The following is a 57,671-nucleotide window of genomic DNA, read 5'->3' on the forward strand; positions in this document are numbered from 1 at the left end:
GACAAAGCTCGAGGGCCTAAGCCCGGTGCAGTACCGTGCTCAGGCCCTCGCGGCCTAGTCTCTTATTTAGCCAGTCCAACTTTCGGGGCCCAGTTCACGTTCGGGGCCGTTCCTATTTGGCGTGCGATAGGTAACGAGCCCCGGGTTGGGCTACTATCACTCGAACCCGCTTGGCGGTAGCGGAGACCAGAAACACGCGGCTCTCGTTGCAGGAGCATGCGGCGAAGCCAGTCGGAGCCAGCGCCAAGGGTCGGTGAAGGCCGCAGCCGCTCCAGTTGTGCGGAGAGACGGCGCAGCATGGGGCCTGCTCTACGGGTGTATGCCAAGCACTTCCTGGCCTGTTGAGGCTGCTAGCACGTTAGCGCTCAGCGCCTGCAATCTGCCCCGGCGGGGCCTTTCACTGGGCGCAAGTTCACCATGGCAGCGGTCACCCGCGGCGGGACTAGCGTGCGGCGATTGTCCCGCGTATCGTGCGGACCGTGCGGCGGCGCACCCGCACCGCGGCAGAGATGAGCGTTGAGTGCCGGACTAGAAGCTTGCGTGCCTGCCGGGATGAAGGATTGATTTTCAGGGCCCGTAGCGCGTATTGCCGTCCCAGGTTCCGGTGCTTCCACGGCAGGTGCCGTGCAGACTCACTGAGGGCAATCCAAGGTCGGGCCGACTTCCACTCCGTCAGTCCAAGTATCTGAATGAGCTGGGCAAACAAGGGTTTCGGCAAGTTCCTTCTAGCGGAGCGCAGCAGTTGACTCAATTCATGCGAGTCGGGTTTCGTGGAAATGAACCGTGCGGTCGAGGCCAACAGGTCAGGGAGTCCACGGGCAGCGAGAATATTGCCCGCCGGTTTTTTTGGGGTAGGAGCAGTTCCCGCATCAACCTCCACTGCAAAGGCGAGAGCCATGCGCCGGATGAACGCAGCAGCGTCGAACTGGGCGAGTCGATTCTCCAACGTCTCGTAATCGAGGTCTGCTTTTAAGACCCTGCCGATTGCTGTAAGAGCGGACTCGACGTTGTACTCGCTGAACTCCTCGTATCCATCGACACCACGAAGGATTTCGGCTGTTCCAACGCGCGAGGACGTCACGATCCGTGTCCCGGCCCGGACCGCTTCCAGCGCTGCCAACGGCATGGGGTCGTCGGCGCTCGAGAGAAAGAAAACATCGGCCTGGGCGAGCTTAGCTTCCAATTGAGGGCGAGAAAGTTCCCCCAACCACTCGACGCGCTCCGAGCGTTGGGTGCCTTCGTTTAATCTTGGTGTGAGCCGGCCCGCCCACTGAAAACTGTAGGGCAGTCCAAGCTCATGAGCTGCGTCGGCCACTTCTGAGAACAAGGCGACGCCTTTTCGTTCTTGGACTGTGCCGGCCATCATGACCGTGACGGTGTCCTCTCGATTCCAGTTAGCTCGCCGAGGGATCGAGCCGGTGAGGCCGGGAGTAGTATTTAACACCACTCGTGTCCTGGTCGCGCCCATGGCGCGGTACATAGCGGCCTGTCCTTCGGACACGCACAGCATTTCGAGATGGGGCAAGATTTCAAGCAGTTGCTGGTGCCGTTCCGGAACACGGGAGCTCTCGTAATCGAGGACCCACTGGGTTTCGTGGACGTACACAAGGATGCGTGTGCCGTTAGCCACCAAGTCGCCGACAATTTCCGAAAAAATCCTGCTTCGCCAGAACGGGGCGAGGCTGTTGACGAGCAGTACAGGGTGCTTCAGGAGTTCCGTTGCGAGTTCGCGGGACGAGAGATAGGCGCGCAGGTCGATCAAGCAGATCGAGCTCGCTTGTTCCGGGGCAAGCGTCTTGAACCCGGTTAGCAGCGGTATGGCTATCCCTGTGCGGTAGGAAAAGTCGTCCGCCACCACTGCGAGAGGCCCGCGGGGGAAAGGGAGTTCTCGGAGCAGCACTTCAGCCGCTGAACCGGTAGCCGGGGAGCTGATAATCTGTGCCGCTTTTCTTGGAGCCTTCGGCGACGCCCGCAGAATCTCCCTAACGATCACGCTTGCGGGGTCATCAGTCGTGGCGATGACTTCTTCAATCGGAGTTCCGCCAGAATTTGCCGGAAACACGCCGGTTGTGGTGTAGCGTTTGATGATTCGCGTGAGCTCACTGAGTCCTGCAACGTTGCGGATTAGAGGATGCTTAATGCGAGGGACGACCGGCTCAAGATCCGGGGAACTGACGAAGATTACCGGCGTTCGCTGCCGTACTGCGTCCGTGTAAATGGTCGAGTAGAACGTAACGATCGCTGCGGCCGCCGATTGGTCCTCGTCGGACTCCCAGCCCCGGGCCGTGGAGGCCAGACGATCACCGAACGTCTCGCCCAGCCACTGCAAATGCCTTGGCGAGCTGGAAGGGTGCGGCTTGACGGTCAGCTCGCCTACGGCCTCGAGCGTCTTGGCCACTTGCCGCAGGAGGAAGCGGTGACGCTGTTGAGTACATTTTCCTTGGTCAGACAACGCTTGGTCGGCTAGTACAAAACGAGGTACCTGGCTGAACGACTGTCGGAAGGGCTCCAGAAGTTCTGCCCCGGACTGGAAGCGACTGTCATCTGAGACGCCTAGTGCGCCGGCCACAACTAAGCGCGTATCCAAGCTTTCATCGCGGCCGCGTATGAAGTCTTCAGTTGTTTTTCCCCATACGCAGATGGCCGATGGGGAGGTGGAACCGTACGACCAGTTTTGGTCTCGCTTGTGTACAAACGCGCGCCTGAAATGGAAATGCAGATGGCCATCTTGGACCAAAACCGTGCCGGCTATGTCACGAACGGCTTCCATCACTCGCGACCCTCGTACAGAGCGGTCGTTGAACAACACAACTACATCAACGTCGTGGGCTCTGGTCCACTTCCGGAGTAGTTGGGGCAGATCGTCACGCCAGGCCGACGTGGCTTCGTGTCCCTCGAACAAGTTGTAAAGGGGGTGTACCGCTGCAACGTCCGCAAGACCTGCCCTGACCCAGTCGACAGTGACGTCGGTTGGATCTGCGACGAGGACCTTTGTCCGGGTACCAGCGGGCAGTTTCGACCAGATCCTGGCAGCCAAATGAACACCGTTTCGATTTTCAAGAAAAAAGGCGACGGTCCGATTCTTGGGAACGGATTCATTCATTAAGGCTGATCCTTTGGTCTGACTGAGGCGGTCTAACAATTTGCTTCCGTTTAAGAATGTTAGTGGACAGCAAATCCGCAGTGATAGTAGCACTGAGAGATAAACGCACCTTGCTGCAAGGTTCCGGCAGCGGACAAGTAACTCCAGAATGGCGCCACGTATCAGCGAAGCACGTGGGGTCAGTTCTGGGTATGGCCGAGTAGGGGTTAGGAGAATCACCGCATAGGACCCGAACGCCTGGGAGATGGGGTGTGCAAGCGTTCTCACCTTATTCGATTAATGTTAATGAAGAGTTCATTTTTTGAAGCATCGCCGCATCCTCCAAATATGGGCGGGAGTCTGACAATGGTATAGATGGTTGGGAAGAGGATCAGACATGGCGATGAAGGTATTCGACATAGGGCTTCCGGCATGAACGTATGTGTGCAGGTGTGATGCGCTTAATCCAGCGCAATACTCCGCGGCCCGCGCCAAGATATGAAACACGAGGTATTCGGAATGGAACTCGGGCGGCATCCGTTACCGTCGCAGCTGGCAGCTGAAGGGCTGCGGGGAATTCATCCCCAGGACTTGGCCGGAACACTAACGGTAGAAATTCCCGTGTCGCTCAACCGGTCTCGCATCGGTGGCAGCGTGACAATCGGCATGTTGACCTACGTCGGGCCGGGCAGCGAACTAAACAATGTTTCCCTGGGCCGCTTCTGCGCCCTGGCACCCAACGTGTTGATAGGGGCAGCCGAACATCCGACTGGGTGGCTGTCCGTCCATCCTTTTCAGTACAAAGGCACCCGCCAGTTCACAGGTCAGTCAGCATATGAGGAGATCGCGGCCGCGCTGTCATTCGACGATGGTAAAGGCCAAAGCCACATTGGCAATGACGTATGGATAGGTGAGGGAGCGGTGGTCCGCCGAGGCACGCGCATCGGTGATGGGGCGATCGTTGCAGCACGGGCGGTTGTCACCCACGACGTCGATCCCTACGCCATTGTGGCCGGTGTGCCGGCGCGTCAGGTTCGAAAGCGGTTTCCGGACGATCTCGTGGAGCGGCTATTGGCCCTGCGTTGGTGGGAATACGACCTTAAACCGGTCTCGAGCACGATGGACTTCAGCAACCCGAGAGCATGCATCCAACAGTTGGAAGAGATGATTGCAGCTGATCGGCTGAGGAAGAAAGCCGTATCTTCTTTCATTCTCCGCCGTGCCGGGAACGAATTCGTCCTCAATCCGGCCGCCTGAGCAGCGCCCAAGCGCGAGTCAGCAACCGGCGCCTTGCCCGTTTGCCTCACGGAATCCGGATCATGCCTTCCTGGGCGACGGTGGCGACGAGTTCGCCGTCCCGGTTGAAAATCTTGCCGACCGCGAGGCCGCGCGCGCCGGAGGCACTGGGGGAGGACTGGACGTAGAGCAGCCAGTCGTCCACCCGGACCGGCCGGTGCCACCACATGGCGTGGTCCAGGCTGGCGACGCTCATGCCCGGCGTGACCCAGCTGACGCCGTGCTGGCGCAGGATGGGTTCCAGCAGGGTGTAGTCGCTGCCGAAGGCCAGCGCGGCCCGGTGCAGGCCCTGGTCGTCGGGCAGCGGCCCTTTGGTCTTCATCCAGACGGCGTTGACCGCCTGCCGTTCGCCCTTGGCCTGGACATAGAGGGCGTCCTGGACATGGCGGACGTCGAACGGGCGGTGGTAGGCCATGTGCCGGGCCACCGGGTGGTCCACCTTGCCGAGCAGATCCGCGGTGCTCGGCAAGGTTTCCGGGTCCGGGATTCCGTCGGGGAAGTCTTCCTGGTGTTCGAGCCCCTCGGCCGGGGTCTGGAACGAGGCGATCATGGACAGGATCGGCACGCCGTTCTGATAGGCATGGGTGCGGCGGGCGGAGAACGAACGGCCGTCGCGTAGCCGTTCGACGCCGAAGGTAATCGGCAGGTCGGCGTCGCCGGCGCGCAGGAAGTACCCGTGCATGGAATGGATGGGCCGGTCCGGTTCCACCGTCCGCACGGCCGCGATGACGGACTGTGCCAGCACCTGGCCGCCAAAGACCCGGCCGCGCGGCTGCTTTTCGGAAACGCCGACGAAGATCTCCTCGTCCGTATTCGCGCCGTCGGCATCGGAGAGGTCCAACAGCTCCAGCAACACCGCCGTCGGATCGACGTGTTCCTCGATGGCGGTCATGTAGTCTCCTTGCCGATTACCCGCGGGTACGAACACCTCCGACAGTAGTTGGCACCGCTCAACCGCTCAACTCCGGGGCGCCCCCGCATGCCGGAGCACGCCGGTGAGCCGGCAGCGGGTTAGTTGCGGCTCCCGCGCTTTGAGAGGATGGCATCATGCCTACCGTTCCGCACCATGCCCCGAGGTTCCCGATCCAGCTGAGGTTCAGCGACATTGATTCCTACGGCCACGTGAACAATGTGACGTTCCTGGGCTATCTGGAAACGGCCCGGGTGCTGCTGCACCGGCTGCGGCCGGAGCTGCCTGCCGCCGCAGGCCACAATGCGGGTGCGACGCTGCGTGAACTGGGCGGCGCCGGAAACCAGACGCTCGTGGGACGGCAGGAAATCGAGTACCGGGTACCGCTGGACTACCGGGCCGAACCGGTCCACGTCGGCGTCTGGGTGACGAGGATCGGTTCTTCGAGCTTCGACCTGGGCTACGCCGTCGTTGATGCCGACGCCGGGGAGTCGGGCACCGTGCATGCGCTGGGCGCCTCGACCATGGTGCTGGTTGCTGCCGCGACGGGAAGGCCGGTGCCGCTGCCGGACGCGTACCGCGCCGCCTTACAGCTGTGGGCCGGACCGCCGGTTCCGTTCCGCAACAGTGCCGGCGCAGCCGGCACGAACGAAGAGGCCGCAGAATGACGTCCCCCGGAACACCCGTCCTGCAGCTGGCCGATGTCCAGGTCGCGGCCGACCTGAAGACCTTCGTCAGCCGGTCCCGTGCCGCCGGTGACGGCGCCATCCACCTGCAGGCCTTCGGCAGCGTGCTGGCCGCCTACGTGTGCATGATGCGGCCGCGGATTCTGGGCGAGGCGACGCCGACGATCCTGGGGCTGCGGGTCATGCCGCTGGCGGCGCCGGCCGCCGTCGAGGAGACCGTCACGCTGGCCTCGGTCGGAGATCGGCTGGCCAGGATGGGGAATGAGGAAACCGGCCTGGCCCTTCCGCCCACGACCGTGACGGAATCCTGGACGGGTGTGCTGCCGCCGCGGTCCGGGTGGGAACACATCGGCAGCCTGCAGGCCGAGGTGTTGGAGGAGGCTGCCCGGGACGGCATCCGGGAGATTTCCGAGGCGTTGCCGGACAGCCCCGGACAGCTCATCGTCAACAACGCGCGGAGCACCGTCTGGAGCCGGCCGCTGCCCGCGGCCGGCGGACTGCCGGAATCGGTGGAACTCCCGGCCGGGGCGGCGTTTGCCGCCCTAACGCTGGGCTTCCTCGACGGGAACCCGGCGGAGGTGTACCGGAACGGCCGCTGGCTGCGGCTCAGCACCGGGCGCGGCCACGTGCTGGTGCGCAGCGGCGCCTCGCTGTAGCGGGAGCCGGCCGCGTCGCAGGAGCAGGTCAGGCGCTGTTGACCATGGAGTGGGCGGCGCGCTCGAAGTAGTCCCAGAGCGTCTGCTCGTGCAGCGGCGGCAGTTCCAGGGCATCCACGGCGCGGCGCATGTGCTTGAGCCAACGGTCGCGGGCGTCGAAGTCCACCTTGAACGGCTGGTGCCGCATCCGCAGCCGCGGGTGGCCACGCTGTTCGCTGTAGGTTCCGGGGCCGCCCCAGTACTGTTCCAGGAACATCCGCATCCGGACCTTGGCCGGCCCGAGGTCCTCTTCGGGGTACATCTGGCGCAGCACGTCGTCCTCTGCGATCCCGTCGTAGAAGACATCCACGAGTTTCACGAACGTCTCGTGCCCGCCGACGGCGTCGTAGAAGTTGTCCGTGTACGAGGGCTGCTTGAACGCGTTCGCGGCGGCCGGAGCCGGGGTCAGGGTGGCCAGCGGCTGGCCGAAACGGGACGGAAGGGCCGCGGCGTCGGCCGGCTGCGCCGCACCGGGGCGCGCGGCGGGATGTCCGGGGGTTTGGGGTGTTTCGCTCATTGATGGTCTCTGTTCGCTGATGCTGTCTTGCACCATTGTCTCAGCCCGCGACGACCCGGGGTTCGTGGTGGACGGGGAAGTTCACGCTGCGCGCAATGAAGCAGACCTTGTTGGCATCCGCATGGAGCCGCTGGGCGAGTTCGGCCTGGCCCGGATCGCCGATCACCACCCTGGGCCGCAGCGTCACGGACGTGAATTCGCCGCTGCCGTCACGGTTTAGGCGCAAGGTGCCCTCGGCGTCGTCGTCGTAGGCCGTCACCACCAGCCCGTTCTTCACCGCGACGTGCAGGTAGGAGAGCATGTGGCACTGGGACAGGGCCGTGAGCAGCAGCTGTTCCGGGTTCCAGCGGTCCTTGTCGCCGTGGAAGGTGGGGTCGGCGGTGCCCGCCAGCTCCGGCAGCCCTGCCGCGCGCACGACGTGGTCCCGCCCGTAGCCGCGGTAGCTGGCGGTGCCTTCGCCGCGGTTGCCGGTCCAGTGGAGGGAAACTGCGTAACGGTGCTCGGAAAGGTTCATGCCGCCATTAAACCCCGTGCTCCCGCAGACCGGCGGTACCGGCCGGTTGCACCTACCCGCAGATCGCCTCTGCCGGGCCCAGCCGTCTCAGCGGCAGGCGGTGATTTCGTAGAGCGCCGCGGTGCCGTGGGACGCGATCAGGCGGAAGCCGCGGGAGAAGTCGATGTCCTGGAATCCCGGCCATTGGTGTTTTTCGCTGTGTTGGTAGCCGCGGATCGGCTGGTCGTCGTACAGGTGGGTGGCACCGGTGCTGTGCAGCGCGCCGCAGACCTGCGGATCGGACCCGATGTCGCGGAAATGGTGCCGCAGGTAGTCCTTGTCCGCGCTGCCGGCGCTGCTGACGTTCTGGAAATAGACGGTCCGGTGGCCCGTGAGGGAGTAGATGTAGGGCAGGCCGTTGAAGGGATCGCCGATGACGATCGCGTCGTCGGGCAGCAGCGGTTCCAGGGAGTTGATGAACTCCTGCTCGTCGCCCATCAGCGCGCGCCCGTCGCGGTGCTCGGTGATGCCGTAGCGGATGGAGGCCGCCTCCACCCGGACGTCGTGCCGGAAGCCGCCGGAGGTCACGAAGACGGCGGCCAGCACGGCAAACGCCAGCGCCGCGGCCACCGCTTGACGCGTAGCGGCCGGATTGCCTTTCCGGATTAGCCCGGCCGGCAGCGTGCACAGCCGCTCCAGGGCCAGGGCAGCGAAGACGATGCCGAAAGTGTGGACCAGCGGGGCGATCCGCGGCGGGTCGGTGTACCAGAAGCCGCTGAGCCAGCGGAAGGGGCGCTCTTCCGGGCCGGCCGCGAGGATGAAGAGCACGACGGCGGCCGCCATGCCCGCAACGGCCGGCCGGGCGCGGGGGATGAAGCAGGCCCACACGGTTCCGGCCGCCATGAGGAGCCCGACGACGACGGCGTAGCTCTCCGGGGTGGCGTCGTCGCTGTCCGGTTGGCGCGGCAGGTCGAAAAACAGCCACGCGAGGGCGTCGGCCCAGCCCGCAGTCGACCCGCGTGGATAGGACAGGACGGCGGCCACGAGGGTGGAGGTGGCGAGGACGAACGCGGCGGCAGCCGCCGCGGCCGCCAGCAGGCCCGCCGCCGCGTAGAAAAGCGCGCGGCGGCTCCGCCAGAGCCGGGCCAGGCGGAGCACGACGAAGCGGCCCAGGTAGAACCCGCCGAGCACCAGCAGGCTGCCGACGGCGGAGGGGTGGATCCATGTCGCGCCCAACGCGACCACCGCGAGTGCGGTGAGATCCGCCGTCGTCCTTCGCCGTGCGCTGCGGGACGGGGAACCTTCGTGGGCCACGGCCCCGGTGCCGGGCCCAACCCGGGCCGGGGCGCTGTCCGCGGCCTCCGCCCCGGCGGGCAGCCGGTACTGCAGTTCGATGCCGAGCGCGAGGATGGCCGGCAGCAGCGCGGCCGCGAAGCCGTTGGGCCACTGGCCGGCACGGAACATCTGGACAACCGGGAAGGCCAGCATGGAGGAAGCTATCACCGGCGCGATGACCCATACGAGCGGCCGGGCTGGGAACAGCGCGCGGGCCAGCAGGGCCAGGGCGGCCGGCCACATCAGGGCGCCGATGACCAGGCAGGCCAGGTTCCCCGCCGTCACCACGTCGCCCGGGACCAGCGACACCATCGCGTGCCAGCCGGCGGGATAGAACGACGGCGGCGCCCCGCCGAAGATCGGCCAGATGCTCCATGGGCTGGCCTGGCCGTTGTCCTTGATCCATTGCAGGACGTTCACGTGGTAGGTCGGGTCCCAGCCCTGAGAGACGCGGTGGATCGAGCCCATCGCCTCGAGCATGACCCGGCCCAGAATCAGGGCCGTGATGGCCAGCGACGCCGCCAGCAGCCAGGCGGTCGCGCGCGGGACGGCGAGCCGCGCCGCGGGTGGGGGAGCGATGGCCTGCCCGAGGAGCCAGCACCCGCCGATGCCGAGCGCCGCCAGCAGGATGGCCGAGAGCAGGTTCCAGCGCACGCCGGCCGCCAGGCAAACCATGGTTCCGACGGCCGCCAGCGCCGTCCCGGCGGCCGGGGCCAACACGAGGGAGCGGACGGCGGGCTGGCGCAGCGCCCGGAGGGCTAGGAAGCCGGGAAGGTAGAAGACAGCGAGCATGACAGCCAGCTGTCCGGCAACTGCCATGAGGACTCCCTTGCGCCACCAACCGTTGTGGAATTGTAGATCCGGGGGCGGGCCGTGCAGTACTCCCGCCGCGTGTTCATGGAACCGTAGGGGCGGCAGATGTCGCGGTGGTGAACGGCGGGGGAACGCCTGAACGGCGCTGCCCGCCGGAACGAGTGTGTTCCGGCGGGCAGCTATGCGTTGAGGGCGCGGGTTACCGGTCGGCGGCCTGGGCCTTCAGGGCGCGGACGACGCCGTCCTTGTTTTCCAGCACCAGCCGGCGCAGGGCGGGGGAGCGGTCCGCCAGGGACTCCAACCAGGCGTCCGTGGCGTCCACGGTGGCCTGCGTGGACAGCTGCGACGGATACAGGCCGACGACGATCTGCTGCGAGAGTTCGTGCGTGCGGGTGTTCCAGATGTCTTCGATGGCGTCGAAGTACTTCGCGGCGTAGGGCTCTAGCAGCGTAATGTCATGCACGCGGGTGAAGCCGGCGATGACCGACTGCTGGGTGGCGTTGGGCAGTTCGCCCTTGACGACGACGGACTCCCAGGCCGCCGCCTTCGCCTCGGCGGTGGGGATGGCGGCCTGCGCCAGGGCGGCGGCGCGCTGCCCGGTGGCGGTCTGGTCCCGCTCGAGTTCGGCATCGATCTCGGCCTGGCCGAACCGGCCGCCGGCCACCAGCGAGGTGAGCAGTTCCCAGCGCAGGTCGGCGTCCACGGTCAGCCCCTCCAGCGTGCGCTCGCCGGAGAGCAGCGCGGCCACGGCGTCCAGCTGCCCGCCGGTCTGGGCATGCACGGCGAAGGCCTTGGCGAACTGCAGCTGCGAGTCGGAACCCGCGGCCGCCTCTCCGGCCAGTTCCCAGAGCCGGTCGGCGGCGGCGATGGTCAGCCGCTGGCGGTCGTCCGGGTTCACGTAGAAGGTCAGCGTGGTGGCCAGTTGCCGCAGCAGCACCAGGACGACGGAAGAGTCCGTCTCGTAGGCGATGTTGTTCAGCACCAGCTCCACGTATTCGCGGGCCGGGGTCTCGCCGTCGCGGGTGGCGTCCCAGGCCGAGCCGAGCACCAGGGTGCGCGGCAGCGACGCGGTGAAGTCCTTCACGTGGCGTTTGGAGGTGGCCAGGGACACGTCGTCCAGCCGGATCTTGGCGTAGGCCAGGTCGTCGTCGTTGAGCAGCACCAGCGCCGGACGGGCCAGGCCGGCCAGCTGCGGCACCTCGGTGCGCTCGCCGTCAACATCGAGTTCCTCGCAGTGGGTGCGCACCAGCTTGCCGGCGTCGTCCAGGTTGTAGAAGCCGACGGCGAGCCGGTGCGGGCGGATGGTCGGGTAGCCGTCCGGCGCGGTCTGGAGGATGGCGAACGCGGTGATGGCGCCGTCGTCGTCGGTGGAGATCTCCGCGCGCAGGGTGTTCACGCCGGCGGTCTCCAGCCACTTGGCGGACCAGTCCTTCAGGTCCCGGCCGCTGGAGGTTTCCAGTTCGCCCAGCAGGTCGGCCAGCTCGGTGTTGCCCCAGGCGTGCTTGCCGAAGTACTCGCGGACGCCGGCCATGAACTCCTCCTGGCCCACCCAGGCCACCAGCTGGCGGAGCACGGAGGCGCCCTTGGCGTAGGTGATGCCGTCGAAGTTGACCTGCACGTCCTCCAGGTCCTTGATCTCCGCGGTGATCGGGTGGGTGGAGGGCAGCTGGTCCTGCCGGTAGGCCCAGGACTTCTCCATTGACGCGAAGGTGGTCCAGGCGTTCTTGTACGCGGTGGCCTCGGCGGCGGCCAACGTGGACATGAATTCGGCGAAGGACTCGTTCAGCCACAGGTCGTTCCACCAGCGCATGGTCACCAGGTCGCCGAACCACATGTGCGCCAGTTCGTGCAGCACGGTGATGGCCCGGCGCTCCACCATGGCGTCGGTGGGGCGGGAGCGGAACACGTAGTTTTCAAGGAAGGTGACCGCGCCGGCGTTCTCCATGGCGCCGGCGTTGAACTCCGGCACAAACAGCTGGTCGTACTTCTCGAAGGGGTACGGGGTGCCGAACTGCTGCTCGTAGAACTCGAAGCCCTGCCGGGTGAGGGTGAAGATGTTTTCCGCGTCCATGTACTGCATCAGCGACTTGCGGGCGAACACGCCCAGCGGGATGGTGCGGCCGTCGGAACTGGTCAGCTCGCTGCGCACGGACTGGTACGGGCCGGCGATCAGCGCGGTGATGTAGGAGGAGATCCGCGGGGTGGGCTCGAACGCCCAGGTGGCGGACGCACCGCCGTCGTCGGTGGATCCGACGTGCCGGGGCGCCGGGGTGGGGGAGTTGGAGATGACATCCCAGTGCGACGGCGCGGTGACGGTGAAGCGGAAGGCCGCCTTCAGGTCCGGCTGCTCGAAGACGGCGAACATGCGCCGCGAATCCGGCACCTCGAACTGGCTGTAGAGGTAGACCTCGTTGTCCACCGGGTCCACGAAGCGGTGCAGGCCCTCGCCGGTGTTCATGTAGAGCGCGTCGGCGTCGATCTCCAGCACGTTGTGCTCGGCCAGGTCCGGCAGCTGGATGCGCACGCCGTCGGAGACCTCGGCCGGATCCAGCGACTTGCCGTTGAGCGTGACCGAGCGGACGGTGTCCGTGACCGCGTCGATGAACGTGGAGCCGCCCGGAGTGGCGGTGAAGGTGACCACGGTGCGCGAGCCGAACACCTTGTCGCCGCGGGTGAGGTCCAGGGTGACGTCGTACGACTCCACGCGGAGCAGTTCGGCGCGGGCGCGCGCTTCGTCACGGGTGAGATTCAAACCTGGCAAGTTCGCCTCCAGAAGTACTTAGTGCCCCGGCTGCGCGGGACCGGACGGGTGTGCGTGGCGGGGCGCGATATGAAACAACCCTTGCACAATGTGGCCATTGTCTCACCGCAGCGGGGTAGCGCGCAGCAGTTGCGGCGAGAAAGGCGAATAGTTGCGGCCGGAGACGCCGGCGCGGCCGACCCGGCCGGCGTCGGAGTCCCGGCGGTCGCGGCGCCGGCGCCGAGCCGGGTGCCCACAGCGGCTAGCCACCCGCGAGGACCTTGGTCCACGCCGAGACATAACCGGATTCGTCGAAGCGTTGCAGGGTTTCGCGGCTGGATCGGGCGAACCGCGAGCGCAGTTCCGGGTCGCGCATCAGCGCCAGGATGCCGTCGGCCAGCGCCTGCCGGTCGCCGAAGGGCACCAGGAAGCCGTTCTCGCCGTGCCGGATGACGTCGCGGGGGCCGTAGTTGGCGTCGTAGGCGGCGACCGGCACGCCGTAGGACATGCTCTCCAGCAGGATCAGGGGGAAGCCCTCCGACGCCGACGTCAGCACCGTGGCGCAGGCGGTGGCGTAGATGTCCGACGGGCTGTTCGTGAACGACGGGAAGCTGACCGCGGCGCCGACGCCCAGTTCGTCGATGAGCGCCCGGACAGCTCCTTCCTCCTCGTCGCCGTAGCCGAAGCCGAAGACCTCCAGCCGGGCCTGCGGGTTGCCCTCGCGCACCATTGCGAAGACCCGGAGCGCCTCGTCCACCCGTTTCTTCGGGTGCAGCCGGGCCACCATCACCAGCCGGTCCGGGTCGGTGGCGTGGCCGGCGGCCGGCTGCTCCGGCGGCGCCAGCTGGCCGATGGTGTGGAGCCGGTCGGCGTGGCCGAACTCAGCGGCGATGTCTTCGTGCTGCGCATCGGTGTGCAGCACCACCCCGTCCCAGGCGTCCAGGTTGTCCAACAGCCGGCGCCAGTTGCGGCTGACACCGGATCCAACCACGTACGGCGGCTCCAGGTGGTTGCTGTGCACGGCGGCGATGCGCCGCAGGTTCGGATGCCTGACGCTGCCGACTACATCGTCCAGGTTCCGGCCGGGCAGGTTATTCAGGTTCTCCCGGAATTCCGAGGTCAGCACCGGCGCGTCTTCGCCGGCCAGTAGGTGTTCGAAGGCGTGCCGGTAGAGCTCGCCCGGGTCCGCAAAGGTGAGGGCATCGCCGTCGTCGCGGGCCACGCCGTCGAACAGGTAGCTGCGCCCCCACTTGGGCGAGCCGGGATGGTGCGTGATGGTCAGGAAGCAGCGGCCGTCGCGGCCGATCAGGCGCTGGGCGGTGGGCGTCTTGGACGCCTCCTGGAAATGCTGGACCAGCACCAGGCGGCCCTGTTCGTCCATCTCCTCCCGGCGAAGCCGCGCGCGGTTGGGGGCCAGTTGTTCGACGGCGGCCACTGTGCCTTCGGGGTGGAACCGCACGTAGCAGTCCTGAACCCCGTCGCGGAAGTACCCGAAGGCCAGGCCGGAGTCGCCCACCGGCACGATGTCGTAGTCGTCCTCGGGCGGAGGCCGGACCGGTTGGCGGGTATCCGTCTCGGGGCTCGGATCCAGCCCGTACAGGACGCTGCGGACCCCGACATCCGGATGCAGATGGCCGTCCGCCTTGAGGCCGGCCATATCGCTGGCGAGCCGGTGCTGCAGGCCCAACACCTCGATCCAGATCTGTTCGGCCGCACCGTTCTCGGCCAAGGTGCTGGCCCGGGTGCGCACCGCCTTGACCAGGCCGCCGCGCTTGAGCGCCAGGGTGTTGACGGGAAAGTGGACGGTGAGCGGCACGATGGCATCCTGTCGTCAGGGATGCCGCCATTGTTCCGGCCCGCCGCGCGCTAGTAAAGGGGCGGACGACGGCGGATGGCCGCCGCGCCGGCCACGCGGGCGGCGCACCCTTGGGCGCGGCACCGCCCGGTCAGCTTTGGGCGCCGAACCGTGCCGTCGGTCAGCCCTGCGCGGCCGCCACGGTGAGGTCGCGTTGCTCGGCGGCGATCTCCAGCAGCCGTTCGGCCAGGCTCAGGGCCGCGCCCGGGGCGTCCCGACGCAGGCGCGCATAGCCGTCGGGCGTGAGGACCTCCACGCAGACCTTCCCCTCGGCGCGCAGCTGGGTGCGGGATGGAGTGCCGCCGAGGCCCCCGAAGCTGGTTCCGGCGGTGAAATACCGGACGGCGTGATCGTCCTCGGCGGTTTGATCGTCCCCTGAGGCGTCGGCGGCCGTGCGTGCCTGGCCCTCCATGACCAGGACCAGGCCCGGGTGTGGTCCGCCCGCGGTAACGACGGCCGCCCCGTCGTCGTACGTGCGCCGCTCCAGGTATGCCCCGAGCATCTCGCGCTCGCCGGCGGGCAGGGTCGCCGCCACCGGGTGGTCCTGCAACTGCAGCCGTCCGCCGGTCGCCGGCAGTCCTCCGTGCCGGCCGATGAGGCGGTCTTCGCACCACCGGGCGGCGGCGTCCGGGGACGGGAACGCCAGGGGCCGGTCCTCCGTGCCGGCCTCTTCCGCGGACAGCAATCCGGCCGGGTCCACGAAGACCAGCAGGCAGGGAACCGAGGTTTCCTGCAGCCGGAGGAACATGGTCTTGGTGCGGCTGCCGAGCTCGTCCAGCCGGCTGATGTCGATCACCAACACCTCGTGCGCGGCGGCCAGTTCGGCGGCCATCCGGATGACCGTTTCAGCCTCGGGAAAGAGCATGTCGCCGTGGACCTCGAGGAATCGCACCGTGTGGCCGTGTTCGGCCAGCACGGCCAGCTCCCGCGTCGGGCGAACGCGCGGTGAGGGTTTCCCGGCCAGTGTGTAGTCGGCGCGGATCGTGGACCGGGCGCTGCGTGCCGCGTGGATGAAGTGCAGTCCCAGCTCGGCCGACAGCTTGCGGCAGGCCTCGGTGCCGCGGACGCTGTTGCCGTGCTGGTCGAGCCGCGGCGAAAAGACGGCGAGCCCCAGCTGCCCGGGCAGCACCGCCAGGATGCCGCCGCTGACCCCGCTCTTGGCCGGGAGGCCGATGCCCGCCACCCAGTCCCCGGCGTCGTTGTACATGCCGCAGGTCGTCATCACGCTGAGCACGTGCTCGGCGATCCGGGGTGTCAGGACCTCCTGACGGGTGATCGGGTTGACTCCGCGGTTGGCCAGAGTCGCTGCCATGATCCCCAGGTCGCGGCAGGTGACGCTGAGGGAGTTCTGCCGGAAGTACAGGTCCAGGGCGGCCTCGGTGTCGTGCTCGATCACGCCCTGGCTCTTCAGCAGGTAGGCGAGGGCCCGGTTGCGGTCGCCCGTACGGAGCGCGGACCGGTACACCGTCTGGTTCATGCCCAGGTCGCGTCCGGCGCAGGCCGAATAAATCAGGCGGAGCTGCTCGAAGGCTTCGTCACCGTAGCGGTCGGCCACCAGGGACGAGGCGGCGATGGCCCCGGCGTTGATCAGCGCGTTGCGCGGCCGCCCGGTATCCGCTTCCAGGCTGATCTCGTTGTACGCGTCCCCGGAGGGCTCCACATCGATCTTCTCGCGCACGTCCTCGAAGCCGTGCCCGGCCAGCGCCATGGCATAGGTGAAGGGCTTGGAGATCGACTGGATGGAAAATTCGGACCGCGTATCGCCGGCCTCGTAGGTGCATCCGTCGGCCATCGTCATGCTCAGCGCGAGCAGATCCGGATCCTCGACCCCGAGCTCTTCCGGGTCGCCGGCCAGCGACCCCTCGGTGTTGCCGGCGAGGCCGGCAAGGACGGACTCAAGGTAGTCACTGATTACTGGCTCCATAGGGGCACACTATCGACGGCGGCCGGGGCCCGACAGGGGCCCGGCGCCGGAATCCGTTCCGGCCGCACCGCTCCAGTAGGCTGGAAGCCGTTATTCGCCCCCCGCACGCCACAGAAGGACCGTCCATGCGCGTTCACATTGCCACCGACCACGCCGGCCTGGAACTGAGCCACCATCTGATCAAGCATCTGACCGGCCAGGGCCACGACGTCACCGACCACGGCCCCACCGCGTACGACCCGGAGGACGACTACCCCTCGTTCTGCATCCGCGCCGCGCTCGCCGTCGTCGAAGACCAGGCCGCCGGCGTGGAGTCGCTGGGCATCGTGCTCGGCGGCTCGGGCAACGGCGAGCAGATCGCGGCCAACAAGGTCAAGGGCATCCGGGCCGCGCTGGCCTGGAACCTGGACACCGCGAAGCTGGCCCGCGAGCACAACGACGCCAACGTCGTCGCTGTCGGCGGCCGCCAGCACAGCGTCGAGGAAGCCACCGCCATCATCGAGGCGTTCCTGGCCGAGCCGTTCTCCAACGCCGAGCGCCACGTCCGCCGGATCGGCAAGATCGCCTCCTACGAGACCACCGGCGACATCCCGGCCTAACGGCCGCCGGTCATGCCAGAAGGCCATTCCGTCCACCGCCTGGCCCGCCAGTTCCAGGACGTTTTCGCCGGTCGGCGCCTCGCCGTGTCCAGCCCGCAGGGCCGCTTCGCCGCCGGCGCCGCCCGGCTCGACGGGGCGCGGCTGCTGGCCGCCCGGGCACACGGCAAGCAGCTGTTCCTGGAGTTCGACAACGGTCTCGTCCTGCGCGTGCACTTGGGTCTCTACGGGGCGTGGAGCTTCGGCGGGGACGAGAGCTTTCGCGGCGCCTCCAGCATCGGGGCGCCGCGCCGGGTGGGGGAGCAGGAAACGTACGACGACGATGCGCCGGCCGCGTACTCCGGTCCGCCGGAGCCGGTGGGCCAGGTGCGCGTCCGGCTGGTGTCGGCCCACGGCTGGGCCGACCTGCGCGGCCCGACCGCCTGCGAGGTGCTCACGCCCGCGGAGGCGTCCGCCGTCGTCGGCAGGCTGGGGCCGGACCCGCTGCAGGACGCGGCCGACCGGGGCGCCGAGTTCGTCCGTCGGCTGACCGCGAAGCGCACCGCCGTGGGGCAATTGCTGATGGACCAGAACGTGGTGGCCGGGGTCGGGAACGTCTACCGCGCGGAGACCCTCTTCCGCCGTGGCCTGAACCCGTGGCTGTCCGGCCAACGGGTTTCGCCGGCGGAAGCGGCGCTGTTGTGGGCCGACATCGTGGACATCATGAGCGACGGTGTCCGCGACGGCAAGATCATCACCACGCGCCCCGAACACCGCGACGCCGAGGCCGCCGGCCGGTCGCTGCCGGTCTGGCCGGACAACGCCCACTACGTGTACAAGCGGCAGGGGATGCCGTGCCGGCTGTGCGGGACGCCGGTCGCCGTCACGGAGATGGCCGCCCGCAAGCTGTACTGGTGCCCAACCTGCCAGCGGGCCTGATTGGGCCTGAATGTTCGGGCCGCAGGGTAGCTGCCCGCCTGGTTCGTTGTGCCGCAGGGTTGCTGCCCGCCTGGTTCGTTGTGCCGCAGCCTGCCTACGCCGCCGGTGTGTGTCCACGTTGCCCACCCGCATTTTCGGCGAGGGCAGGGTTTATCTGCGAGGGCAGGGTCTATAGCCCCTGCCCTCGCAGATAAACCCTGCATTGGGGGAGTCGGGGTAAGGAGCGCATGTTTTCCGCCGCGTCGCGGCGCCCGCCTCCGCCGGTCCGCGGCGCCCTCCGATTTGTCGAACGGGCCCGCCCTCGTGCTAAAGTTTCATCGTCCTCGGGGATGTAGCTCAATGGTAGAGCCTCAGTCTTCCAAACTGATTACGCGGGTTCGATTCCCGTCATCCCCTCGCGTCAGGGAGGCGGTCCGGCACGGGCCGCCTTTTCTGTTCGCAGCCGATTCAGTCATGCGACATGTGCTGGCGGCGTCCGGTTGCACGGTGATTGTGCCGCAGGCCGGGAATGCCCGTAGACTTGCGTGTGCACTACGGGGCGTAGCGTAGTGGCTAGCGCGCCTGCTTTGGGAGCAGGAGATCGCAGGTTCGAGTCCTGTCGCCCCGACTCTGTATTCTTGGTGCAGATTTAACCCCAATAGCAATCAGGAGTTCTAACGCTGTGAAGAGCGCTGTCGAAAACCTCACCCCTACCCGGGTCAAGCTCAATGTTGAGGTCCCCTTTGAGGAACTCAAGCCCAGCATCGACGCGGCGTACAAGACCATCGCGAGCCAGATCCAGGTTCCGGGCTTCCGCAAGGGCAAGGTTCCGGCGAAGCTGATCGACCAGCGCGTGGGCCGCGGCTACGTGATCGAGACGGCTATCAACGAGGGCCTGAACGGCTTCTACCAGGGCGCCGTCGAAGAGACCGGCATCCGCCCGCTGAGCCGCCCCGAGGTTGAAATCACCGAGGTTCCCGACCCGGCCGCCACCGAGGGCCAGCTCGCCTTCCACGTCGAGGTCGATGTCCGCCCCGAAATCGAGCTGCCCGAGTACGCCGGCCTCGAGGTCACCGTCGAGGCTACCGAGGCCTCCGAGGAAGACATCCAGAAGGCGCTGGACGACCTGCGCGGCCGCTTCGGCACCCTGAAGGCCGTTGACCGTCCGGCCGTTGCCGACGACTTCATCACCATGGACCTGTCCGCCAAGGTGGACGGCGAAGAGGTGGATTCCGCCGCGGACCTGTCCTACCAGGTGGGCGCCGGCACCATGCTGGAGGGCTTGGACGAGGCCGTTACCGCGCTGAGCGCCGGCGAGGACGCCACGTTCGAGACCAAGCTGGCCGGCGGCGAGCACGCCGGTAAGGACGCCACGGTCACCGTGAAGGTTAAGGCCGTCAAGGAGCGCGAGCTTCCCGAGGCCGACGACGACTTCGCCCAGCTGGCCAGCGAGTTCGACACCATTGCCGAGCTGAAGGAAGACCTGGCCAAGCAGGCCGCCGACGCCAAGATCATGGAGCAGGGCGTCGAGGCCCGCGACAAGGTGCTGGACAAGCTGATGGAACTGGTCGAGGTTCCGGTTCCGGACTCCGTCGTCGAAGAGCAGATGGAACAGCACTTCCGCCCGGAGAACAGCCACGGTGAAGACCACGACACCGAGGAGCACCGCGCCGAGGTCCGCGAGAACACCGAGAAGGCCTTCCGCAACGAAATCGTGCTCGACGCCGTGGCCGACAAGGAAGAGCTGGGCGTCAGCCAGGCCGAGCTGATCGACTACATCGTGTCCTCCGCCGGCCAGTACGGCATGGACCCGAACCAGTTCGCGCAGCTGCTGGACCAGTCCGGCCAGGTCGGCATGATGGTGGGCGAGGTCCGCCGCCGCAAGGCCCTGGCCAAGGTGCTGGAGCTGGCCAAGGTCACCGACTCCAACGGCAACGAGGTGGACCTGAGCGACTTCGTCCGCCCCGCCGGCGAAGAAGAGCCCAACGTCGAAGACATGATCCAGGCCGCCGAGGCCGAGGCCGCCAACGCCGAGGCCGGAGAAGCCGAAGCGGACGCTGCCGACACCGAGTCGATCGAAGACACCGACGCTGCCGAAGAGGCCGCCGAGGACGCACCGAAGAAGTAGTAGCGGCGCTGCCGCTGGACGGACCGCCGGATTCCCTTCACGGGGAACCGGCGGTCCGCCGCTTTAACTCCCGGGAACGACGCCGGTGCCCGGCTGCGGTGCGCGGGTTCCCTTCCGGGGCGGCAGCGCGTGCCGGTGGAACCGGGCCCCGTCCGGGCTGGCCGTGCCCCCCAAAGGTCGCTCCGCCGTCGTTATTTTCTGCTGCTGGCAGAGCGCTTTCCCGCGCCATCACGGGCCTGATGCGCCGTCAGCGAACAGCGCGCCGTGCGGGAGGAATCGGGCAGCGGAACACGTTACTGTCCAAGTAGGTAAACGACCTTAGGGCCACCGGTGACGGTACCGCCCGGGGAAGAAGCGAGAGGTATTTCAGCATGTCGAATGAATCCGCCACTCCGAGAATGGCTTCGGTCGAAGCGGCCAGCCGCGAAGACTACATCTACAACCGCCTGCTCAAAGAGCGCATCATCTGGCTGGGCTCCGAGGTGCGCGACGAGAACGCCAACGCCATCTGCTCGCAGCTGCTGCTGCTCTCGGCCGAGGACCCGGAGAAGGACATCTACCTCTACATCAACTCGCCCGGCGGGTCGGTGACCGCCGGCATGGCCATCTACGACACCATGAAGTTCATCCCGAACGACGTGGTGACCGTGGCCACCGGTCTTGCGGCCTCCATGGGCCAGTTCCTGCTCTCCTCGGGCACCAAGGGCAAGCGCTACGCCACCCCGCACGCGCGCATCCTGATGCACCAGCCCTCCGGCGGCATCGGCGGCACGGCCTCCGACATCAAGATCCAGGCCGAACTGATCCTGCACATGAAGCAGGTCATGGCCGAACTGACCGCCGAGCAGACCGGCCAGTCGGTGGAGCAGATCCTTATCGACAACGACCGCGACAAGTGGTTCACGGCCGAGGAAGGCCTGGCCTACGGCTTCTTCGACAAGATTTCGGCCCACGCCGGCGGCGTCTCCGGCGGCGGCGGGACCCAGAGCGGCTCCGCCTCCCAGGATTCCTGAGCCCACGCGCCACCGACCCGAATACAAGCAGGAGAATCTCATGGACTACAACTTCGGTGCCGCTGCCGGCGGTTTCGCCGCCAACATGCCGCAGAACCGCTATGTGCTGCCCCAGTTCGAGGAGCGCACGCCCTACGGCTTCAAGCGCCAGGACCCCTACACCAAGCTGTTCGAGGACCGGATCATCTTCCTGGGCGTCCAGGTCGACGACGCCTCTGCCGACGACGTCATGGCCCAGCTGCTGGTCCTCGAGTCGACGGACCCGGACCGCGACATCACCATCTACATCAACTCGCCGGGCGGGTCGTTCACCGCGATGACCGCGATCTACGACACCATGCAGTACATCCGCCCGGAAATCCAGACCGTCTGCCTGGGCCAGGCGGCCAGTGCCGCGGCCGTGCTGCTGGCAGCGGGTACCCCGGGCAAGCGGCTGGCCCTGCCGAACGCCCGCGTGCTGATCCACCAGCCGGCGCTGGGCGGCGGCGAACACGGCCAGGCCTCCGACCTGCAGATCCAGGCCGACGAGGTCATGAGGATGCGCAAGTGGCTGGAGGACGCGCTGGCCATGCATTCGGGCAAGGACGCCGCGCAGGTCAACAAGGACATCGAGCGGGACAAGATCCTCACGGCCGCCGGCGCCTTGGAATACGGGCTGATCGACCAGGTGCTCGACTCCCGCAAGATCCACAAGCCGGCGATCACCAAGTAGATACCGTAAAATAGTCTCAATGCCTGCACTGCCCGTGGCGCGTCATATCGCACCGCGGGCAGTGTTGTTACTGAAACTGTCGGCGCAGTGAATTAGAGTTGTTGTCAGCTGGCCTCGGCGGCGCAGCGCCTGCCCGGCAATAATCGGGCGGTGCAGCTGCCGCGGCAAGTTGCCGACGTAGACCAAGTAAGGGGACGGATATGGCTCGCATAGGTGAGAGCGCTGACCTGCTCAAGTGCTCTTTCTGCGGCAAGAGCCAGAAACAGGTCCGCAAGCTGATCGCCGGCCCCGGCGTGTACATCTGCGACGAATGCATCGAGCTCTGCAACGAGATCATCGAAGAGGAGCTGGCCGAGGTGTCGGACCTGGGCAGCTTCGAACTGCCCAAGCCGCGGGAGATCTTCGACTTCCTGCAGGAGTACGTGATCGGCCAGGAGCCCGCCAAGCGGGCGCTGGCGGTGGCGGTCTACAACCACTACAAGCGGATCCAGTCCGGGCATGCGCCCAAGGGGACCGCCAACCTCTCCGATGCCAGCCCGCTGGAGGACGTGGAAGTTTCCAAGTCCAACATCCTGCTGATCGGGCCCACCGGCTGCGGCAAGACCTACCTGGCGCAGACGCTGGCCCGGCGGCTGAACGTGCCGTTCGCCGTCGCGGACGCCACGGCGCTGACCGAAGCCGGCTACGTGGGCGAAGACGTGGAGAACATCCTGCTCAAGCTCATCCAGGCCGCCGATTACGACGTGAAAAAGGCCGAGCAGGGCATCATCTACATCGACGAGATCGACAAGATTTCGCGCAAGAGCGAGAACCCGTCCATCACCCGTGACGTCTCCGGGGAAGGCGTCCAGCAGGCACTGCTGAAGATCCTCGAGGGCACCGTCGCCTCCGTGCCGCCGCAGGGCGGCCGGAAGCATCCGCACCAGGAATTCATCCAGATCGACACCACCAACGTGCTGTTCATCGTCGCCGGTGCCTTCGCCGGGCTGGAGGAGATCATCGGCTCGCGGGCCGGCCGCAAGGGCATCGGCTTCGGCGCCCCGCTCAAGGACGCGGCGGGGGAGAAGGACAGTTACGGCGAGGTCATGCCCGAAGACCTGCTGAAGTTCGGCCTGATCCCGGAGTTCATCGGCCGCCTGCCGGTGATCACCACGGTGTCCAACCTGGACCGCCCGGCCCTGATCAAGATCCTGACCGAACCCAAGAACGCCCTGCTGCGCCAGTACCAGAAGATGTTCCAGCTGGACGGCGTGGAACTGAGCTTCGAGCAGGAGGCGCTGGAGGCGGTGGCGGACCTCGCACTGGAACGGGGCACCGGCGCCCGCGGGCTGCGCGCGATCATCGAAGAGACACTGCAGCCGGTCATGTTCGACCTGCCCAGCCGCGAGGACATCGCCTCCGTCGTGATCAGCGCGGATGTGGTGCTGAACAAGGCGGAACCGACGCTGATCTCCCACGACGTGGTCGCCAAGCGCCGGAACAAGTCGGCCTGACACTGCACTGCTCCGGACCGCCGGACGATCGATCGAGGACCAGACAAGGGGACACACTATGGCCCGGACCGCCGGAAGCGCAGAGCTGCTCACGTGCTCGTTTTGCGGAAAGAGCCAAAAGCAGGTGAAGAAGCTCATCGCCGGCGGCGGCGTGTACATTTGCGACGAATGCGTCGGGCTGTGCAACGAACTGCTGGAGGAAGAATTCGGCGCCGGTGCCGCCTCCGAACTGCTGGAGCTGCCTAAGCCCCGCGAAATCTATGGCTTCCTGCAGGAGTACGTGATCGGCCAGGAACCGGCCAAGCGTGCCCTGGCCGTGGCCGTTTACAACCACTACAAGCGCATCCGCTCCGGCCACGCCGCCCCCAGCACCGCCGGCCTCACTGCGGCCGGCGGGCTCCAGGACGTGGAGGTCGCCAAGTCAAATGTCCTGCTGATCGGCCCCACCGGTTGCGGCAAGACCTACCTGGCCCAGACGCTGGCCCGCCAGCTGAACGTGCCGTTCGCGGTGGCCGACGCGACGTCGCTGACCGAAGCCGGCTATGTGGGCGAGGACGTGGAGAACATCCTGCTCAAGCTGATCCAGGCCGCCGGCAACGACATCAAGAAGGCCGAGCAGGGCATCATTTACATCGACGAGATCGACAAGGTCACCCGCAAGAGCGAGGGTCCCTCGATCACCCGCGACGTCTCCGGTGAAGGCGTGCAGCAGGCACTGCTGAAGATCCTGGAAGGAACCGTCGCCTCGGTGCCGCCGCAGGGCGGGCGGAAGAACCCGCAGCAGGAATTCCTCCAGATCGACACCACCAACATCCTCTTCATCGTGGCCGGGGCCTTCGCCGGCCTGGAAGAAATCATCGGCTCACGGGCCGGGAGCAGGGGCATCGGCTTCGGCGCCCCGCTCAAGGACGCCGTCGCCCAGCAGGACAACTACGGGGAAGTCATGCCCGAAGACCTGCTCAAGTTCGGGCTGATCCCGGAGTTCATCGGCCGCCTGCCGGTGATCACCACCGTGGCCGAACTCGACAAGCCAGCGCTGATCCGGATCCTCACCGAGCCGAAGAACGCGCTGATCCGCCAGTACCAGAAGATGTTCCAACTGGATGGCGTGGAGCTGTCCTTCGAGCAGGACGCCCTGGAAGCGGTGGCCGAGCTGGCGCTGGAACGCGGCACCGGCGCGCGAGGCCTCCGGGCGATCATGGAAGAAACGCTGCAGCCGATCATGTTCGACCTGCCCGGCCGCGACGATATCGCCACCGCCGTGATTACCGCGGAGACGGTCTTGGCCGGGGCGGACCCCACCCTCATCCCGCACGACGTCGAAGCCATCCGCCGCCGCGACTCGGCCTGATCGCCCTAATCCGGACGCTGTCGCACGGTCACGTGCCGGGTCCGCGGAACAAAACCGCCGGCGGGGCAGTTACCCACAACAGTACGTATCACCAGTCCTCAAGAAGGAGCTCTTGCCGTATGTCTGAAAGCGCTGCGCCGTCCACCGTTGACTTCTGGTTCGATCCGGCCTGTCCGTTCGCCTGGATCACGTCCCGCTGGATGCTGGAGGTGGAGAAGGTCCGCGACGTCAAGGTCGACTGGCACGTGATGAGCCTGGCCGTGCTCAACGACGGCCGCGACGAGCTGCCGGAGGAGTACAAGGAATTCCTGAAGAAGGCGTGGGGCCCGGTCCGCGTGATCATCGCCGCCCGCGAACTGCACGGCGAGGGCTACGTGGGGAAGCTCTACGACGCCATGGGCACCCGCATCCACAACGAGGGCAACAAGGACTATGAGTCCGTGACTGCCGCCGCGCTGGAAGAGGTTGGCCTGCCCGCCGACCTGGCCCGTTTCGCCACCTCCGACGAATATGACGAGCAGCTGCGCGCCAGCCATGAAGAGGGCATCTCCAAGGTGGGCGACGAGGTCGGTACTCCCGTCGTGGCCTTTAACGGCACCGCCTTCTTCGGCCCGGTGCTGACCCGCATCCCGCGCGGCGAAACCGCCGGAAAGATCTTCGACGGCGCCGTGGCGCTGGCCGAGTTCCCGTACTTCTACGAGATCAAGCGCTCCCGGACGACCAGTCCCGAGTTCGACTAGCCGGCATGGTCCCGGCCGCACGCCTGAAGCGGGCGTCCTCCGCGGGACCCTGAGGCCGCCTGCCGGCACGCCGTGGTTTCGGAAAATAGTTTTGCGAAACTATGGCGTGTCGGCTTGCGCAGGAGTATAAATATCTATACGCATCCTCCAAAAGATGCGGGACCGAACACCAAAGATTCAGTGACAAGTAGTGGACCAGTTCCACAAACTGCCAGCCTGTGACGAGGCTCGGAAGACCTGAAGATCGGCGGAGTTCGCGAGACCCAAAGCGTCACCTTTGGATCACAAGAGTCGAAGCCCCACCAACGGCGAAACGCTGATGGGGCTTCCCCTCGTTAACGGGCCGGAACGGGCTGGAGCCAGCTAGTAGGCCGGCCCGGACTCTGCTACCAGGCCGGCCCCAGACGCTGCTACTCGGCCGGGGCCTCAGCGGCCGCCAGCTCGACCTTCGCGACCGTCAGCTCGCCCTCCGCCTCGCTCAGCAGGACCTCGCGCGCATTGCCGGCGGCCTTCAGGTCGCCGAGCCCGGCCTCGAGTTGGGCCACCTGCGCGGCCGATCCGGTGATGGTCGCGGTGAGGACCTCGGTGCGCTGCTTGACCTTGGCCTCGGACTTGGCCTTGCGGATGCCGCCCAGCGCCTGCCCGACCGTCCCGAGCAGCCCCGTGTCGGCGACGGAGGCAATCGAGGCGAGCCCCGCCGTCGTCGGCCATTCGGCGCGGTGCACCGAACCGGCGCGCCACCAGCTCCAGACCTCTTCAGTGGCGAAGGGCAGGAACGGTGCGAAGAGACGCAGCAGGGCGTCGAGCGTGGTGGCCAGCGTGGCCAGGACCGAGGCCTGTTCCGCCTCGCCGGCGGCACCGTAAGCGCGGTCCTTGATCAGCTCGACGTAGTCGTCAGTGAACGACCAGAAGAAGCTTTCGGTGACCTGCAGGGCGCGCGCATGGTCGTACTTCTCGAACGCGGCCGTCGCGGTCTCCACCACGTCGGCCAGTTGGCCCAGCAGCGACTTGTCCAACGGGTTGGTGACCACGGAGTCGTCGTCGGCAAGCACCGAAGCCTCGGTGGCGCCCAGGTTCAGCACGAACTTGGAGGCGTTCAGCAGCTTGATGGCCAGGCGGCGGCCGATCTTCATCTGCGCGACCTCGTAGGCGGTGTCCGCACCCAGCTTCGCCGAAGCCGCCCAGTAGCGCACGGCGTCCGCGCCGAACTGATCCAGCACGTCGGTGGGGACCACCACGTTGCCCTTGGACTTGGACATCTTCTTGCGGTCCGGGTCCAGGATCCAGCCCGAGAGCGCCGCGTGCTTCCACGGCGCGCAGCTGTTCAGCGAGTCGCCGCGCACCACGGTGGAGAACAGCCAGGTGCGGATGATGTCGTGGCCCTGCGGGCGCAGGTCGAACGGGAAGACGTTGTTAAAGAACGACTCGTCCCGGCTCCATTTGCCCACGATCTGCGGCGATAGCGAGGACGTGGCCCAGGTGTCGAGCACGTCGGCGTCGCCGATGAAGCCGCCGGGCTGGTTGCGCTGCGACTCCTCGTAGCCCGGAGCGGGGTCAGCGGCCGGATCCACCGGCAGCATCTCGTCGGAGGGCACCAGCGGGTTGTCGTAGTCGGGGTTGCCGGAGGCGTCCAGCGGGTACCAGACCGGGATCGGCACGCCGAAGAAGCGCTGGCGGGAAATGAGCCAGTCGCCGTTGAGGCCTTCGATCCAGTTTTCGTAGCGCGAGCGCATGAACGCCGGATGGAACTCGATCTCCCGGCCCCGGCTGATCAGCCGTTCCCGCCGGTCCGCGTCCCGGCCGCCGTTGCGGATGTACCACTGCCGCGAGGTGACGACTTCCAGCGGCTTGTCGCCCTTTTCGTAGAAGTTGACCGGGTGGGTCATCTTCTGGGGCTCGCCGTCCAGTTCGCCGGCCTCGGACAGCAGATCCACGATCTTCTCCTTGGCGGAGAAAACGGTCTTGCCGGCCAGCTCGGCGTAGTTCGCCTTGCCTTCCTCGGTGGTGATCCACTCCGGGGTGTCGGCCATGATGCGCCCGTCGCGGCCCACGATGGAGCGGGTGGGCAGCTGCAGCTCCCGCCACCACGTCACGTCGGTGAGGTCGCCGAAAGTACAGACCATGGCGATACCGGCGCCCTTGTCGGGCTTGGCCAGCGGGTGCGCCTTGACCTCCACCTCCACGCCGAACAGCGGGGACTTCACGGTGGTGCCGAACAGCTTCTGGTAGCGCTCGTCGTCGGGGTTGGCCACCAAGGCCACGCAGGCGGGCAGCAGCTCGGGGCGGGTGGTCTCGATGTGGACCTTTTCGCCGTCGGCGGTTTCGAAGGCGTAGCGGTAGTAGGCGCCGGGCATCTCCCGGTCCTCGAGCTCGGCCTGCGCCACGGCGGTGCGGAACGTGACATCCCAGAGCGTGGGGGCTTCGGCCATGTAGGCGTCGCCGGAGTTCAGGTTGGCCAGGAAGGCGCGCTGGGAAACGGAGCGGGACACGTCGTCGATGGTCCGGTAGGTCAGGTCCCAGTCCACGGACAGGCCCAGGGTGCTGAAAAGGTTCTCGAAGACCTTCTCGTCCTCCACAGCCAGGGTCTCGCAGAGCTCGATGAAGTTCCGGCGCGAGACGACGTCGAAATCGCGCTGGTTCTTCGCCGGCGTGGCCGGCGGCTGGTAATCCGGGTCGTACGCCACCGACGGGTCGCAGCGGACGCCGTAGTAATTTTGCACCCGGCGCTCGGTGGGCAGGCCATTGTCGTCCCAGCCCATCGGGTAGAACACGTTCTTGCCGCGCATCCGCTGGTAGCGGGCCAGCACGTCGGTCTGGGTGTAGGAGAACATGTGTCCCACATGCAGCGAGCCCGACGCCGTCGGCGGGGGAGTGTCGATCGAGTAGACCTGCTCCCGCGTGGTCTCGGGATTAAACTTGTAGGTCCCCTCCTCGCGCCAGCGCCGGGTCAGGGCATCCTCAAGGCCTTCGAGGGCGGGCTTGTCGGGAACGTTAACGGTAACGGGCGTGTCTGTGCCCGGGGTATGTTCAGCCATGCTGGCCATTCTTTCATGCCGGGCACGGAATGAAGATTCTGGACGACGGCGGCGCAGCGCCTGGTTGCCCCGGCTCGCCGCGAAGGCGGGGGCCGGCGCCCAGACCTACCCGCCGCAGCGGGTCATGCGTAGGATGCGCCCATGGTGAACGTTCACATTAAGCGCGTCTACGAACCCGCAGACGACGGCGACGGTTACCGGGTGCTGGTGGACCGGATCTGGCCGCGGGGCATCAAAAAGGACGGCGCCGGGGTGGACCTCTGGCTGAAGGAGGCGGGAACCTCGGCCGAGCTGCGCAAGGAGTTCAGCCACCGACCGGAGAAATTCGACGCCTTTGCCGTGGCATACCGGCAGGAACTAAACGGTTCAAAGGCGCTGGAGCGGCTGGTGGAGCTCGCGCGCGAGCAGCCTAAGCTCTGCCTGCTGTACGGGGCCAAGGACAAGGAGCACAACCAGGCCGTGGTGCTGCGCGGGATGATTTTGGAGCACCTCGGTGTGCCATCCGGCTGACGTTCCGCGGAACACCCAGGGCTCAAGGAACAGCCGGGGCATAAGAGGCCAACGCGGGGGCGACGGCGTGGCGCCTCCGGCCATAAGGCACCGCACCGGGGGCCTCGCCGTGCTCGCGCTGTCGGCTGCTGCGGGGCTGGCCGTTTCGGTGTCGGGGTGCGGTGCCTACACGGGGCTTGGGGCGGCACCACCGTGTCTCCCGCCGGAATACTCAGTCAGTCCGACGGAAGCCCGGCCGGGACAGACCGTCACCGTGGCGGCTGCGGACGCCGACTGCAATCCCCGCTACGGCAGCAATGCGCAGATCGAAGTGACAGTAGTGGACGCGGCGGGAGCGGAAATCGTCAACGCCACCGCCCCTATGAACGACGGCGGCGGCTTCAGGTACGCGTTCGTCATCCCGGAACGGGCGGCCGCCGGCGAGGCGGCTGTTACGGCCATGCCCCGCAACATCGACTGGTGCGATGACACCGGCCGGAACAACAGGGTCGCCACGGTTGCCGGCGACCAACTGGAAAGGGCGGCCTGCGCGCTCCCCCTGAAACCGCTTACCATCGGGCGGTGAAGTCGCCCGTCGTCGAGCGTTGGAGGTCACCTCCGAACCACTTTCTTGGTCGGCCGCTACGCTGTGATTCATGACCAGGCGCGCAATAGTCACCGGAGCAAGTTCGGGTATCGGGGCAGCTACCGTTCGGGCGCTGCGGGGAAGCGGCTGGGACGTGGTGGCAGTTGCCCGCCGCGCCGAGCGGCTGGCCGCCCTCGCCCGGGAGACCGGCGCCGTCGCCATGCCCGCGGACGTCACCGACCAAGCTTCAGTGGACCGGCTCGCAGCTACGGTCTTGTCCGACGGCGGGATTGACGCGCTGGTCAACATCGCCGGGGGAGCCTTCGGCGTGGACACCATCGGCGAGGGAAAGCCTGCCGATTGGCAGAAGATGTACGAGGTCAACGTCCTCGGCTCCCTGCGCATGATCCAGGCTTTTCTTCCGGCTTTGCGCGATAACGGCGAAGGATCGGTGGTGCTGCTGACGTCAACGGCCGGACTGGTGGCCTACGAAGGCGGCGGAGGTTACGTAGCAGCCAAGTTCGCCCAGCACTCGATGGCGAATACCCTGCGCCTGGAAGAAGCGGAACACAACGTGCGCGTGATCGACATTCTTCCCGGCCTGGTGCAGACGGAGGAATTCTCGTTGAACCGGCTCGGCGGTGACCGGCAAGCGGCCGAGAACGTCTACGCCGGCGTGGAGAAACCGCTGCTGGCCGAGGACGTAGCCGGCGTCGTGGCGTACTCGCTCAACCTGCCGCATCACGTCAACCTTGACCAGATCGTGATGCGTCCCGTGGCCCAAGCCGCCGCGCACAAATTGATCCGCAAGTAGCAAGCGCGAAAGACCAGGCGTTCCCCCTTCTCTGAACCGTGAACGCTTGAAATAGGCACGCAAGTTTCTCGCTCGTGCTCCAAAGGCGCCCGCAATGTCCAGAAGCACCCCTTGTCCTCGAAACATGCGACTCTCCCTCCACAGACGTGCGGTGGCGGGTAGTTTTGCACTTACGTCGAAGCTTTGTTCTACCCCGGATGCCCGGTCCGTAGCGTTGAAGTATGGCAGCGGATCCGTTGGACGAGGCACAGGAGCCGGAGGAACAATCCGGCACTCCTGCCCTGCCCGAGGGCGGTGCCGGCACCCCTGCCTTGCCCGACGGCGGCGCCGCCAGCCCTGCCGTGCCCGCTCCCGCCGGCCCTTCAGCACCCGGTACCGCCGGCCCAGCAGAATCGGCGGGAGCGGAGCTTGATGCTGATGAGGCCGTGTCTGAGGGTGGGATAGGGCCGGAACCTGCAGGACCCCTGCCTGCTCCAGTGCCTGCCCATGAGCTGTGGGCGGAGGAATGGCAGGAGCTGGGTCCGGCGGAACTCGCCGGTCTGCTCGCCGGGACGGATCCGGGAACCTTGGATGACTGGTCCACCTTGGAGTACATCAAAGCGGTCCGCAAGCATGAGGCCTGGACCCAGTCCCGCCGGCTGCGGGCCGTGCACCGTTTGGCGGTGCTCCGCCCGGCCACCGGGCCCGACGCCGGGGCACCGGACGGGATTTCCCGCCACGCCGCCGCGGAACTCGCACCTATCCTTGCCGTGCGTCGCGAGCGGGCGGCTGCCGAACTGGCCGACGCGCAGCAGGTCGGCAGGTACCTGCCCGCCACCCTCGCTGCCCTGGACGCCGGTGACATCGATTTGTCGCGGGCAGTGGCGATTGCCCGCAAGGGCATGGACCTGACGCCGGCCGATCTGGCCGACTATGAGGCGAAGGTTGTTCCCGGCGCCGGGACCATCACGCTGGAATCCGTCCAGGCCCGGGCCCGCACCGCCCGCGACCGGCTGCACCCCGAACCCCTCGAGGAACGGCACCGGGCCGCGATGGAACGCCGCACCGTCCACTACCAGCCCCAGGATGACGGGATGGCCGAACTCTACATCCGCACCAGCGCGGACAAAGCCCTGCTCGCCTACAACCTGATGCAGGCCCACGCCCGCAAACTCCAAACCGTTGCTGAAACCCGCAACCTAGGCCAACTCCGCGCCGACGTCTTCACCGACATGCTCCTGCGCTACCCCGGCCACGCCTACCAGCCCACGGCCGCAGTACAAGGAAGCGACACCGCCGCCTCGACGGCCATGGCGGAAAACTCCGCGGACGCAGCCGCCGCGACGTTACGGCAGGGGCCCTGTACCTGCGGTTCCGGGAACGTGACCGCCTCCGTCGCCGTGACCGCGCCCCTGGACACCCTGCTCCGGCTCGCCGAAGAACCCGGCGACCTCACCGGCTACGGACCCATCCCGCCCGACATGAGCCGCGACCTTGCCGCGCTGGCCAAGTCCTGGTTGATCGTGCTCACCGACGACTATGGCAAGGCAGCCGCCGTCGCCAAAGACTTGCGCCACCCGCCCGAATGGCTCAATCGCCTCGTCCGGCTACGCGACCGCCGCTGCCGCGACTTCGGTTGCACCGTCCCCGCCGACCAGTGCGAGATCGACCATACGATCGCCTGGGAAGACGGCGGCCAAACAGTCCTGGAAAATCTAAGCGCCAGGTGCAAGCCCGGGCACAAAACCAAACACCACGGTGGCGGAACCGTCAGACAGGATCCCGACGGGACCCTGCACTTCACAACCCGCTCCGGCCACACCCACAGCACCACCCCCGACGAAGATTGGTCACTGACCTTCCCAACAGCATCCGGATGCGGTGACACAGCCGCGGACGGACATGAAGCCGCCGCGGCGGACGGACATGACGCGGCTAGCGCGGAGGGACGTGAAGCCGCCGGCGCGGACGCGAGGGAAGCCGGGGGAGAGAACAGCCCCGAGAACGGACAAGGAGCCGCCGCCGGGAACTCGAGGGAAGCCGGGGGAGAGAACAGACCCGAGAACCGGAAAGAACAGGAACCCCCGGACGACTCCCCGCCACCACCCTTCTGAGGGCGTCACAGCAGCACCCGCCCGGGCCGAACTTACAGGCCTGAAATTGGCGCTGATCCGAACTTGACGTCGCTTCACGACCGCGCCGCACAGCGGGCGCAAAGACGCGTCCGCCAACCACGGGACGAACACAACGTCCGCCAACAAAGCCGGCTTTTCGCCCGCGTTTCGACAGCCGCGCCGCCGTGGCCGTAAACTTGAGTCATCAGCGCTGACCCGGCCATCACCGGTGAGCTTCCGGAAGAACAGCCCAGGCCAACATCCCGGGCCCAGTAGAACCGGACGGGTATGCCCGTCACAGCAGCGAATGAGTGGCTGTCCCTTTGCACCGGTTCCGGCGCATCAGGCCAGCAAGTGAGGTGGTACCGCGGGTTCCGCCCCGGCAGCACGGTGAGGCTTTCCAGCCGCACCGGAGGCACCGGAGCAGGGCACGTCCTCGCAGAAGTACCCACACTTGCCGAGCTGTCTTTTCAGGATGACGAACATGCCACAGATCTATCCCAAGGCTTCCACCGCCGGCGCTGCCGCTGCCGAGAGCTCGCCTAAGTTCCCCGAGATCGAGGAGCTGGTGCTCAAATACTGGCAGCAGGACGGAACGTTCCAGGCCTCCGTCGATGCCCGCGATGCCGGCAGCGACGGCAGCAACGAGTTCGTCTTCTACGACGGCCCGCCCTTCGCCAACGGCCTGCCGCACTACGGCCACCTCCTCACCGGGTACGTGAAGGACCTGGTGGCCCGTTACCAGACCCAGCGCGGCCACAAGGTGGAGCGCCGCTTCGGTTGGGACACGCATGGGCTGCCGGCCGAGCTGGAAGCCATGAAGCAGCTGGGCATGACGGACAAGCAGCAGATCCTGTCCATGGGCATCGACAAGTTCAACGACGCCTGCCGCACCTCCGTGATGAAGTATGCCGACGAATGGCAGAACTACGTCACCCGCCAGGCCCGCTGGGTGGATTTCGAGAACGACTACAAGACCCTCAACGTCGAGTACATGGAGTCGGTCCTCTGGGCCTTCAAACAGCTGCACGAGAAGGGCCTGACCTACCAGGGCTTCCGTGTGCTGCCGTACTGCTGGCGGGACGAGACGCCGCTGTCCAACCACGAGCTGCGAATGGACGACGACGTCTACAAGATGCGCCAGGACCAGACGGTCACGGTCACCTTCCCGATCCGGGCGGACGGCTCGGAGAACCCGCTGGCCGCGGAGTTGGCCGGCGTCAACGCACTCGCCTGGACCACCACGCCGTGGACGCTGCCCACCAACGCGGCCCTCGCCGTCGGGCCGGAGATCAGCTATGCGGTGCTGCCGGCCGGCCCCCACGGGACGCAGGCCGCGGGGGAGAAGTTCCTGGTGGCCGAGGACCTGCTCGGCTCCTACGCCAAGGACCTGGGGTACGACGACGCCGCTGCCGCCGCCGAGGCGGTGGCGGCCCGGTACGTGGGCGCCCAGCTGGCCGGGCTGCGCTACGAGCCGCTCTGGGACCACTACGCGGACGCCGCGAAGTGGGGCACCGGCAACGCATGGCAGATCGTCGTGGCCGACTACGTGACCACCACCGACGGCACGGGCCTGGTCCACCAGGCGCCGGCGTTCGGCGAAGACGACCAGAAGGTCTGCGAAGACAACGGCATCCCCGTGATCGTCTCCGTGGACGAGGGCGCCAAGTTCCTGCCCTACTTCGCCGAGGGCCCGCTGGCCGAGATCGCCGGCGTGCAGGTGTTCGAGGCGAACAAGCCGATCACCCGGGTGCTGAAGGCCGACGGCCGGCTGGTCCGCCAGGCCAGCTACGAGCACAGCTACCCGCATTGCTGGCGCTGCCGCACGCCGCTGATCTACCGCGCCATCTCCTCCTGGTACGTGGAGGTCACCAAGTTCAAGGACCGGATGGTCGAGCTGAACCAGCAGATCAACTGGATCCCGGAAAACGTCAAGGACGGCCAGTTCGGCAAGTGGCTGGAGAACGCCCGCGACTGGTCCATCAGCCGCAACCGCTTCTGGGGTTCGCCCATCCCGGTGTGGGAATCGGACAACCCGGACTACCCGCGCCGCGAGGTGTACGGCTCGCTGGCCGAGCTGGAGGAAGCGTTCGGCACGCTGCCGCGCAACCACGACGGCGAGGTCGACCTGCACCGCCCGTTCATCGACGAGCTGGTCCGGCCCAACCCGGACGACCCCACCGGTCAATCCATGATGCGCCGCGTGGAGGACGTGCTGGACGTCTGGTTCGACTCCGGTTCGATGCCCTACGCCCAGGTGCACTACCCGATGGAGAACAAGGACTGGTTCGACAGCCACAACCCGGCCGACTTCATCGTGGAATACATCGGCCAGACCCGTGGCTGGTTCTACACCATGCACGTGCTCGCGACCGCGCTGTTCGACCGCCCGGCGTTCCGCAACGTGATCAGCCACGGCATCGTGCTGGGTTCCGACGGGCAGAAGATGTCCAAGAGCCTGCGCAATTACCCGGATGTGTCCGAGGTCCTGGACCGGGACGGCTCCGACGCCATGCGCTGGTTCCTGATGGCCTCCCCGATCCTGCGCGGCGGCAACCTGATCGTCACCGAGCAGGGCATCCGCGACGGCGTCCGCCAGGTGATGCTGCCGCTGTGGAACGTGTGGCACTTCTTCAAGCTCTACACCAACTCCGCGAACAACGGGGCAGGCCATGAGGCCGTCTCCGTCCTCGGCGACACCGACCGGATCAAGGGCATGGAGTCCCTGGACCAGTTCATCCTGGCCAACACCGGGGACCTGGTCCGCGACATGACGGCCGCGCTCGATGCCTATGACGTCTCCGGCGCCTGCGACGCGCTGCGCGAGTACCTGGATACCCTGACCAACTGGTATGTCCGCCGTTCCCGCCAGCGGTTCTTCGACGAGGACCGCGACGCGTTCGATGTGCTCTACACCGCGCTGGAGGCAGTCTGCCGCGTGGCCGCCCCGCTGCTGCCGCTGGTCACCGAGGAGATCTGGCGCGGGCTGACCGGCGGGCGTTCGGTCCACCTGACCGACCTGCCGGACGCCGGCGAGTTCCCGCAGTTGGCCGAACTCGTGGAACTGATGGACACCACCCGGCAGATCTGCTCCTCCGGCTCGAGCCTGCGCAAGGCAGCGAACCTGCGCGTCCGGCTGCCGCTGGCCTCGCTGACCGTGGTGGTGCCGGGCGCCGAGCGGCTCTCCGGCCAGTACGCCCTGATGATCCAGGACGAACTGAACATCAAGTCGGTCCGGCTGATCGACGCCGCCGACGCCGCCCCCGAAGAGTTCGGCATCTCGCAGAAGCTGGTGGTCAACGCCCGTGCGGCCGGCCCGCGGCTGGGCAAGAACGTGCAGCAGGCCATCAAGGCCGCCAAGTCCGGTGACTGGTCGGTGGACGACGCCGGTGCCGTCACCGCCGGGGGACTGCTGCTCGAGCCGTCAGAGTACTCCCTGGAAACCGTCGTGTCCGGGGATGCCGCGGCCGGCGCGGCGGTCACCATGCTGCCCGGCGGCGGGTTCCTGGTGCTGGACACCGCCGTGACCGCCGAACTGGAGGCCGAGGGCGTGGCCCGCGACTACGTGCGCAGCATCCAGCAGGCACGCAAGGATGCCGGACTGGTGGTCAGCGACCGCATCCGCACCACGGTGACGGCGGACCAGTCCGTCCTGGACGCGCTGACCCTGCATCAGGGGCTGGTCTCGCAGGAAACCCTCACCGTGGACCTCGTCCTGGTGGCCGGGGACGGCGACGCCGTGTCCGTGGAAAAAGCCGGATCCTGAAGGGGCACCAAACCATGAGTGATGAATTCGGCGTCGAGAGCGTCTACGCGGAACTGCTGGGCCGCGCCCCGGAAAACAAGATGGAACCGCGCATGGAACCGCTGTTCCGGGCGATGGACATCCTGGGTGAACCGAACAAGGCCTTCGCCAGCATCCACCTGACCGGCACGAACGGCAAGACGTCCACGGCCCGGATCATCGAGGCCGGGCTGCGGGCGCACGGACTGCGGACCGGCCGCTACACCAGCCCGCACCTGTCCAAGGTGACCGAACGGATCAGCATCGACGGCGAGCCGGTTGCGGACGAGACGTTCGTGCGGGTCTGGGACGAAATCCGGCCGTACCTGGAAATCGTCGACCAGGAACTGAACGCCGAGGGCGCGCCCCGGCTGACCTACTTCGAGTGCGTGACCATCCTGGCCATCGCCATCTTCGCCGACGAGCCGGTGGAGGTGGCGGTGATCGAGGTTGGCCTGGGCGGCATCACCGACGCCACGAACGTGGTGGACGGCCAGGTCTCGGTGATCACCCCGATCTCGCTGGACCACACCGACCTGCTCGGCGACACCACCGAGGACATTGCCCGGGAGAAGGCCGGGATCATCAAGCGCGGCGGCTACCTGGTCAGCGCGGCCCAGCCACTGGACGCAGCACAGGTGCTGCTGGAACAGGCGCGGGACCTTCAGGTGCCCTTCCGCTTCGAAGGCGTGGAGTTCGGGGTCGAGTCCCGCAAGGTCGCCGTCGGCGGCCAGCAGCTGACCATCAACGGGCTGGCAGGCCGCTACCAGGACCTGCTGCTGCCCCTGCACGGCGCGCACCAGGCCCAGAACGCGGCGGTCGCCGTGGCCGCGCTGGAAGCGTTCCTTGGCGGCGGTGAAAAGGAACTCAACGTGGAAGTCCTGCGCGAGGCGTTCCTTGAGGTGACCTCGCCCGGCCGGCTGGAAGTGGTGCGCACCGCGCCGACGATCATCGTGGATGCCGCCCACAATCCCGACGGGATGAAGGCCAGCGCGCAGGCCATCCTGGAGGCGTTCAACTTCACCAAGCTCATCCCGGTGGTCGGCGTGCTGCAGGAAAAGGACGCCGTCGGCCTGCTGGCCCAGCTGCGCGAGCAGCTCAGCGACCTCACCAACGAAATCTGCGTCACCGAGTCCAACTCGCCGCGGGCCATTCCCGCCGAGCAGCTGGCCGAGGATGCCATGGCCGCCGGTTTCCCGGAGGACGCCGTGCACATCGCGCCCCGGCTCGACGACGCCATCGAATGGGCCGTCGGCCGGGCCGAAGCAGACAACGACCTCGCCGGCGGCGTGCTGATCACCGGGTCCATCACCCTGGTCGCCGACGCCCGCATCCTGCTAGGAAAGTAACAAGATCCATGGCCAAACTGACCAAAGCCCAGCGCGAGTGGCGTCCGGACATGCCGAAGAAACGGCGCTCGATCAAGACAATGTTCGCCTCCACCGTGCTGCTGCTGGAAGCCTTCGTCGTCTTTTTCGCCACGCTGGTGGTGTTCGGGCTCTACCGGGACGACGTGCCGCCGGCGCTGATCCTCGGGCTCGGGATCGGCCTGAGCGTCCTGCTCGTGCTCTGCTGTGCCCTGCTCCGCCGCCCGTCCGGCTACGCCATCGGCTGGGCGATGCAGGTGCTCCTGATCGCCACCGGCATCGTCGAACCGGTGATGTTCGTCGTCGGCGTGCTGTTCGCGCTGTCCTGGTGGTACGCCGTGCGCACGGGCGGCCGGCTGGACCGTGAGAACGCGCAGCGCGACGCGGAACAGGCGGAATGGGAACGCCGGCATGGCACGGGGGCCGGCACCGGGGACGCCACCGCGGCCGGCGCCGCGGAGGGAACCGCCGGTGGCCCGGAGGCCGGCACCGCGGACGACGCCGGGCGCTGACCTGCGCTGCCCGCGCGTCCCGTTAGGATTGAACGGGGTTTTCGGAGCTAATCATGAAGCGAATGAGGAGAAATTGTGAGCGTTGAACGCACACTGGTACTGGTCAAGCCCGACGGCGTGTCCCGCGGTCTCACCGGCAGCATCCTGGCCCGCATCGAGGCCAAGGGCTACACGCTGGTCGAACTGAAGCTGGTCAACGCCACCCGCGAACTGCTGGAACAGCATTACGAAGAGCACGTCGGCAAGCCGTTCTACGAGCCGCTGGTCGAGTTCATGCTCTCCGGCCCGGTCGCCGCCGCCGTGTTCGAGGGGCACCGGGTAATCGAGGGCTTCCGGTCGCTGGCCGGCACCACCGACCCCACCACCGCCGCCCCCGGGACGATCCGCGGCGACTTCGGCCGCGACTGGGGCGTGAAGGTGCAGCAAAACCTCGTGCACGGCTCCGACTCGCCCGAGTCCGCCGCGCGCGAGATCGGGATCTGGTTCTCCTAGACCCCTGAAGCAGCAGAGGCCGCGGCCCCCGACGGGGACGCGGCCTCTGGTTTATCCGGGTTCAGCCCTGGAAGGCAATCGCGGCGAGTCCAGGCTGTCCCGGCAGCCCGGGAAGGCTGTCCCGGTCAGCCCAGGAAGGCGTCGATGAAGGCCAGGAAGATCGTCCCGGCGGTCACGATCCACAGCAGGGCGGTCAGGGTCCAGGCCCAGCTGCCGGCGAAACGGACCACCGCCGCCGGCGCCTTGATCACGCCGTGCGCCAGGTTCCGTGCCGTCGTGTGCACCAGCATCGGGATCATGGCGGCCCACACGCCCATGCAGTACAGGCACAGGATGTGGATGTCGTAGAGCGCCTGGCTCCACAACCAGACGACAAAGACGAAGCCCAGCGTGACGCCGGCCTGCAGTCCCATCCAGTACCACCGGCGGAACCGCGCCCCCGCAAGGATCGCCACCGCCGTCGTGATGGGAACCGCGAAGGCGACGATCCCGATCAGCGGGTTGGGGAAGCCGAAAAGCCCGGCCTGCCAGTGCAGGAACACCTTGCCGCAGGAGACCCACGGGTTGATGTCGCAGCTGGTCACATGACCCGGATTTTCGTAGGTGGCCAGCCGCTCCAGGACCAGGATGCCGGACATGATCCAGCCGACAACGCCGGTGGCCAGCAGCAGCCACGCGAAGGGTTTCTCCCGGGCAACGCCGGGAACCCCGCTGTCCGGGAGTTGGCCGGGCGCTGTCGCGGCCGGGGATGTGGAGGTCTGCGCGTGGGTCTGCACCGTGTTCCTCGGGCTAGGGGGCATGTGGCTCGATTCTACGCCGGAGAGAACGCCCATTACTCACTAAATCTTACTCACTAAATCGCACCCGGTGTGAGAGAATGATCGTGGCTAACAGCAGCCCCACATGCTGCTGTTGGTCCAGCGACAGGCTTCCAGGTCCGTCGGCGACGCTTCCCGAACAAGGAGCCCATCAATCCGGATGGGCGCTGGGAATCCGCCGGGCGGCCCTGCCGGTGAAGAGAAGGTTACGGCAGACGGAAAAGCGCCGCTGGTCCCCGGGTGTGCCGCGCCCCACGTGATGGCGCGAGCTCGGGTGATACCAAGACGACTTTCGGTGTCGGGCAGCCCAAGGCACCCGGATACCCGGCTACATGCCCCCAAGGGCACCGGGATGTGGCCGGTGCCGCAAGGGTTGGAGCACAACTTTAAATGGACAATGAACAGGTAATTCCCGCTACCTCCTCTCCGGTCGACGCGCCGGAGGTACCAGCCAAGAAACCGCCGCGGCCCCGCCGCAAGCCCACTGTGTCCGCACCGTCGCAGGACCAGTTGGACGTTGAACTGCCCGCAGCGGCGCACACCGGCCCCAACAACGACGGCGATGCCTCCGCCGCTTCCCCCGCGGCCACGGCGTCCGACGCCGCGATAGCCGCCGGGGAACAGCCGGCAGGGGAGCAGCCCGCAGGCCAGGGCCCCGCAGGCGGCCAGCCCGCCGAGGCCGCTCCGGCGACCACCCGGGCCCGCCGGCCGCGCAAGACCGCCGCCCAAAAGGCCGCCGAAGCGGCGGCCGCCCAGGACGTTCCGACGGAAGATGCCGCCGCGGCGGAGCCGGGCACCGTCCCGCCAGCCGCCGGTGAATCCGGCGCCGACCAGCCGGGCGAAGAAGCGCCGCCCGCCAAGACCCGCACGCGCCGGCCGCGCAAGACCGCCGCCGACAAGGCCGCCGAAGCCGCCGCACAGGAAAGCATTCCCCAAGACGGCGCCGACGCGCAGCCGGCCGCCGAGGCTCAGCCTGCCGCCGAACCCGCCGAAGCCGAAGGCGTCCTGGCCGCCGGAGAAGCGGCCGAGCCCGCCGAACAGCCGGCCGGCCGACGTCGCACCGCCGCCACCCGCACCCGCCGCAGCAGCAAGGCGCAGGCCACCGCAGCGGCAGCCGCCGAACTCACCGTCGCCGAGGGCGAAGCCCCGGCCACTACACCCGCCACCACGGCCCCGGCCACAGAACCGGCCACCACGCAGGGCATCCCGGTGGCGGCCGACGGAGACGCCGCCCAGGCCGTCGCCGGACACACCGCCGGGACGGAAACCGAAGCCGGAAGCACGGCAGGGGAGCAGCCCGCAAAGGCGCCCACCCGCCGTCGTCGTTCCACCGCGGCCGCCGCCCCTGCTATTGAGGAAACCCCCGCCGCCACGGAGACCGCCCCGGCCGCCGGCGAGCCGGAGCAGGCCGCCGCCGAAGCTGAGCAGGCAGCCGCCGGGGGAGACCCTGCCGAAGAAACCTCCGCAGACGCGGGGCTCGGCGCCGATCCCTTCACCATCCCGTCCTCGCCGGTGTCCCTGCTGTTCCACGCCCCGGACCTTTCCGCCGTCGCCGCCAAGCCCGAACCGGCCGCCGCCGCCGGCGAATCGGACGAGGACGACGAGGACGGCGGGCGTCGCCGCAGCCGGCGCAACCGCCGCGGCCGCACCCGCAACCGCTCCGAGGCCGAAACCGGCAGCGACGAGGCCGGCAGCACCGAAGAAAGCGACGAGGCCGCCGAAGCCGCTGACGAGGGTGCGGCAGGGGAGAAGGACGGCGTGACCTCGCGTCGCCGCCGCCGTCGCCGCCGCGGGGATGCCGACCTGGAACTCACCGGCGGTGCCGACGACGACCCGCCCAACACGGTCACCCGGGTCCGGGCACCGCGGCCGATCACCGAGATCGCCCCCAGCAACAAGGTGGCCTCGGTCAAGGGGTCCACCCGGCTGGAGGCCAAGAAGCAGCGCCGCCGCGAATCGCGCGAGACGGGCCGCCGCCGCCAGGTCATCACCGAGGCCGAGTTCCTGGCCCGGCGCGAATCCGTCGACCGCCAGATGGTGGTCCGCCAGCGCGACGACAGGATCCAGATCGGCGTGCTCGAAGACGGCGTGCTGGCCGAGCACTTCGTGTCCAAGACCCAGCAGGACTCGTTGATCGGCAACGTCTACGTGGGCAAGGTACAGAACGTGCTGCCCAGCATGGAGGCGGCCTTCATCGACATCGGCCGCGGCCGCAACGCCGTGCTCTACGCCGGCGAGGTCAACTGGGACGCCGCACACCTCGACGGGCAGCCGCGCCGGATCGAACTCGCGCTCAAGTCCGGCGACTCGGTCCTGGTGCAGGTCACCAAGGACCCGGTGGGCCACAAGGGCGCCCGCCTGACCAGCCAGATTTCGCTGCCTGGCCGCTTCCTGGTCTACGTGCCCGGCGGCTCCATGACCGGCATTTCCCGGAAACTGCCCGACGTGGAACGCAACCGGCTGAAGAAGATCCTAAAGGAACATGTTCCCGACGGCGCCGGCGTGATCGTCCGCACCGCGGCCGAGGGCGCCAGCGAAGAAGAGCTGATGAACGACATCAACCGGCTGCGGGCGCAGTGGGAGGGCATCGAATCGCGTGCCGGGTCCACCAAGACGCTGGCACCGGAGCTGCTCTACGCCGAGCCGGACCTGACCATCAAGGTGGTCCGCGACGTGTTCAACGAGGACTTCTCCAAGCTGGTCGTCTCCGGCGAAGAAGCCTGGGACACGATCGAGGCCTACGTGACCTATGTGGCCCCCGACCTGGTGGACCGGTTGGAGAAGTGGACGTCGGAGACGGACATTTTCGCCGCCCAGCGGATCGACGAGCAGATCCACAAGGCGCTGGACCGGAAGGTCTTCCTGCCCTCCGGCGGTTCCCTCGTGATCGACCGCACCGAGGCCATGACCGTGGTGGACGTCAACACCGGCAAGTTCACCGGCTCCGGCGGCAACCTGGAAGAAACCGTCACCAAGAACAACCTGGAAGCGGCCGAAGAGGTGGTCCGCCAGCTGCGGCTGCGCGACATCGGCGGCATCATCGTCATCGACTTCATCGACATGGTGCTGGAGTCCAACCGCGACCTGGTGCTGCGCCGGCTGGTGGAATGCCTGGGCCGGGACCGGACCAAGCACCAGGTGGCCGAGGTGACCTCGCTGGGCCTGGTCCAGATGACGCGCAAGCGCATGGGCACAGGGCTGCTGGAAGTCTTCGGCGAGCAGTGCGAGCATTGCGCCGGCCGCGGCGTGATCACCCACGATGAGCCGGTGGAACACCGCCGCCCCGCCGCGGCTACCGAGCACCACCAGGTCCGCATCGAGAAGCGCTCCGAACGGCAGTCGCGCAGCGAGAAGCGCCGCAACCGCGGCCAGGGCGGGCAGGAGACTGCCGCCGAAGCCCCGGCCGCCGTGGGCCATGACGACGACGCCGAGCGCCGGGCCAAGGCCGAGGCCGCCCGCGCGGCACTGGCCACGATCGCCGCCGCCGCGCACGCCGCCCACGAGGCGGAAGAGCACCCGGAGACGGCCAAGGCCAAGCAGCAGGGCGGCGAACAACCCGCCGGCGCCGGCAAGCCCGAAGCGGCGGCGGCCGGTACGCCCGCCGGAGCGTCGGGCCAGCCCTCCGGGCGCAAGCGCAGGTCGCGCCGCGCCGACGATCCCGGCGTGGCACCCGCCGTGCCCGCGGCCCCGGCCGGCGACGGACCAGAAACCGCCGTGCTCGAGATCAACGGAGAGACGGTGGCCATCCCGCGCGCCGTGCACAGCCCGGCGACCGCCCCGGAAGAGCCGTCGCTGACCTTGGAGAGCCTCACCGAGGCCTTCAACAAGGTAGCGCCGGTGGAGAAACCGGAGCCCAAGGTTGCTCCGGTGGAGAAACCGGAGCCGGCCGCGGCGGAGACATCCGGCGCTGCTGCCGAACCACAGGCCGCACAAGGCGACGCCCGGCCCGCGGTGGCCGCCGAACCGCAGGCGCCTGCGCCGGCCGCCGTCCGCAAGCCGCGTCGCCGTCGTGCCGCCAGCAGCCCCCAGGGTGCCGCCGACGCTCCCGTCCAGACGGTGGACGCTATCCCGGCGGAGAACGACGGCGGCCACCGCCACGCCGCCACGGCCCCGGCCGCGTCCGCACTGGCCGAAGCGGCAGCGGACAAGAACGAAGCCGCCGCTCCGGTGGTGCTGGGTGTAGGAGTACCGGCCTCGGAACTGTAGGCAGGGTCGTATGCCCGGGCAGGCCGCGGACCGCATCGGTTCCGCGGCCTGCCTGCGTCTGGTGCGGCTGTGCCTGGTTCCGTGCCTGGTTCCGGCTGGGCTGCCCGGTGCCCGCCACCGCTGGCCGGCCGGCAGGTGCGGACACCGTCTTCAGCCCACTTCCCGCCGCGGAATCCAGGCACGCCGTGTCGCGGCGGCGAAATGCACGTGCCTGGCCGGCTCGGCCGGTAGTATTGTCAGGTGCGCCCGAGCGGATTGCAGTCCGCCCGTGCCAGGAGAAGATGACGCCAGAGCCGTCCCGGCACCCCCGGAGCCCGCTGGTTTGCGGCTGATAGCCGTAATAGCGTAATCTAGATCTTCGGTGCGTACGCCTTCGAAGGGTTTCCACCCGCAGGCGCGGATGCACAGTGCTTTCCAGGCCGTCATGTCGTGCCTGCGTATTCGAGCAAAAACTGTAATAAACGTCTAGAGAAGTGAGTTCCCAAGTGGTGTACGCGATTGTCCGCGCCGGCGGCCGCCAAGAAAAGGTTTCCGTTGGAGACCTCGTGACCCTTGACCGCGTCCCCGGCGAGGCCGGTAGCACCATCGAGCTGCCTGCTCTGCTCCTGGTCGACGGCGACAAGGTCACCTCTGCTGCCGATGCTTTGGCCAACGTCAAGGTCACCGCCGAGATTGTCGAAAATCTCCGCGGCCCGAAGATCGTTATCCAGAAGTACAAGAACAAGACCGGCTACAAGAAGCGCCAGGGCTACCGTTCTGCACTGACCAAGGTCAAGGTCACCGACATCGCGTAAGCGGTCGGCTGACTTTTAGTAAACGTTCCTTCAGAAACAAAGGTAGGCAAATCAGATGGCACATAAGAAGGGTGCGAGCTCCACTCGCAATGGTCGCGATTCCAACGCACAGCGCCTTGGCGTGAAGCGCTTCGGTGGCCAGGTAGTTTCCGCCGGCGAGATCATCGTCCGCCAGCGCGGCACGCACTTCCACCCCGGCGCCAACGTCGGCCGTGGCGGCGACGACACGCTGTTCGCCCTTGAGGCCGGTGCCGTTGAGTTCGGTACCCGCCGCGGACGCCGCGTCGTGAACATCGTCGCTGCCGCTGCGGAGTAATCCAAGCAGCTAACAGCTTTCCAGTGAGGCGGGCCGTCGGTCCGCCTCACTGGTGTTTTAACCAGACTAGAATCACTGGTGGGCCGTTTCGGTTCGCGCCCACCGGCACAGAGGAGATCGATCACGTGGCAACATTCGTTGACCGGGTAGTCCTGCATGTATCCGGCGGATCCGGTGGCCACGGTTGCGTCTCCGTCAAGCGCGAAAAGTTCAAGCCGCTGGGCGGGCCCGACGGCGGCAACGGCGGCAACGGCGGCGACGTGATCCTTCGCGTGGACCCCCAGACCACCACGCTGCTGGACTACCACCACGCCCCGCACCGGCACGCCACCAACGGCGGCCCGGGGATGGGGGACTGGCGCGGCGGCAAGAACGGCGCCACGCTGGTGCTGCCCGTCCCCGACGGCACCGTGGTCAAGACCAAGAACGGTGACGTTCTCGCCGACCTCGTGGGCGATGGCGCCGAGTTCGTCGCCGCCGCCGGCGGCCAGGGCGGGCTGGGCAACGCCGCGCTGGCATCGGCCAAGCGCAAGGCACCCGGATTCGCCTTGCTGGGCATTCCGGGCGACGAGCGGGACATCGTCCTGGAGCTGAAGTCCATCGCCGATGTGGCGCTGGTCGGCTTCCCGTCCGCGGGCAAATCGAGCCTGATCGCGGCCATGTCCGCCGCCCGCCCCAAGATCGCCGAGTACCCGTTCACCACGCTGGTGCCGAACCTGGGCGTGGTCCAGGCGGGCGATATCCGTTTCACCATTGCCGACGTGCCGGGCCTGATCGAGGGTGCCAGCGAAGGCAAGGGACTGGGCCACAACTTCCTGCGCCACGTGGAGCGCTGCGCCGCACTGGTGCATGTGCTGGACTGCGCGGCGCTGGAAGCCGACCGCAACCCCCTCTCCGACCTCGAGATCATCGAGCGGGAACTGGAACAGTACACCGTGGACATGAGCTACGCCGGCGCCGACGGGGACGTGGTCCCGCTGAACCAGCGGCCCAAGCTGGTGGTGCTGAACAAGGTGGACGTGCCCGACGGCCGCGACATGGCCGAATTCGTGCGCCCCGAACTGGAAAAGCGCGGCTACCAGGTGTTCGAAGTCTCCGCGGCCACCCACGAGGGGCTGCGCCAGCTCGGCTTTGCCATGGCCGGGATCGTCGCCGCCGCCCGCGCCGAAGCGAAGGCCGCCCCGCCGAAGGTGGCCCCCGCCGTCCTGCGCCCGCGCTCGGTGAACGAGCGGGGCTTCATCATCCGGCGCGAGGAAAAGAACCTGGAACCGCTGTTCCGGGTGCTCGGAGAGAAGCCGGAACGCTGGGTCAAGCAAACCGACTTCAACAACGACGAAGCCGTGGGCTACCTCTCCGACCGGCTGGCCAAGCTGGGCGTCGAGGACCAGCTGTTCAAGTCCGGCGCCCGCCCGGGCGACACGGTGGTGATCGGCGAAGACGACGCCGTGGTCTTCGACTGGGAGCCCACCATGTCCGCCGGCGCCGAACTGCTGTCCTCCCCCCGCGGCACGGACCTGCGCCTGATGGAGTACATCCGGCCCACCCGCGAAGAGAAGCGCGAGCAGTACCAGGAGCGGAAGGAAGCCAGGGCCGCCACCCGCGCCGAGCTCGAGGCCGAACGCAAGTCCGGCATCTGGACCGCAGAGGAAGACAGTGACGACGACGATGCGCGCTGAGCCGGCGACGGCGGCCGACCGGACCCTGCTGGCCACGGCCGGACGACTGGTGGTCAAGGTCGGCTCGTCGTCGCTGACCTCGGTGGCGGGAGGCATCTCCGAAGAGGCCTTGCTGTCCCTGGTGCAGGTGCTGGCCGCCCGCCGGAACGCCGGCAGCGAAGTCATCCTGGTGTCCTCGGGCGCCATCTCCGCCGGACTGGCCCCGCTGGGTCTGGTGCGCCGGCCGCGGGACCTGGCGACCCAGCAGGCCGCGGCCAGCGTGGGACAGGGCCTGCTGATGGCCCGCTACACCCAGGCCTTCGGCGCCCGCGGCATCACCGTCAGCCAGGTGCTCCTGACCGCCGAGGACCTGATGCGGCGCCAGCACTACGCCAACGCCTACCGCGCGCTGCACCGGTTGCTGCACCTCGGCGTCGTCCCCGTGGTAAACGAGAACGACACCGTAGCCACCCACGAAATCCGCTTCGGCGACAACGACCGGCTGGCCGCCCTGGTGGCCCACCTGGTCAAGGCCGACGCGCTGGTGCTGCTCTCGGACGTGGACGCGCTTTACGACGGCCCGCCCAAGGACGGCGCGCGGCGGATCCCGCTGGTGGCCCGGCCCCAGGACCTGGACGGCGTGAACATCGGCCGCACCGGCGCCGCGGGCGTGGGCACCGGCGGCATGGTCACCAAGGTGGAGGCCGCCGGGATCGCCGCCGGCTCGGGCATCCCGGCCTTGGTCACCTCCACGCCGAACGCGGCGCGGGCCCTGGCCGGCGAGGACGTGGGCACGTGGTTCGCGGCCAGCGGCACCCGCCGGCCCCCGCGGCTGCTCTGGCTGGCACATCTGGCCTCCGTGCAGGGCAGGCTAGTGCTGGACGACGGCGCCGTGCAGGCCGTGCGCGAGAAGCACCGGTCGCTGCTGCCGGCCGGCGTCGTCTCGGTCAAGGGCGACTTCGAACCGGGGGATCCGGTGGAGCTGGCCGACGGCGACGGCCGCGTGGTCGCCCGCGGCCTCGTCAACTTCTCCTCCTATGAGCTCCCGCGCATGCTGGGCCGCTCCACCCGGGAGCTGGCCGCGTCGCTCGGCCGGCAGTACGAGCGCGAAGTCATCCACGTGGACGACCTCGTCCTGCTCTGAACCACCGCGCCGGTCCGGGGCGGCAGCGTAACGTGACCTCCGTCGTCGTGCTGTGCCGCACCCACGGGCTAAAATCGAGGGTATGACCCAGACAGCCTCTTCCCAGTCCCCGGCCGACGAGCTCGAAGACGGCCGGAAACCGGACGCCGCGGCCGCCGTCGCGGCGATCGCCGGACGGTCCCGGACCGCGGCGCGCCGCATGGCCCGCGCCAATCGGGCCTGGAAGGACAAGGCGCTGCAGGAGATCGCCGACTCGCTGATCGCCCGGCGCGACCTGGTGCTGCAGGCCAACCGCCAGGACCTGGACGAGGGCAAGTCGAACGGCACCAGCGCCGCACTGCTGGACCGGCTGACCCTGGACACCAAGCGCATCGACGGCCTGGCCGCTGCCCTGCAGAACCTGGCCGCGCTGCCGGACCCGGTGGGGACCGTCATGCGCGGGCAGACGTTGCCGAACGGGCTGCGGCTGCGCCAGGTCCACGTCCCCATGGGCGTGGTCGCCGCCATTTACGAGGCGCGCCCGAACGTCACCGTCGACATTGCCGGCCTGGCCCTCAAGAGCGGCAACGCCGTGATCCTGCGCGGCGGCAGCGCGGCGCGTCACACCAATGTGGCGCTGCTGGGCATCATCCGCGACGCGCTGGACCGGGTGGGCTTGCCCTCCGACGCGGTGCAGAGCGTGGACGACTACGGCCGCGACGGCGCCACCGCGCTGATGCAGGCGCGCGGCCTCGTGGACGTGCTGATTCCGCGCGGCGGCCGCGAGCTGATCCAGTCCGTGGTGAACAACGCGAAGGTGCCGGTGATCGAGACCGGTGAGGGCAACGTCCACATCTACCTGGACGAATCGGCCGGTACGGAGATGGCCGTGGACATCCTGCTCAACGCCAAGACCCAGCGGCCGTCGGTCTGCAACACGGTCGAGACCCTGCTGGTGCACCGCGACGCGGCCGCCTCGGCCGACGTGCTCGCGGCGCTGGCCGGTGCCGGCGTGCGGCTGCATGTGGACCAGCGGGTGGCCGGCATCCTGCCGTCCGGCGTCGAGGCCCAGACCGCGACCGACGAGGACTGGGGCCGCGAGTACATGGACCTGGACCTGGCGGTGGCGATGGTGGACTCCGTTGACGATGCGGTCAAGCACATCCGCACCTGGACGACCGGCCACACCGAGGCCATCATCACCAACGACCTGCGCAACGCCGAGAAGTTCATCGCCGAGATCGACTCCGCGGCAGTGATCGTCAACGCCTCCACCCGGTTCACCGACGGCGGGGAGCTGGGCCTGGGCGCGGAGGTGGGCATCTCCACGCAGAAGATGCACGCCCGCGGGCCGATGGGGCTGCGCGAACTCACCACCACGAAGTGGATCGTCCAGGGCGACGGACAGGTCCGCGACTAGGCATGTGCCGGCCGGCCTGTCCCGGCCGAATCACGGTTCCGCGCCCGGAACGCGTACCATGAGTAGGAAGCCATATCCCGTCCGCCTGCGCGCGGCCGGGCTGAAGAACCGCAAGGGAGAATCATGCTGTCTCAGGTCCTCGACGCCGCACTCGTGGCCAGCGAAGCCGCCCACGTCGAACTACCGGTCCCCGCCTGGGCGATCGGCGCCGGTTTCATGGCCGCCTTCCTGATCATGATGTTCGCCACCATCGCGTTCACCAGCGTCGGACAGCGCCACTCGGCGGTCGAGGAGCACGTTGACCCGCACCGCCAGCATCCGAATAAGCACGATCACGGCCAGGCCGCGCGCCGCTAGCCGTTCGTGTCCGCGCTGCCCGTCAAAGCCCCGCACGCCGGAGACCTGCACCTCACTTACCCGGGGCGCAAGCTCCGGCTGGGCGTCATGGGCGGAACGTTTGACCCGATCCACCACGGGCACCTCGTGGCGGCCAGCGAAGTGGCGTCGGTCTTCGGCCTGGACGAGGTGGTCTTCGTGCCCACCGGCCAGCCCTGGCAGAAGAGCGGACGCGAGGTCAGTCCGGCCGAGCACCGCTACCTGATGACGGTGATCGCGACCGCATCGAATCCGCAGTTCACGGTGAGCCGGGTGGACATTGAACGCCCGGGTCTGACCTATACCATCGACACGCTGCGGGACCTGCGCGCGAGGCGTCCCGACGCGGAACTGTTCTTCATCACCGGCGCGGACGCGCTGGCGCAGATCATGTCCTGGAAGGACATTGACGAGCTGTGGTCGTTGGCGCACTTCGTCGGAGTGACCCGGCCGGGCCACGAGCTGCACGATTTGGGCCGCAAGGATGTGAGCCTTCTGGAGGTTCCGGCGATGGCCATTTCCTCCACGGACTGCCGGGAGCGCGTGGCCGAGAACCAGCCTGTCTGGTACTTGGTGCCGGACGGCGTAGTACAGTACATAGCCAAGTATGGTCTCTACCGGCGCGCGCCGGACGGCGCCGTCGCCCTGAGCCAACTGCAACCAAGCCAATGAAATCAGTCGTTTACTTCTGGGTGATCAGCAAAGCATGAGCAATCAATCCCAGCCGCCGCCCAGCCGCCGGGACATCCGGCGGCAGCGCGACGGCGCCGGTACGGGTCCGGAGAACGCCTCCGGGGACGTCTCCCAGGCACCGGATGCCCAGGCAGCTGCCACGGGCGATGGCGGGGGAGAAGTTGCCCAGGCGCCGTCCGGCGACAGCCGGACGGAGTCCCGCGAACGCCAGGGCGAGCGGTCTTCGCAGACCCGCGCCCGCGAGCGTGAGGCCCGCCGTGCGCTCAAGACCCTGACCGAGGCGCTGCCCAAGATCCCGGCGCCCGAGCAGGAACAGATTCCCACCCGGCGCCAGCTGCGCCAACAGCAATTGGAGCGCGAGAACCGCCTCCCCACATCCGGCGCCCCGACCGGGGACCCCAACGGCCCCGCCGCCCCGGCGGGCAGCCGCGCGCGCACGTCGGGCGCTCCGGCCGGCGCGCGGGGCCGGACATCCGATGCCCCGGACGCCCCGGCAGACGCGCGCGCCCGGACCTCGGACGCCCCGGCGGATGTCCCGTATGAGCCGCAGCGACCGCCGATCGAGGGCGGGCGGCGGGCCCGGCGCAGCGGGGACACCGGCCGGCCTCCGGTCCAGTCTCCGGCCGCCGCGCCGGACAAGCCCCTCTCGGAGGCCGCGCGCGAGGCCGTCGACGCCGGCGAGATGACCGTTGAGCAGGCGCTGGCCGCCCGCGATCTGCTGATGGGCCAGGCCAAGAACATGGTGGCCATGATGGAATCCCGGCAGGAGCAGGACCCGCACGACGTGGACCTGGAACTGCTGGCCCAGCAAAAGGCCCTCGCCGAGCGTGCCGCCGTCCTGAACCGCAGGGCCGCGGACAAGAAGCGGCTCAGCGACGAAAACGAACAGCGCCGGCACACGGCCATGGAGCGGCCGGCGGCTGACATTGCCTCCGCACCGATGGAATTCGTGGCCGTCCCGGGGACCGACCGGCACGTGCTCCGGCCGTCGTCGACATCCTACGTTCCGGTGGTGACGACGCCGGCTCCGGACCAAGCACCGTCTGCTCCGGCGCAGGCCACGCCCGGCCGGCAGCAGGTTCCCGCCCGCCGGAAGCCGGCACCCGAAACGGTCAAGCCGCAACCGCCTGCGGCGACGCAGGCTGTGCCGGCAGGATCAGGGAAACCGGCGGGGCAGGACCGGAAACCGGTTCCGACGCCGGTGGACACGGCCGCGTCGGCACCGCCGCGATCGAAGATCCTGGCCCAGGCCGAAGCGCTGGCCGAAGGGCGCGGTGCCACCATCCATCCGCTCAAGGCCAGCAGCGCCTACGGGCTGGACCCCCTCGACGCCCGGACGGCAGGGCTCGACCGGGTCCGCCGGGTGAGGCTCGCAGTCGGTGGTGCGCTGGTGCTCGGCGCCGCTGCGTTCGCGGCGGGCATCGCCATGATGCTCGGTATTTTTGGCGGCTAACGCCGCCGCTCAATCGCTGGTTCACATTCCAAGGAGACACATGACCGCACCCGAGAGCTCAATCGCCATCGCGCGCACTGCCGCGAAGGCAGCCAGCGACAAAATCGCCGAAGACATCGTCGCGATCGACGTTAGCGAGCGGCTGGCTATCACCGACGTGTTCCTCATCGCCTCGGCACCCACCGAGCGGCAGGTCAACGCCATCGTCGACGGCATCGAAGAGGAGCTGCACAAGCAGGACCTGCGACCGGTCCGCCGCGAAGGCCGGTCCGAGGGGCGCTGGGTGCTGCTCGACTACGCAGGCGTGGTCATCCACGTCCAGCATCAGGAAGACCGCGTCTTCTATGCCCTGGAGCGTCTGTGGAAGGATTGCCCGTTCATCGACTTGCAGCTGGACGCGAAGGCCGCATCGACGGACACGGAGTAGCCGGGGCGGATGGGTACTGCTGGCCGGAACCGATCCTCCGCCGGCCGCCCGGAACCATCCGCTGATTTGGAATCCGTGCGAGTCTCTGCATAGAATATTCAAGTTGCTTCGAAGGAAGCGGCGCGGAATCCGCGAGGATAACGGGGCTGTGGCGCAGCTGGTAGCGCACCTGCATGGCATGCAGGGGGTCAGGGGTTCGAGTCCCCTCAGCTCCACTCCGTGAAGCACCATCGGTGATATTCACGCAGCGGAATATATTGCCGTTTTGGCGAATCATTCCATTCCAGGGGCTGTGGCGCAGCTGGTAGCGCACCTGCATGGCATGCAGGGGGTCAGGGGTTCGAGTCCCCTCAGCTCCACCCAGCAGCGAAGGTCCGGTGCAAACAAACTGTTTGCACCGGACCTTTTCGTATCCGCCAAGCGCCACAACTCCTTCAACCCCCCCCGGTACTTCAAGGCGAAAGCGCTGTGCCCCTGCCTTTTCGCTGCGGATCTGCGCACAGATTCAGCTGTGGGCGAACGCGCCGTTGCTCAGGTTGGGAAAGAAACAACCTGTGGCGGGGACCGGCGGCGCCTGCCCTGGCGAAGCCCTCAGGTGCGCCTGGTCGTGATGCTCATGTCGCGCAGGATCACCGACAGTTGATCCATGAACAGGCCGAGCTGGGCGTTCTGCCGGTCGTTGATCAGCAGCGCAAAGATATTCCGTGCCAGCCGGATTTCCGGGACGTCCAGCACCACGATGCCGTCGGGCCCGTTGTGCATCGCGAGCTCCGGAACCAGCGCGGCGCCCAGACCCGCGGCGGCCATGGCGAGGCTGGCGTTGAAGTCGTCGCAGTAGGCGACCACCCGCGGGTGGAGGTTGCAGCTGGCGAAGAGGCGCTCGATCACGGTGGCGTCCGCCGTGCCGGGATGGTGCATGATCCAGGGCATCTCCGCCAACTGGGAGGCCGTCACCGAAGCCCCGGGCCGAATCCCCCATGATTCGGGCAGTACCACCCTGAAATTGTCGTCGCCGATCCATTGCCGGCTCACCGTGTTGGGCCAGGCCAGCCCGCCCTGGCCGACCTGGAACACCAGGGCGACGTCGAGTCCGCCGCCGGCCCGCAACCCTTGGATCGTCTGGCCCGGCTCGGCGACGGATACCTTGAGGTTGATCCCCAGGCCCGGCCATCCGGGGGCCTGCAGCAACCGGGGGAGTACGTAGGTGGCCAGGCTGGGAAAGATCCCGAGCCTGACCTCCTGCGTGCTGGTGTCCTGGCTGCGGGCGGTGGCAGCCAGCAGCGCATCGATGTCCGTGAGGACCTTGGCCGCGTGCCGGGACATCACCATCGCCGTTTCGGTCGGCTGCACGCTGCGCGCCGAGCGCTCGAACAGCTTGGCGCCCGTCTCGCGCTCCAGCGCGGACATCTGCTGCGAAACGGCCGAGGCCGTATAGCCCAGGTTGGCCGCGGCCGCGGCAAACGACCCGCGCCGGGTCACTTCGAGCAAGGTGCGCAGGTGCACCGTGTTGACCATCAGCCCTCCTGTGGCTCATTCACCCTCGCGCTAAGCCTACCTTGGGCTCTGCGAGAGCCGCGGGCCGCACTTGGAGGAATGCCGCGGGCCGCCACAGCGTTGTGTTAAGGGTGCAGCAAGCACGCGAGGGGGAGTGGTTCGAACCCCGGACGTGCTGCCCAGGCAGTCACGGGGTGAAGGCCGCCCGACCACGAAGCATGGAGCCGCCCGAATCGTCCTGCCGATTGTCCGAGGCGGCCGCTAAGGTCCCGAGTACGGGAGCGGCAGCAGAAAAAACGACGGCCGGGGACCACAACATCTAGTGGTGCCGGCACTAGGGGCGACACGCCGACGAAACGGCGACACGAGACTTTCCGAAGTTGTGGGCAGCCCATCCACAGGCTGTGGATGGCGCCCTGGAAAGGCCGGAATATCAACTGTTTAACCCCCGAAAATATTCCCATGGGCTGTGGACGAAGGTGGGCACGGAATGACATACTTGTAATACATCATCTTGGGGTTCCAAACGGCCGAGTCCACTAGATGTAGTATTGGAACCGCTGGCGGGCAGCGAGCGCGGGTTCTTCTCAGGGACAGCCGCACAGCCAGAAAACAGCAGAACGCCGTACCGAGAATTAGGGGAGAAGGACCATGACTGTAACGGTTTACACCAAGCCAGCATGCGTGCAGTGCAATGCCACGTACCGGGCTCTGGACAAGAAGGGCATCGCCTACCAGAGCGTTGACCTGTCCCAGGATCCGGAAGCGCTGGAGCGTGTCCGTTCCCTTGGTTACATGCAGGCGCCCGTCGTCGTCACCGAGCAGGACCACTGGTCCGGATTCCGCCCGGACAAGATCGAGGAGCTGGCCCAGGCCGCTGCCTCGGTAGCCTGAGCGGTTTCGTTCGGAACCAGAACCAAACGCCATGACCGAGCTGCTGATGAGTGAGGCCGCCAGGCGTGAGGCGGGTCCGGCAACCGGCGGGACCGCCGAGACGGACCTGATCTATTTCTCCTCCGCCTCCGGCTACACCGACCGCTTCATGCAGAAGCTGGGGCTGCCGGCGGCCCGGATCCCGCTGCGCACCCAGCAGGAGACGCTGCAGGCGCTCCGGCCGTTCGTCCTGGTACTGCCGACGTACGGCGGCGAATCCGGCCGGAACTCGATTCCGCCACAGGTCATCAAATTCCTCAACCGCGAGGAGAACCGGCGCCTGCTCCGCGGAGTGATCGGCTCCGGCAACACGAACTTCGGCACAACGTACTGCCTGGCGGCGGAGAAGATCGCCGCAAAGTGCCAGGTGCCGCTTCTCTATCGATTCGAACTCATGGGCACGTCCGAGGACGTCGACCGGGTCAAGCAAGGATTGGAACACTTTTGGAAACGACAGTTGCACCCGCAGCCGTAGCCGATGCCAAGGCAGAATTGCCGGCGGCATTTAAGGGACTGGGCTACCACGAACTCAATGCCATGCTCAACCTTTACGGTCCGGACGGGAAGATCCAGTTCGAGGCCGACCGCGAAGCTGCCCGCCAGTACTTCCTGCAGCACGTTAACAACAACACCGTGTTCTTCCATGACCTGGAAGAAAAACTCGACTACCTGATCAAGAACGACTACTACGAGCGCGAGACGCTCGACCAGTACACGATGAACTTTGTCCGGTCGCTCTACGACCGGGCCTACAAGAAAAAGTTCCGCTTCGAGACTTTCCTGGGCGCGTTCAAGTTCTACACGTCCTACACGCTCAAGACGTTCGACGGCAAGCGTTTCCTGGAGCGCTACGAAGACCGTGTCTGCATGGTGGCCCTGCACCTGGCCAGGGGCGACGAGGAACTGGCGAACCGCCTGGTCGACGAGATCATCGACGGCCGCTTCCAGCCGGCCACGCCCACGTTCCTGAACGCGGGCAAGAAGCAGCGCGGCGAGCTGGTCTCCTGCTTCCTGCTGCGCATCGAAGACAACATGGAGTCGATCGCCCGCGGCATCAACTCCGCCCTGCAGCTGTCCAAGCGCGGCGGCGGCGTCGCGCTGTCGCTGACCAACATCCGCGAGCACGGCGCGCCGATCAAGCAGATCGAGAACCAGTCCTCCGGCGTCATCCCGGTCATGAAGCTGCTCGAAGACAGCTTCTCCTACGCCAACCAGCTCGGCGCCCGCCAGGGTGCGGGCGCGGTGTACCTGCATGCCCACCACCCGGACATCTACCGCTTCCTGGACACCAAGCGCGAGAACGCCGACGAGAAGATCCGGATTAAGACGCTCTCGCTGGGCGTTGTCGTCCCGGACATCACGTTCGAGCTGGCGAAAAAGAACGAGGACATGTACCTGTTCTCCCCGTACGACGTCGAACGCGTCTACGGGGTGCCGTTCTCGGACATCTCCGTCTCGGAGAAGTACTACGAGATGGTCGACGACAGCCGGATCAAGAAGACCAAGATCAGCGCCCGCGAGTTCTTCCAGACGCTGGCCGAGATCCAGTTCGAATCGGGCTACCCGTACATCATGTTCGAGGACACGGTGAACCGCGCCAACCCGATCCACGGCAAGATCATCATGTCCAACCTCTGCTCGGAGATCCTGCAGGTTTCCTCGCCGTCGCTGTACAACGAGGACCTCACCTACGCCGAGATCGGCAAGGACATTTCCTGCAACCTCGGCTCGATGAACATCGCCAAGACGATGGACTCGCCGGACTTCGGCACCTCCATCGAGACCGCGATCCGCGCGCTCACCGCGGTGTCGGACATGTCCTACATCAACTCGGTGCCCTCGATCGCCGAAGGCAACCTGCAGTCGCACGCCATCGGCCTGGGCCAGATGAACCTGCACGGCTACCTGGCCCGCGAGCGGGTCCATTACGGTTCCGAGGAAGGCCTGGACTTCACCAACATCTACTTCTACACGGTGCTGTTCCACGCGCTGCGTGCCTCGAACAAGCTCGCGATCGAGCACCGCCAGACCTTCGGCGGCTTCGAGCAGTCCAAGTACGCCTCGGGCGAGTTCTTCGACAAGTACACCGAGCAGGAATGGGTACCGCAGACCGACCGGGTCAAGGAGCTCTTCGCCCACGTGGAGATCCCCACCCAGGCCGACTGGCGGGAGCTGAAGGCCTCCGTCATGGAGCACGGGATCTACAACCAGAACCTGCAGGCCGTCCCGCCCACCGGTTCGATCTCCTACATCAACAACTCCACGTCCTCGATCCACCCGGTGGCCTCCAAGATCGAGATCCGCAAGGAAGGCAAGCTGGGCCGCGTGTACTACCCGGCGCCGTACCTGACCAACGACAACCTGGAGTACTACCAGGACGCCTACGAAATCGGCTACGAGAAGATCATCGACACCTACGCCGCGGCCACCCAGCACGTGGACCAGGGCCTGTCGCTGACGCTGTTCTTCAAGGACACCGCCACCACCCGCGACATCAACAAGGCGCAGATCTACGCCTGGCGCAAGGGCATCAAGACCATCTACTACATCCGGCTCCGCCAGCTCGCGCTGGAGGGGACCGAGGTAGAGGGCTGCGTCAGCTGCATGCTGTAGCAGACCCGGACAACTGAAAAGTACGACGGCGGGTGCCCGCCCGCCGTCGTACGGGCACCGACGGGAAGCCGGACATCCGGCCACCACCTGCTGGCCCAGCCGGCCGCACCGCGGCCGGCATTCGGGCACTATGGAACAAGACAGACTTTGGGAAGAAGGGGACGCGATGACAGCCGAGAAGGTCAAGCTTCTGCACCACGTGGAAGCGATCAACTGGAACCGGATCGAGGACGAGAAGGACGTTGAGGTCTGGAACCGGCTCTGCAACAACTTCTGGCTGCCCGAAAAGGTCCCGCTGTCCAATGATGTGCAGTCCTGGGGCACGTTGACCGAAGACGAAAAGCTGCTCACCATGCGCGTCTTCACCGGCCTGACCCTGCTGGACACGCTCCAGGGAACAGTCGGCGCCGTCAGCCTGATCCCGGATGCGCTGACTCCGCACGAGGAAGCCGTCTACACGAACATCGCGTTCATGGAATCGGTGCACGCCAAGAGTTACTCCTCGATCTTCTCCACCTTGTGCTCCACCAAGGAGATCGACGAGGCGTTCCGGTGGTCCACCGAGAACGAGAACCTGCAGAAGAAGGCCCGGATCATCGAGGGCTACTACTACGGCGATGACCCGCTCAAGCGCAAGGTCGCCTCCACGCTGCTGGAGTCCTTCCTGTTCTACTCCGGCTTCTACCTGCCGATGTACTGGTCCTCACGGGCCAAGCTGACGAACACCGCGGACCTGATTCGGCTCATCATCCGTGACGAGGCGGTGCACGGTTACTACATCGGCTACAAGTTCCAGAAGGGCGTCGAGGGGGAGTCCGAGGCGCGCAAGCAGGAGCTGAAGGACTACACCTTCGAGCTGCTCTACGAGCTGTACGAGAACGAGGTGCAGTACACCCACGACCT

The 57,671-nt window shown here is 67.3% G+C and carries 44 protein-coding genes and 4 tRNA genes (1 of these 48 running past the window's edge); 37 read left to right on the forward strand and 11 right to left on the reverse strand.

Annotation, left to right across the window (positions count from 1 at the left end):
- Window positions 1–442: 442 nt before the first annotated feature.
- Window positions 443–3,103, reverse strand: coding sequence for a glycosyltransferase family 4 protein (locus tag AC5RTY_RS05325; protein ID WP_494014117.1), 2,661 nt, complete (start codon window positions 3,101–3,103; stop codon window positions 443–445).
- Window positions 3,104–3,601: 498 nt separating this feature from the next.
- Here AC5RTY_RS05325 and AC5RTY_RS05330 point away from each other — a divergent pair, with 498 nt between their 5' ends.
- Window positions 3,602–4,339 (forward strand): CatB-related O-acetyltransferase, encoded by a 738-nt coding sequence (locus AC5RTY_RS05330; protein WP_494014116.1) that lies wholly within the window; start codon window positions 3,602–3,604, stop codon window positions 4,337–4,339.
- A gap of 46 nt (window positions 4,340–4,385) precedes the next feature.
- Here the strand turns inward: AC5RTY_RS05330 and AC5RTY_RS05335 are convergent, their stop codons facing one another.
- Window positions 4,386–5,270: an acyl-CoA thioesterase gene (locus AC5RTY_RS05335; RefSeq protein ID WP_494139174.1), complete on the reverse strand. Its 885-nt coding sequence runs from the start codon at window positions 5,268–5,270 to the stop codon at window positions 4,386–4,388.
- Window positions 5,271–5,425: 155 nt separating this feature from the next.
- Here AC5RTY_RS05335 and AC5RTY_RS05340 point away from each other — a divergent pair, with 155 nt between their 5' ends.
- Together AC5RTY_RS05340 and AC5RTY_RS05345 are read left to right on the forward strand one after the other, a co-directional pair.
- Window positions 5,426–5,956, forward strand: coding sequence for an acyl-CoA thioesterase (locus AC5RTY_RS05340; RefSeq protein WP_494014114.1), 531 nt, complete (start codon window positions 5,426–5,428; stop codon window positions 5,954–5,956).
- The gene (locus tag AC5RTY_RS05345; protein WP_494014113.1) at window positions 5,953–6,630 is read left to right on the forward strand and encodes a DUF8185 domain-containing protein; all 678 of its coding nucleotides are present in this window, start codon (window positions 5,953–5,955) and stop codon (window positions 6,628–6,630) included. The genes AC5RTY_RS05340 and AC5RTY_RS05345 overlap by 4 nt, the downstream gene beginning before the upstream one ends.
- A gap of 28 nt (window positions 6,631–6,658) precedes the next feature.
- Here AC5RTY_RS05345 and AC5RTY_RS05350 read toward each other — a convergent pair whose 3' ends face one another.
- From AC5RTY_RS05350 to glsA, 6 genes are all read right to left on the reverse strand, one after another.
- The gene (locus AC5RTY_RS05350; protein ID WP_494014112.1) at window positions 6,659–7,186 is read right to left on the reverse strand and encodes a globin; all 528 of its coding nucleotides are present in this window, start codon (window positions 7,184–7,186) and stop codon (window positions 6,659–6,661) included.
- 40 nt (window positions 7,187–7,226) lie between these two features.
- Window positions 7,227–7,700, reverse strand: coding sequence for an OsmC family protein (locus tag AC5RTY_RS05355; RefSeq protein WP_494014111.1), 474 nt, complete (start codon window positions 7,698–7,700; stop codon window positions 7,227–7,229).
- Between the two features lie 87 nt (window positions 7,701–7,787).
- Entirely contained in the window at window positions 7,788–9,833 is a 2,046-nt protein-coding gene (locus tag AC5RTY_RS05360) for a DUF6541 family protein (protein WP_494014110.1), read from the reverse strand.
- Window positions 9,834–10,026: 193 nt separating this feature from the next.
- On the reverse strand, window positions 10,027–12,579 hold the full coding sequence (gene pepN / locus AC5RTY_RS05365) for an aminopeptidase N (RefSeq protein ID WP_494139340.1): 2,553 nt from the start codon (window positions 12,577–12,579) through the stop codon (window positions 10,027–10,029).
- 250 nt (window positions 12,580–12,829) lie between these two features.
- Window positions 12,830–14,383, reverse strand: coding sequence for a glycosyltransferase (locus AC5RTY_RS05370; protein WP_494014109.1), 1,554 nt, complete (start codon window positions 14,381–14,383; stop codon window positions 12,830–12,832).
- Window positions 14,384–14,543: 160 nt separating this feature from the next.
- A complete protein-coding gene (glsA, locus tag AC5RTY_RS05375; RefSeq protein ID WP_494014108.1) occupies window positions 14,544–16,346 on the reverse strand; it encodes a glutaminase A in 1,803 nt (600 codons plus the stop codon).
- A 125-nt stretch (window positions 16,347–16,471) separates the two neighbouring features.
- On the opposite strand from glsA, the gene AC5RTY_RS05380 reads away from it, so the two are divergent.
- The 10 genes from AC5RTY_RS05380 to AC5RTY_RS05425 all read left to right on the forward strand — a co-directional run bounded on the left by AC5RTY_RS05380 (window position 16,472) and on the right by AC5RTY_RS05425 (window position 25,276).
- Entirely contained in the window at window positions 16,472–16,945 is a 474-nt protein-coding gene (locus AC5RTY_RS05380; RefSeq protein WP_494014107.1) for a ribose-5-phosphate isomerase, read from the forward strand.
- Between the two features lie 12 nt (window positions 16,946–16,957).
- Window positions 16,958–17,860, forward strand: a complete 903-nt coding sequence (locus AC5RTY_RS05385) for an Fpg/Nei family DNA glycosylase (RefSeq protein ID WP_494014106.1) — start codon at window positions 16,958–16,960, stop codon at window positions 17,858–17,860.
- A 325-nt stretch (window positions 17,861–18,185) separates the two neighbouring features.
- Window positions 18,186–18,256 (forward strand) — tRNA-Gly (locus AC5RTY_RS05390).
- A gap of 138 nt (window positions 18,257–18,394) precedes the next feature.
- Window positions 18,395–18,467, forward strand: a tRNA-Pro gene (locus tag AC5RTY_RS05395).
- A gap of 54 nt (window positions 18,468–18,521) precedes the next feature.
- Window positions 18,522–19,967 (forward strand): trigger factor, encoded by a 1,446-nt coding sequence (tig, locus tag AC5RTY_RS05400; RefSeq protein WP_494014105.1) that lies wholly within the window; start codon window positions 18,522–18,524, stop codon window positions 19,965–19,967.
- A 398-nt stretch (window positions 19,968–20,365) separates the two neighbouring features.
- Window positions 20,366–20,980 carry an ATP-dependent Clp protease proteolytic subunit gene (locus AC5RTY_RS05405; protein WP_494069171.1) on the forward strand — a complete coding sequence of 205 codons (615 nt, stop codon included), beginning with the start codon at window positions 20,366–20,368 and terminating at the stop codon, window positions 20,978–20,980.
- 40 nt (window positions 20,981–21,020) lie between these two features.
- On the forward strand, window positions 21,021–21,692 hold the full coding sequence (locus AC5RTY_RS05410; protein WP_493977440.1) for an ATP-dependent Clp protease proteolytic subunit: 672 nt from the start codon (window positions 21,021–21,023) through the stop codon (window positions 21,690–21,692).
- 200 nt (window positions 21,693–21,892) lie between these two features.
- The gene (clpX, locus tag AC5RTY_RS05415; protein ID WP_494069170.1) at window positions 21,893–23,185 is read left to right on the forward strand and encodes an ATP-dependent Clp protease ATP-binding subunit ClpX; all 1,293 of its coding nucleotides are present in this window, start codon (window positions 21,893–21,895) and stop codon (window positions 23,183–23,185) included.
- 58 nt (window positions 23,186–23,243) lie between these two features.
- Window positions 23,244–24,536, forward strand: a complete 1,293-nt coding sequence (gene clpX, locus AC5RTY_RS05420) for an ATP-dependent Clp protease ATP-binding subunit ClpX (RefSeq protein WP_494139175.1) — start codon at window positions 23,244–23,246, stop codon at window positions 24,534–24,536.
- Window positions 24,537–24,655: 119 nt separating this feature from the next.
- On the forward strand, window positions 24,656–25,276 hold the full coding sequence (locus tag AC5RTY_RS05425) for a mycothiol-dependent nitroreductase Rv2466c family protein (RefSeq protein WP_494139176.1): 621 nt from the start codon (window positions 24,656–24,658) through the stop codon (window positions 25,274–25,276).
- A gap of 410 nt (window positions 25,277–25,686) precedes the next feature.
- Here the strand turns inward: AC5RTY_RS05425 and valS are convergent, their stop codons facing one another.
- A complete protein-coding gene (gene valS / locus AC5RTY_RS05430; RefSeq protein ID WP_494139177.1) occupies window positions 25,687–28,311 on the reverse strand; it encodes a valine--tRNA ligase in 2,625 nt (874 codons plus the stop codon).
- Window positions 28,312–28,452: 141 nt separating this feature from the next.
- On the opposite strand from valS, the gene AC5RTY_RS05435 reads away from it, so the two are divergent.
- From AC5RTY_RS05435 to ndk, 8 genes are all read left to right on the forward strand, one after another.
- Window positions 28,453–28,821, forward strand: a complete 369-nt coding sequence (locus tag AC5RTY_RS05435) for a DUF488 domain-containing protein (RefSeq protein ID WP_494139178.1) — start codon at window positions 28,453–28,455, stop codon at window positions 28,819–28,821.
- Window positions 28,822–29,074: 253 nt separating this feature from the next.
- Window positions 29,075–29,386: a hypothetical protein gene (locus AC5RTY_RS05440; RefSeq protein ID WP_494139179.1), complete on the forward strand. Its 312-nt coding sequence runs from the start codon at window positions 29,075–29,077 to the stop codon at window positions 29,384–29,386.
- 70 nt (window positions 29,387–29,456) lie between these two features.
- On the forward strand, window positions 29,457–30,200 hold the full coding sequence (locus AC5RTY_RS05445; protein WP_494139180.1) for an SDR family oxidoreductase: 744 nt from the start codon (window positions 29,457–29,459) through the stop codon (window positions 30,198–30,200).
- A gap of 476 nt (window positions 30,201–30,676) precedes the next feature.
- The gene (locus AC5RTY_RS05450; protein ID WP_494139181.1) at window positions 30,677–32,293 is read left to right on the forward strand and encodes an HNH endonuclease signature motif containing protein; all 1,617 of its coding nucleotides are present in this window, start codon (window positions 30,677–30,679) and stop codon (window positions 32,291–32,293) included.
- 484 nt (window positions 32,294–32,777) lie between these two features.
- Window positions 32,778–36,059 (forward strand): isoleucine--tRNA ligase, encoded by a 3,282-nt coding sequence (gene ileS / locus AC5RTY_RS05455; protein WP_494139182.1) that lies wholly within the window; start codon window positions 32,778–32,780, stop codon window positions 36,057–36,059.
- A 14-nt stretch (window positions 36,060–36,073) separates the two neighbouring features.
- On the forward strand, window positions 36,074–37,426 hold the full coding sequence (locus tag AC5RTY_RS05460) for a bifunctional folylpolyglutamate synthase/dihydrofolate synthase (RefSeq protein WP_494069161.1): 1,353 nt from the start codon (window positions 36,074–36,076) through the stop codon (window positions 37,424–37,426).
- An 8-nt stretch (window positions 37,427–37,434) separates the two neighbouring features.
- A complete protein-coding gene (locus tag AC5RTY_RS05465) occupies window positions 37,435–37,956 on the forward strand; it encodes a DUF4233 domain-containing protein (protein ID WP_494139183.1) in 522 nt (173 codons plus the stop codon).
- Window positions 37,957–38,031: 75 nt separating this feature from the next.
- Entirely contained in the window at window positions 38,032–38,448 is a 417-nt protein-coding gene (ndk, locus tag AC5RTY_RS05470; RefSeq protein WP_493977451.1) for a nucleoside-diphosphate kinase, read from the forward strand.
- A gap of 125 nt (window positions 38,449–38,573) precedes the next feature.
- Here ndk and AC5RTY_RS05475 read toward each other — a convergent pair whose 3' ends face one another.
- Entirely contained in the window at window positions 38,574–39,248 is a 675-nt protein-coding gene (locus tag AC5RTY_RS05475; protein WP_493999869.1) for a vitamin K epoxide reductase family protein, read from the reverse strand.
- Window positions 39,249–39,656: 408 nt separating this feature from the next.
- Here AC5RTY_RS05475 and AC5RTY_RS05480 point away from each other — a divergent pair, with 408 nt between their 5' ends.
- The 12 genes from AC5RTY_RS05480 (at window position 39,657) to AC5RTY_RS05535 (ending at window position 52,087) form a co-directional block, all read left to right on the forward strand.
- Complete coding sequence (locus AC5RTY_RS05480) at window positions 39,657–43,472, forward strand: Rne/Rng family ribonuclease (RefSeq protein WP_494139184.1); 3,816 nt, start codon at window positions 39,657–39,659, stop codon at window positions 43,470–43,472.
- A 485-nt stretch (window positions 43,473–43,957) separates the two neighbouring features.
- Window positions 43,958–44,266, forward strand: coding sequence for a 50S ribosomal protein L21 (rplU, locus tag AC5RTY_RS05485; RefSeq protein WP_493977453.1), 309 nt, complete (start codon window positions 43,958–43,960; stop codon window positions 44,264–44,266).
- Window positions 44,267–44,321: 55 nt separating this feature from the next.
- Entirely contained in the window at window positions 44,322–44,582 is a 261-nt protein-coding gene (gene rpmA, locus AC5RTY_RS05490; RefSeq protein ID WP_136785451.1) for a 50S ribosomal protein L27, read from the forward strand.
- Window positions 44,583–44,707: 125 nt separating this feature from the next.
- Window positions 44,708–46,258 (forward strand): GTPase ObgE, encoded by a 1,551-nt coding sequence (gene obgE / locus AC5RTY_RS05495; RefSeq protein ID WP_494102112.1) that lies wholly within the window; start codon window positions 44,708–44,710, stop codon window positions 46,256–46,258.
- The gene (gene proB, locus AC5RTY_RS05500) at window positions 46,248–47,381 is read left to right on the forward strand and encodes a glutamate 5-kinase (protein WP_494026068.1); all 1,134 of its coding nucleotides are present in this window, start codon (window positions 46,248–46,250) and stop codon (window positions 47,379–47,381) included. Before obgE ends, proB begins: the two co-directional genes overlap by 11 nt.
- An 82-nt stretch (window positions 47,382–47,463) precedes the next feature.
- Window positions 47,464–48,780: a glutamate-5-semialdehyde dehydrogenase gene (locus AC5RTY_RS05505; protein WP_494014092.1), complete on the forward strand. Its 1,317-nt coding sequence runs from the start codon at window positions 47,464–47,466 to the stop codon at window positions 48,778–48,780.
- 123 nt (window positions 48,781–48,903) lie between these two features.
- Complete coding sequence (locus AC5RTY_RS05510; protein ID WP_493999865.1) at window positions 48,904–49,137, forward strand: hypothetical protein; 234 nt, start codon at window positions 48,904–48,906, stop codon at window positions 49,135–49,137.
- 45 nt (window positions 49,138–49,182) lie between these two features.
- A complete protein-coding gene (nadD, locus tag AC5RTY_RS05515) occupies window positions 49,183–49,827 on the forward strand; it encodes a nicotinate-nucleotide adenylyltransferase (protein WP_494001261.1) in 645 nt (214 codons plus the stop codon).
- 34 nt (window positions 49,828–49,861) lie between these two features.
- Window positions 49,862–51,301, forward strand: coding sequence for a hypothetical protein (locus tag AC5RTY_RS05520; protein ID WP_494109296.1), 1,440 nt, complete (start codon window positions 49,862–49,864; stop codon window positions 51,299–51,301).
- 40 nt (window positions 51,302–51,341) lie between these two features.
- Complete coding sequence (gene rsfS / locus AC5RTY_RS05525) at window positions 51,342–51,728, forward strand: ribosome silencing factor (protein ID WP_493999863.1); 387 nt, start codon at window positions 51,342–51,344, stop codon at window positions 51,726–51,728.
- Window positions 51,729–51,870: 142 nt separating this feature from the next.
- Window positions 51,871–51,943: transfer RNA gene (locus AC5RTY_RS05530), tRNA-Ala, on the forward strand.
- A 71-nt stretch (window positions 51,944–52,014) separates the two neighbouring features.
- A tRNA-Ala gene (locus tag AC5RTY_RS05535) sits at window positions 52,015–52,087 on the forward strand.
- Window positions 52,088–52,319: 232 nt separating this feature from the next.
- Here AC5RTY_RS05535 and AC5RTY_RS05540 read toward each other — a convergent pair.
- The gene (locus AC5RTY_RS05540; protein WP_493999862.1) at window positions 52,320–53,243 is read right to left on the reverse strand and encodes a LysR family transcriptional regulator; all 924 of its coding nucleotides are present in this window, start codon (window positions 53,241–53,243) and stop codon (window positions 52,320–52,322) included.
- A 630-nt stretch (window positions 53,244–53,873) separates the two neighbouring features.
- Here AC5RTY_RS05540 and nrdH point away from each other — a divergent pair.
- From nrdH to nrdF, 4 genes are all read left to right on the forward strand, one after another.
- Complete coding sequence (nrdH, locus tag AC5RTY_RS05545) at window positions 53,874–54,116, forward strand: glutaredoxin-like protein NrdH (protein ID WP_127513743.1); 243 nt, start codon at window positions 53,874–53,876, stop codon at window positions 54,114–54,116.
- 31 nt (window positions 54,117–54,147) lie between these two features.
- The gene (gene nrdI, locus AC5RTY_RS05550) at window positions 54,148–54,630 is read left to right on the forward strand and encodes a class Ib ribonucleoside-diphosphate reductase assembly flavoprotein NrdI (RefSeq protein ID WP_494139185.1); all 483 of its coding nucleotides are present in this window, start codon (window positions 54,148–54,150) and stop codon (window positions 54,628–54,630) included.
- Between the two features lie 17 nt (window positions 54,631–54,647).
- Window positions 54,648–56,768, forward strand: a complete 2,121-nt coding sequence (gene nrdE / locus AC5RTY_RS05555) for a class 1b ribonucleoside-diphosphate reductase subunit alpha (protein ID WP_494139341.1) — start codon at window positions 54,648–54,650, stop codon at window positions 56,766–56,768.
- 166 nt (window positions 56,769–56,934) lie between these two features.
- A protein-coding gene (nrdF, locus tag AC5RTY_RS05560) for a class 1b ribonucleoside-diphosphate reductase subunit beta (protein WP_494073851.1) crosses the window boundary here: on the forward strand, window positions 56,935–57,671 show its 5' portion. The gene runs 241 nt beyond the window's last position; 737 of the gene's 978 nt are visible here — the first part of the coding sequence; its start codon is at window positions 56,935–56,937; the stop codon falls past the right edge of the window.

The sequence above is a fragment of the Arthrobacter sp. Y3224055 genome, assembly GCF_059090825.1.

Coding starts and splice junctions, on each gene's coding strand:
- AC5RTY_RS05325 (WP_494014117.1), bottom strand. CDS start 3,103: ATGAATGAATCCGTTCCCAAGAATCGGACCGTCGCCTTTTTTCTTGAA.
- AC5RTY_RS05330 (WP_494014116.1), top strand. CDS start 3,602: ATGGAACTCGGGCGGCATCCGTTACCGTCGCAGCTGGCAGCTGAAGGG.
- AC5RTY_RS05335 (WP_494139174.1), bottom strand. CDS start 5,270: ATGACCGCCATCGAGGAACACGTCGATCCGACGGCGGTGTTGCTGGAG.
- AC5RTY_RS05340 (WP_494014114.1), top strand. CDS start 5,426: ATGCCTACCGTTCCGCACCATGCCCCGAGGTTCCCGATCCAGCTGAGG.
- AC5RTY_RS05345 (WP_494014113.1), top strand. CDS start 5,953: ATGACGTCCCCCGGAACACCCGTCCTGCAGCTGGCCGATGTCCAGGTC.
- AC5RTY_RS05350 (WP_494014112.1), bottom strand. CDS start 7,186: ATGAGCGAAACACCCCAAACCCCCGGACATCCCGCCGCGCGCCCCGGT.
- AC5RTY_RS05355 (WP_494014111.1), bottom strand. CDS start 7,700: ATGAACCTTTCCGAGCACCGTTACGCAGTTTCCCTCCACTGGACCGGC.
- AC5RTY_RS05360 (WP_494014110.1), bottom strand. CDS start 9,833: ATGGCAGTTGCCGGACAGCTGGCTGTCATGCTCGCTGTCTTCTACCTT.
- glsA (WP_494014108.1), bottom strand. CDS start 16,346: ATGGAGCCAGTAATCAGTGACTACCTTGAGTCCGTCCTTGCCGGCCTC.
- AC5RTY_RS05380 (WP_494014107.1), top strand. CDS start 16,472: ATGCGCGTTCACATTGCCACCGACCACGCCGGCCTGGAACTGAGCCAC.
- AC5RTY_RS05385 (WP_494014106.1), top strand. CDS start 16,958: ATGCCAGAAGGCCATTCCGTCCACCGCCTGGCCCGCCAGTTCCAGGAC.
- AC5RTY_RS05405 (WP_494069171.1), top strand. CDS start 20,366: ATGGCTTCGGTCGAAGCGGCCAGCCGCGAAGACTACATCTACAACCGC.
- AC5RTY_RS05410 (WP_493977440.1), top strand. CDS start 21,021: ATGGACTACAACTTCGGTGCCGCTGCCGGCGGTTTCGCCGCCAACATG.
- clpX (WP_494069170.1), top strand. CDS start 21,893: ATGGCTCGCATAGGTGAGAGCGCTGACCTGCTCAAGTGCTCTTTCTGC.
- clpX (WP_494139175.1), top strand. CDS start 23,244: ATGGCCCGGACCGCCGGAAGCGCAGAGCTGCTCACGTGCTCGTTTTGC.
- AC5RTY_RS05425 (WP_494139176.1), top strand. CDS start 24,656: ATGTCTGAAAGCGCTGCGCCGTCCACCGTTGACTTCTGGTTCGATCCG.
- valS (WP_494139177.1), bottom strand. CDS start 28,311: ATGGCTGAACATACCCCGGGCACAGACACGCCCGTTACCGTTAACGTT.
- AC5RTY_RS05435 (WP_494139178.1), top strand. CDS start 28,453: ATGGTGAACGTTCACATTAAGCGCGTCTACGAACCCGCAGACGACGGC.
- AC5RTY_RS05445 (WP_494139180.1), top strand. CDS start 29,457: ATGACCAGGCGCGCAATAGTCACCGGAGCAAGTTCGGGTATCGGGGCA.
- ileS (WP_494139182.1), top strand. CDS start 32,778: ATGCCACAGATCTATCCCAAGGCTTCCACCGCCGGCGCTGCCGCTGCC.
- AC5RTY_RS05460 (WP_494069161.1), top strand. CDS start 36,074: ATGAGTGATGAATTCGGCGTCGAGAGCGTCTACGCGGAACTGCTGGGC.
- AC5RTY_RS05465 (WP_494139183.1), top strand. CDS start 37,435: ATGGCCAAACTGACCAAAGCCCAGCGCGAGTGGCGTCCGGACATGCCG.
- AC5RTY_RS05475 (WP_493999869.1), bottom strand. CDS start 39,248: ATGCCCCCTAGCCCGAGGAACACGGTGCAGACCCACGCGCAGACCTCC.
- AC5RTY_RS05480 (WP_494139184.1), top strand. CDS start 39,657: ATGGACAATGAACAGGTAATTCCCGCTACCTCCTCTCCGGTCGACGCG.
- rpmA (WP_136785451.1), top strand. CDS start 44,322: ATGGCACATAAGAAGGGTGCGAGCTCCACTCGCAATGGTCGCGATTCC.
- proB (WP_494026068.1), top strand. CDS start 46,248: ATGCGCGCTGAGCCGGCGACGGCGGCCGACCGGACCCTGCTGGCCACG.
- AC5RTY_RS05505 (WP_494014092.1), top strand. CDS start 47,464: ATGACCCAGACAGCCTCTTCCCAGTCCCCGGCCGACGAGCTCGAAGAC.
- AC5RTY_RS05510 (WP_493999865.1), top strand. CDS start 48,904: ATGCTGTCTCAGGTCCTCGACGCCGCACTCGTGGCCAGCGAAGCCGCC.
- AC5RTY_RS05520 (WP_494109296.1), top strand. CDS start 49,862: ATGAGCAATCAATCCCAGCCGCCGCCCAGCCGCCGGGACATCCGGCGG.
- rsfS (WP_493999863.1), top strand. CDS start 51,342: ATGACCGCACCCGAGAGCTCAATCGCCATCGCGCGCACTGCCGCGAAG.
- AC5RTY_RS05540 (WP_493999862.1), bottom strand. CDS start 53,243: ATGGTCAACACGGTGCACCTGCGCACCTTGCTCGAAGTGACCCGGCGC.
- nrdH (WP_127513743.1), top strand. CDS start 53,874: ATGACTGTAACGGTTTACACCAAGCCAGCATGCGTGCAGTGCAATGCC.
- nrdI (WP_494139185.1), top strand. CDS start 54,148: ATGACCGAGCTGCTGATGAGTGAGGCCGCCAGGCGTGAGGCGGGTCCG.